This window comes from Salinivibrio sp. IB872, assembly GCF_001995345.1.
In the GTDB taxonomy this organism is placed as follows: Bacteria; Pseudomonadota; Gammaproteobacteria; order Enterobacterales; family Vibrionaceae; genus Salinivibrio; species Salinivibrio proteolyticus.
Window position 1 is genome coordinate 1 of the sequence record NZ_MUFO01000014.1, and the last position, 57,671, is coordinate 57,671.

The 57,671-nt window shown below is 49.7% G+C and carries 50 protein-coding genes and 13 tRNA genes (1 of these 63 running past the window's edge); 21 read left to right on the forward strand and 42 right to left on the reverse strand.

What is annotated here, in order from left to right:
- Positions 1-64 precede the first annotated feature (64 nt).
- From BZJ18_RS07585 to BZJ18_RS07615, 7 genes are all read right to left on the reverse strand, one after another.
- Positions 65-877 (reverse strand): 4Fe-4S cluster-binding domain-containing protein, encoded by an 813-nt coding sequence (locus tag BZJ18_RS07585; RefSeq protein WP_108743134.1) that lies wholly within the window; start codon positions 875-877, stop codon positions 65-67.
- Complete coding sequence (locus BZJ18_RS07590) at positions 864-2,423, reverse strand: YjjI family glycine radical enzyme (protein ID WP_077455972.1); 1,560 nt, start codon at positions 2,421-2,423, stop codon at positions 864-866. Before BZJ18_RS07590 ends, BZJ18_RS07585 begins: the two co-directional genes overlap by 14 nt.
- Before the next feature lie 97 nt (positions 2,424-2,520).
- Complete coding sequence (locus tag BZJ18_RS07595; protein ID WP_241824931.1) at positions 2,521-3,405, reverse strand: sterol desaturase family protein; 885 nt, start codon at positions 3,403-3,405, stop codon at positions 2,521-2,523.
- A 174-nt stretch (positions 3,406-3,579) separates the two neighbouring features.
- Positions 3,580-4,242 (reverse strand): epoxyqueuosine reductase QueH, encoded by a 663-nt coding sequence (locus BZJ18_RS07600; protein ID WP_077455973.1) that lies wholly within the window; start codon positions 4,240-4,242, stop codon positions 3,580-3,582.
- Between the two features lie 102 nt (positions 4,243-4,344).
- Entirely contained in the window at positions 4,345-4,617 is a 273-nt protein-coding gene (locus BZJ18_RS07605) for a hypothetical protein (protein ID WP_077455974.1), read from the reverse strand.
- A 121-nt stretch (positions 4,618-4,738) separates the two neighbouring features.
- On the reverse strand, positions 4,739-5,197 hold the full coding sequence (locus BZJ18_RS07610; RefSeq protein WP_077455975.1) for a hypothetical protein: 459 nt from the start codon (positions 5,195-5,197) through the stop codon (positions 4,739-4,741).
- Positions 5,198-5,373: 176 nt separating this feature from the next.
- Positions 5,374-5,464: transfer RNA gene (locus BZJ18_RS07615), tRNA-Ser, on the reverse strand.
- 181 nt (positions 5,465-5,645) lie between these two features.
- On the opposite strand from BZJ18_RS07615, the gene BZJ18_RS07620 reads away from it, so the two are divergent.
- Complete coding sequence (locus BZJ18_RS07620) at positions 5,646-6,005, forward strand: HopJ type III effector protein (protein WP_077455976.1); 360 nt, start codon at positions 5,646-5,648, stop codon at positions 6,003-6,005.
- Between the two features lie 53 nt (positions 6,006-6,058).
- Here BZJ18_RS07620 and BZJ18_RS07625 read toward each other — a convergent pair whose 3' ends face one another.
- Complete coding sequence (locus BZJ18_RS07625) at positions 6,059-7,036, reverse strand: arginine deiminase-related protein (protein WP_077455977.1); 978 nt, start codon at positions 7,034-7,036, stop codon at positions 6,059-6,061.
- Between the two features lie 326 nt (positions 7,037-7,362).
- Positions 7,363-8,337, reverse strand: a complete 975-nt coding sequence (locus BZJ18_RS07630; protein WP_077455978.1) for an ABC transporter substrate-binding protein — start codon at positions 8,335-8,337, stop codon at positions 7,363-7,365.
- A gap of 211 nt (positions 8,338-8,548) precedes the next feature.
- Here BZJ18_RS07630 and BZJ18_RS07635 point away from each other — a divergent pair, with 211 nt between their 5' ends.
- Positions 8,549-9,508 (forward strand): GGDEF domain-containing protein, encoded by a 960-nt coding sequence (locus tag BZJ18_RS07635; protein WP_077455979.1) that lies wholly within the window; start codon positions 8,549-8,551, stop codon positions 9,506-9,508.
- A gap of 17 nt (positions 9,509-9,525) precedes the next feature.
- Here BZJ18_RS07635 and BZJ18_RS07640 read toward each other — a convergent pair.
- From BZJ18_RS07640 to BZJ18_RS07675, 8 genes are all read right to left on the reverse strand, one after another.
- Positions 9,526-9,601, reverse strand: a tRNA-Gly gene (locus BZJ18_RS07640).
- A 343-nt stretch (positions 9,602-9,944) separates the two neighbouring features.
- Positions 9,945-10,021 (reverse strand) — tRNA-Met (locus BZJ18_RS07645).
- Positions 10,022-10,058: 37 nt separating this feature from the next.
- Positions 10,059-10,134: transfer RNA gene (locus tag BZJ18_RS07650), tRNA-Gly, on the reverse strand.
- Between the two features lie 133 nt (positions 10,135-10,267).
- Positions 10,268-10,344: transfer RNA gene (locus tag BZJ18_RS07655), tRNA-Met, on the reverse strand.
- 37 nt (positions 10,345-10,381) lie between these two features.
- Positions 10,382-10,457, reverse strand: a tRNA-Gly gene (locus tag BZJ18_RS07660).
- 129 nt (positions 10,458-10,586) lie between these two features.
- Positions 10,587-10,662 (reverse strand) — tRNA-Gly (locus BZJ18_RS07665).
- Between the two features lie 133 nt (positions 10,663-10,795).
- A tRNA-Met gene (locus tag BZJ18_RS07670) sits at positions 10,796-10,872 on the reverse strand.
- Between the two features lie 29 nt (positions 10,873-10,901).
- Positions 10,902-10,975 (reverse strand) — tRNA-Cys (locus BZJ18_RS07675).
- A 398-nt stretch (positions 10,976-11,373) separates the two neighbouring features.
- On the opposite strand from BZJ18_RS07675, the gene BZJ18_RS07680 reads away from it, so the two are divergent.
- The gene (locus BZJ18_RS07680; protein WP_077455980.1) at positions 11,374-12,882 is read left to right on the forward strand and encodes a M28 family metallopeptidase; all 1,509 of its coding nucleotides are present in this window, start codon (positions 11,374-11,376) and stop codon (positions 12,880-12,882) included.
- 33 nt (positions 12,883-12,915) lie between these two features.
- On the opposite strand, the gene BZJ18_RS07685 is transcribed toward BZJ18_RS07680, so the two are convergent.
- From BZJ18_RS07685 to BZJ18_RS07695, 3 genes are all read right to left on the reverse strand, one after another.
- Positions 12,916-13,488, reverse strand: coding sequence for an alpha-ketoglutarate-dependent dioxygenase AlkB family protein (locus BZJ18_RS07685; protein ID WP_077456036.1), 573 nt, complete (start codon positions 13,486-13,488; stop codon positions 12,916-12,918).
- Between the two features lie 116 nt (positions 13,489-13,604).
- On the reverse strand, positions 13,605-14,213 hold the full coding sequence (locus BZJ18_RS07690) for a 2OG-Fe(II) oxygenase (RefSeq protein ID WP_077455981.1): 609 nt from the start codon (positions 14,211-14,213) through the stop codon (positions 13,605-13,607).
- 115 nt (positions 14,214-14,328) lie between these two features.
- Positions 14,329-15,609, reverse strand: coding sequence for an NAD(P)/FAD-dependent oxidoreductase (locus tag BZJ18_RS07695; RefSeq protein WP_077455982.1), 1,281 nt, complete (start codon positions 15,607-15,609; stop codon positions 14,329-14,331).
- 296 nt (positions 15,610-15,905) lie between these two features.
- Between BZJ18_RS07695 and BZJ18_RS07700 the strand changes: the two genes are divergently transcribed.
- From BZJ18_RS07700 to BZJ18_RS07730, 7 genes are all read left to right on the forward strand, one after another.
- Entirely contained in the window at positions 15,906-16,949 is a 1,044-nt protein-coding gene (locus tag BZJ18_RS07700) for an ABC transporter substrate-binding protein (RefSeq protein WP_077455983.1), read from the forward strand.
- A 233-nt stretch (positions 16,950-17,182) separates the two neighbouring features.
- Positions 17,183-18,193, forward strand: coding sequence for a low-specificity L-threonine aldolase (gene ltaE / locus BZJ18_RS07705; RefSeq protein ID WP_077455984.1), 1,011 nt, complete (start codon positions 17,183-17,185; stop codon positions 18,191-18,193).
- A gap of 181 nt (positions 18,194-18,374) precedes the next feature.
- Positions 18,375-20,765 carry a Lon protease family protein gene (locus tag BZJ18_RS07710; protein ID WP_077455985.1) on the forward strand — a complete coding sequence of 797 codons (2,391 nt, stop codon included), beginning with the start codon at positions 18,375-18,377 and terminating at the stop codon, positions 20,763-20,765.
- 233 nt (positions 20,766-20,998) lie between these two features.
- On the forward strand, positions 20,999-21,229 hold the full coding sequence (locus tag BZJ18_RS07715; RefSeq protein WP_077455986.1) for a FeoA family protein: 231 nt from the start codon (positions 20,999-21,001) through the stop codon (positions 21,227-21,229).
- Positions 21,226-23,553, forward strand: coding sequence for a Fe(2+) transporter permease subunit FeoB (feoB, locus tag BZJ18_RS07720; RefSeq protein ID WP_077455987.1), 2,328 nt, complete (start codon positions 21,226-21,228; stop codon positions 23,551-23,553). The genes BZJ18_RS07715 and feoB overlap by 4 nt, the downstream gene beginning before the upstream one ends.
- Complete coding sequence (locus BZJ18_RS07725; protein ID WP_077455988.1) at positions 23,504-23,725, forward strand: FeoC-like transcriptional regulator; 222 nt, start codon at positions 23,504-23,506, stop codon at positions 23,723-23,725. Before feoB ends, BZJ18_RS07725 begins: the two co-directional genes overlap by 50 nt.
- Before the next feature lie 191 nt (positions 23,726-23,916).
- The gene (locus BZJ18_RS07730; protein WP_077455989.1) at positions 23,917-24,546 is read left to right on the forward strand and encodes a Fic/DOC family protein; all 630 of its coding nucleotides are present in this window, start codon (positions 23,917-23,919) and stop codon (positions 24,544-24,546) included.
- A gap of 60 nt (positions 24,547-24,606) precedes the next feature.
- On the opposite strand, the gene BZJ18_RS17265 is transcribed toward BZJ18_RS07730, so the two are convergent.
- The 6 genes from BZJ18_RS17265 to BZJ18_RS07755 form a co-directional block, all read right to left on the reverse strand.
- Entirely contained in the window at positions 24,607-24,774 is a 168-nt protein-coding gene (locus BZJ18_RS17265; RefSeq protein ID WP_158011264.1) for a hypothetical protein, read from the reverse strand.
- 176 nt (positions 24,775-24,950) lie between these two features.
- Positions 24,951-25,037: transfer RNA gene (locus BZJ18_RS07735), tRNA-Leu, on the reverse strand.
- A 36-nt stretch (positions 25,038-25,073) separates the two neighbouring features.
- Positions 25,074-25,149, reverse strand: a tRNA-Gly gene (locus BZJ18_RS07740).
- 101 nt (positions 25,150-25,250) lie between these two features.
- Positions 25,251-25,327 (reverse strand) — tRNA-Met (locus BZJ18_RS07745).
- 24 nt (positions 25,328-25,351) lie between these two features.
- Positions 25,352-25,425: transfer RNA gene (locus tag BZJ18_RS07750), tRNA-Cys, on the reverse strand.
- A 219-nt stretch (positions 25,426-25,644) separates the two neighbouring features.
- A complete protein-coding gene (locus BZJ18_RS07755; RefSeq protein WP_077455990.1) occupies positions 25,645-26,232 on the reverse strand; it encodes a TfoX/Sxy family DNA transformation protein in 588 nt (195 codons plus the stop codon).
- A 282-nt stretch (positions 26,233-26,514) separates the two neighbouring features.
- Here BZJ18_RS07755 and BZJ18_RS07760 point away from each other — a divergent pair, with 282 nt between their 5' ends.
- The 3 genes from BZJ18_RS07760 (at position 26,515) to BZJ18_RS07770 (ending at position 29,185) form a co-directional block, all read left to right on the forward strand.
- The gene (locus tag BZJ18_RS07760) at positions 26,515-27,102 is read left to right on the forward strand and encodes an LON peptidase substrate-binding domain-containing protein (RefSeq protein WP_077455991.1); all 588 of its coding nucleotides are present in this window, start codon (positions 26,515-26,517) and stop codon (positions 27,100-27,102) included.
- 133 nt (positions 27,103-27,235) lie between these two features.
- Positions 27,236-28,159 carry an HDOD domain-containing protein gene (locus BZJ18_RS07765; RefSeq protein WP_077455992.1) on the forward strand — a complete coding sequence of 308 codons (924 nt, stop codon included), beginning with the start codon at positions 27,236-27,238 and terminating at the stop codon, positions 28,157-28,159.
- A gap of 120 nt (positions 28,160-28,279) precedes the next feature.
- Complete coding sequence (locus BZJ18_RS07770; protein WP_077455993.1) at positions 28,280-29,185, forward strand: lysine exporter LysO family protein; 906 nt, start codon at positions 28,280-28,282, stop codon at positions 29,183-29,185.
- Positions 29,186-29,274: 89 nt separating this feature from the next.
- Here BZJ18_RS07770 and ptsG read toward each other — a convergent pair whose 3' ends face one another.
- The 14 genes from ptsG to yceD all read right to left on the reverse strand — a co-directional run bounded on the left by ptsG (position 29,275) and on the right by yceD (position 41,845).
- Positions 29,275-30,702, reverse strand: a complete 1,428-nt coding sequence (gene ptsG / locus BZJ18_RS07775; protein WP_077455994.1) for a PTS glucose transporter subunit IIBC — start codon at positions 30,700-30,702, stop codon at positions 29,275-29,277.
- Between the two features lie 623 nt (positions 30,703-31,325).
- The gene (locus BZJ18_RS07780) at positions 31,326-32,105 is read right to left on the reverse strand and encodes a TatD family hydrolase (RefSeq protein ID WP_077455995.1); all 780 of its coding nucleotides are present in this window, start codon (positions 32,103-32,105) and stop codon (positions 31,326-31,328) included.
- Position 32,106: 1 nt separating this feature from the next.
- On the reverse strand, positions 32,107-33,123 hold the full coding sequence (gene holB, locus BZJ18_RS07785) for a DNA polymerase III subunit delta' (RefSeq protein WP_241824932.1): 1,017 nt from the start codon (positions 33,121-33,123) through the stop codon (positions 32,107-32,109).
- Entirely contained in the window at positions 33,096-33,734 is a 639-nt protein-coding gene (gene tmk, locus BZJ18_RS07790) for a dTMP kinase (RefSeq protein WP_077455996.1), read from the reverse strand. The genes holB and tmk overlap by 28 nt, the downstream gene beginning before the upstream one ends.
- The gene (gene mltG, locus BZJ18_RS07795; protein ID WP_077455997.1) at positions 33,731-34,747 is read right to left on the reverse strand and encodes an endolytic transglycosylase MltG; all 1,017 of its coding nucleotides are present in this window, start codon (positions 34,745-34,747) and stop codon (positions 33,731-33,733) included. The genes tmk and mltG overlap by 4 nt, the downstream gene beginning before the upstream one ends.
- Positions 34,741-35,568 carry an aminodeoxychorismate lyase gene (gene pabC / locus BZJ18_RS07800; protein ID WP_077455998.1) on the reverse strand — a complete coding sequence of 276 codons (828 nt, stop codon included), beginning with the start codon at positions 35,566-35,568 and terminating at the stop codon, positions 34,741-34,743. Before pabC ends, mltG begins: the two co-directional genes overlap by 7 nt.
- A gap of 94 nt (positions 35,569-35,662) precedes the next feature.
- Positions 35,663-36,901, reverse strand: a complete 1,239-nt coding sequence (gene fabF / locus BZJ18_RS07805) for a beta-ketoacyl-ACP synthase II (protein ID WP_069589102.1) — start codon at positions 36,899-36,901, stop codon at positions 35,663-35,665.
- Positions 36,902-36,993: 92 nt separating this feature from the next.
- On the reverse strand, positions 36,994-37,230 hold the full coding sequence (gene acpP, locus BZJ18_RS07810; protein WP_002541727.1) for an acyl carrier protein: 237 nt from the start codon (positions 37,228-37,230) through the stop codon (positions 36,994-36,996).
- A 157-nt stretch (positions 37,231-37,387) separates the two neighbouring features.
- Complete coding sequence (fabG, locus tag BZJ18_RS07815) at positions 37,388-38,122, reverse strand: 3-oxoacyl-ACP reductase FabG (protein ID WP_077455999.1); 735 nt, start codon at positions 38,120-38,122, stop codon at positions 37,388-37,390.
- 70 nt (positions 38,123-38,192) lie between these two features.
- Positions 38,193-39,119 carry an ACP S-malonyltransferase gene (fabD, locus tag BZJ18_RS07820; protein ID WP_069589100.1) on the reverse strand — a complete coding sequence of 309 codons (927 nt, stop codon included), beginning with the start codon at positions 39,117-39,119 and terminating at the stop codon, positions 38,193-38,195.
- A gap of 19 nt (positions 39,120-39,138) precedes the next feature.
- Positions 39,139-40,098: a beta-ketoacyl-ACP synthase III gene (locus BZJ18_RS07825; RefSeq protein ID WP_069589098.1), complete on the reverse strand. Its 960-nt coding sequence runs from the start codon at positions 40,096-40,098 to the stop codon at positions 39,139-39,141.
- Between the two features lie 8 nt (positions 40,099-40,106).
- On the reverse strand, positions 40,107-41,129 hold the full coding sequence (gene plsX / locus BZJ18_RS07830) for a phosphate acyltransferase PlsX (protein ID WP_077456000.1): 1,023 nt from the start codon (positions 41,127-41,129) through the stop codon (positions 40,107-40,109).
- A gap of 9 nt (positions 41,130-41,138) precedes the next feature.
- Complete coding sequence (rpmF, locus tag BZJ18_RS07835) at positions 41,139-41,309, reverse strand: 50S ribosomal protein L32 (protein WP_069589095.1); 171 nt, start codon at positions 41,307-41,309, stop codon at positions 41,139-41,141.
- 5 nt (positions 41,310-41,314) lie between these two features.
- Positions 41,315-41,845, reverse strand: a complete 531-nt coding sequence (gene yceD, locus BZJ18_RS07840; protein ID WP_069589094.1) for a 23S rRNA accumulation protein YceD — start codon at positions 41,843-41,845, stop codon at positions 41,315-41,317.
- A gap of 276 nt (positions 41,846-42,121) precedes the next feature.
- Here yceD and BZJ18_RS07845 point away from each other — a divergent pair, with 276 nt between their 5' ends.
- Positions 42,122-42,703 carry a Maf family protein gene (locus tag BZJ18_RS07845; protein WP_077456001.1) on the forward strand — a complete coding sequence of 194 codons (582 nt, stop codon included), beginning with the start codon at positions 42,122-42,124 and terminating at the stop codon, positions 42,701-42,703.
- Positions 42,704-42,849: 146 nt separating this feature from the next.
- On the opposite strand, the gene BZJ18_RS07850 is transcribed toward BZJ18_RS07845, so the two are convergent.
- Together BZJ18_RS07850 and rluC are read right to left on the reverse strand one after the other, a co-directional pair.
- On the reverse strand, positions 42,850-43,572 hold the full coding sequence (locus tag BZJ18_RS07850; RefSeq protein WP_241824933.1) for an HAD-IA family hydrolase: 723 nt from the start codon (positions 43,570-43,572) through the stop codon (positions 42,850-42,852).
- A 78-nt stretch (positions 43,573-43,650) separates the two neighbouring features.
- Entirely contained in the window at positions 43,651-44,604 is a 954-nt protein-coding gene (rluC, locus tag BZJ18_RS07855) for a 23S rRNA pseudouridine(955/2504/2580) synthase RluC (RefSeq protein WP_077456039.1), read from the reverse strand.
- A 566-nt stretch (positions 44,605-45,170) separates the two neighbouring features.
- Between rluC and rne the strand changes: the two genes are divergently transcribed.
- From rne to BZJ18_RS07890, 7 genes are all read left to right on the forward strand, one after another.
- Positions 45,171-48,086: a ribonuclease E gene (gene rne / locus BZJ18_RS07860; protein ID WP_198532215.1), complete on the forward strand. Its 2,916-nt coding sequence runs from the start codon at positions 45,171-45,173 to the stop codon at positions 48,084-48,086.
- 237 nt (positions 48,087-48,323) lie between these two features.
- The gene (locus BZJ18_RS07865; RefSeq protein WP_077456003.1) at positions 48,324-51,725 is read left to right on the forward strand and encodes a response regulator; all 3,402 of its coding nucleotides are present in this window, start codon (positions 48,324-48,326) and stop codon (positions 51,723-51,725) included.
- Between the two features lie 757 nt (positions 51,726-52,482).
- Complete coding sequence (locus BZJ18_RS07870; protein WP_077456004.1) at positions 52,483-54,171, forward strand: ABC transporter substrate-binding protein; 1,689 nt, start codon at positions 52,483-52,485, stop codon at positions 54,169-54,171.
- 83 nt (positions 54,172-54,254) lie between these two features.
- Positions 54,255-55,241 (forward strand): ABC transporter permease, encoded by a 987-nt coding sequence (locus tag BZJ18_RS07875; protein WP_046075428.1) that lies wholly within the window; start codon positions 54,255-54,257, stop codon positions 55,239-55,241.
- Position 55,242: 1 nt separating this feature from the next.
- Entirely contained in the window at positions 55,243-56,271 is a 1,029-nt protein-coding gene (locus BZJ18_RS07880) for an ABC transporter permease (protein ID WP_046075427.1), read from the forward strand.
- Complete coding sequence (locus BZJ18_RS07885; protein WP_077456005.1) at positions 56,268-57,257, forward strand: ABC transporter ATP-binding protein; 990 nt, start codon at positions 56,268-56,270, stop codon at positions 57,255-57,257. Before BZJ18_RS07880 ends, BZJ18_RS07885 begins: the two co-directional genes overlap by 4 nt.
- A 27-nt stretch (positions 57,258-57,284) precedes the next feature.
- On the forward strand, positions 57,285-57,671 hold the start of the coding sequence (locus tag BZJ18_RS07890; protein WP_077456006.1) for an ABC transporter ATP-binding protein. The gene runs 609 nt beyond the window's last position; the window shows 387 of its 996 coding nt (coding positions 1-387); the start codon lies at positions 57,285-57,287; its stop codon lies off the right edge, out of view.

Consider the following 57,671-nt stretch of genomic DNA (forward strand, 5'->3'; position numbering starts at 1 on the left):
ATGGTGACTAACCTCGTGGGTGTCCCGCCGTCTGTCTTTTTCTCAGCCAGTGCTGAATCGGCGTTCACACCGAGAGCAAGCTTTGCTCGATAGGCAGTAACTCAGGTGGTGGCATGGTCACGGTTTGCAGTCCTGCCGCTTGCAAGGCGGTTTTTATGGTATCGAGATGCGCTTGTGTTGCCTCTGGCCAATTACTGGCATCACCCGTCACACCTGCGCGGTGAAAGCCATTTAAACGTACGGAAAACACATTTCCCTGCGCCAACTGCATTTGCTGCAAATCATATAAATAGGCACAGAGTGGCGACAGATTAGCTTGCCAGTCGGTATACCCGGGGATCAGTAACAGCCGCACTTCCTGCAATTTTCCCTGCTTCGCCAGCCAACTTAGGCTGTCACGCACACGGCGAGACGAATGTCCGGTCAAGGCCCGATGCGTGTCATCACCCCATGCTTTCATATCCACCATGGCACCGTCCATGTAGGATGACAACGCCTGCCAACGCTGACATGACACACCGCCATTAGTGTCGATTAAGCATGTAAGGTGGGCTAATTCAGGGTGCTGTTTGACCGCGTGAAAAAGCGCGCGGACAAAGCGCCATTGCAGACTGGCCTCACCACCACTGACGGTAATGCCACGAATAAAGTGTCGTTGTTGATAAATCGCCGTCACCGCCTCGGCCAAAGACATATCGAATGCGCTTGCACTGTTACGTTCAATGGTTTCAGGGTTGTGGCACCCTGGGCAACGAAATTGGCAACCTTGCAGAAAAAACACCATCCGATTACCGGGACCATCGACACAGGAATAGGGCAACACACTCGCCACCCGAGCCACTGGCCCCAATATTTTCTCCTGCTCAGGATGGCTCATGGGTGTCTGTCCAACGCGCGCCCGCGAGAAATTCCGCACTCACGACTCTTGGCTGCCGCGCTGTCACTGTCGTCATCTCAGAAGCTTCTGCGCCCAATACCGTGGTATTGGTGCGAGAGCCCGATTGTTTAAACTGGGCAATCTCCGACTTTTTCACCATATAGCCGGTGATACGCACAAGATCATTCCCATCTGTATTCGCAGTGAATTCACGCAGCCCGGATTGCAGCGCCCCTAAACATAAATCGGTTAATGCATCAGGATTGCCTTTAATGGTGTCATCCAATGTCAGGATCTCGCTCACACCCGCTTCAAAGTAAGAGTGTAACGGCGCAAGCGCCTGTAAATGGGTGACAGGATCCGGTTCATAACCGTAACGAATCCGCACCCCCGGAGTGGTCCCTTGGTCAATGGATAACCCACCTTGCGCATGCAGCAACGCTCGCCCACGCCAGCCATGCTTCACTGGAGTCTCTGCTACAAACGTACTTAATGCTTTGGTGATATCGTGTGCCATCTCATTCGCCGCTGCATCGTGACCATATTCGCCACATAGGCCTTGGCGTGCCATCAGAGTATTGACCGCTTCAGCCATCGCGTACACGCCAAACATTGGGACAAATTTTTTCTCATCAATTAAGCCTTCCTGCACCAGAAAGCTATTAAAAAAGTGCGATTCTTGATGCAGAAAGTGACTGCGTGCATCGATCAGCTCCACCATCAATGCACCGTAATGTGGCAAGGTGTGCGAGAGCAATGTCGAGAGATCATTGGCTTCTTCTGCGACTTTTTTTAAGTTAAGGCGCACCAAGGTGTTCGCACCGCCTCCAATCGGTAGCGCGTTGTAACAGCTCACAATCCCCATATTGGGAGAGTGAGCCTCTGCATCACCAAATGTGGCTTGGTGTACCGGCCAGTTAGCAATATGTGGCTTGCTACAGGCAATGATGTTATCTGTCGCCTGCCGAACTAGGGTGCGCGGGGTACGAGACGGATCCACCATCAAGGTCAGGTTGGGGGCAACTTGCTGCAGTTCTGCGTCGATGCGCAAAATCATGCGACAAACACGATTATCATCTGGGCCAATATTGGCATGCATAAATGCGTCTGGCAGTGTTCTATCGAGCTGGATCCAGAATCGCTTCAGCGCTTGATACAAATGTTCATCACTCACATCCTCGCAATATGGCAGCAGGAGTTGATCGAGGTAACCCAAAAACACCGGGATATTAGTCACCGAAGGCACATGATGGTAAAGCACCATGAGCTTCATCAGCGCATCCTCTAGATCGGTTGCCGGCGTTAACGCCAAATACTCCGACCCACGTTTTAAAAAGCGGGCATAATCGGGCAACACATAACGCGGTTTAAAGGGAGCGTGACCCTCAAACATATCGCCAATCACACCCTGCTCCATCGCAGCCACGAGCGCTCGGCTGCAAGGTACGTAGGGCAAAGCCGCATCGGCTTGCGCAGCGAGCGCTAACGTTTTCTGCGATGGGGTTAAGTGCGGATGGGTAACAATGGCATGCATAGCGTCTGTCATGCGGGGCTCCTGACAAGCTGAGTTCTAAAAATAACCCCATGAGAATAAAGGGTTATTTTCTTAGAGTATGTTAGCTTGTCCACACGATGGAAAACCGCTATCTCTCACGTGATGCTTCCACGTCTGTCGTGTGACCTTGTGTTTGTTCTGGTGGTGCAAACAAGCACTGCCATCGTTGCCGAAAGCTCAGGTCGGGCTGCGTGGCGTCTCGCCACATTTGTTTCCATTCAGCAAAGGTCACCACCAGAGGGTTAAAGCTGTTCACTGGCTTGGGGATCCCATAGCGCACCGGCTCAGATTCCGGCTCGAAGGTGCCAAATAGCTTGTCCCAAATGATTAAAATGCCCGCGTAGTTTTTGTCGATGTACTGAGGATTTACGCCATGATGAACGCGATGATGAGACGGGGTATTAAAAATCCACTCCACAGGTCCCAGTGTCTTTATCCATTGAGTGTGAACAAAAAACTGTAACCCTAAATTCAGCAGTACAACAAACACCACCCATTGCGGCGGAAACCCAATCACTACAAGCGGCAGCCAAAACAGCCACATCCCTGCCAGCGGGTACATTAAGCTTTGGCGAAACGCGGTGCTAAAGTTCATCCGCTCTGAGCTATGGTGCACCACATGCGCCGCCCACATCCAGCGCACACGATGGCTAGCACGGTGAAACCAGTAATAACAAAAATCCTGCGCGACCATCAGTAATAAAAACAGACTTACCGACATCTCAATATCAAACAGCCGCCAGCCAAACCACCACAAATACACCTTGGCAATCAGCAACCCGGTCAGTAAATCTGCCGCTTGATGCAACCCCGCTAAGGTAAAATTACAAAGCACTTCTGGCACGTAATAACGGGCATTGTCACCCAGCTTTCCTTGGCGCAGCGCCACCCAGTACTCTCCCAACATGCATAAGAAGAACACGGGAGCCAGCACAAGCAGTAGCCATTCGGGATGGGAAATCAGTTCGGTCACGGGGCCTTTATCGCACGGTACAAATTATTAACATGTTAGGAGGTTCTGCCCAACCTGTAAGGAAAAGCATCACCAAGCTGTTAGTTTGCGCACACATTGCAATGCGGTGGGTGTTCTTCATCAATGGTGAAAAGCGCCCAAACGGCGCCTTTCACTATTGTCAGCCGTTTAATTTTAATCGTCGCCGTAGTATTGCACGCCGAGCTTAATTCGCTCACGTCCTTGCGCTAGGCGGTGTTTATTTGTATCCCGTAGCGAATAAATACACCCGCAGTATTCCTGCTGGTAAAAACGCTCGCGCTTGCTGATTTCTATCATGCGCTGGCTACCGCCTTGCTTGCGCCAGTTGTAATCCCAGTATTGGACATCTGGATAGGGAGCCGCTGCGCGATGGCCACAATCATTAATTTGCTGCATGTTCTTCCAGCGCGAGATACCCAGTGAACTACTGATAAACCGGAAACCATGTTCGGCGGCATATAGCGCTGTACGCTCGAACCGCATATCAAAGCAAATGGTACAGCGTATTCCGCGCTCGGGTTCAAACTCCATCCCCTTTGCTCTGGCGTACCAGTTATCGGTGTCGTAATCCATATCGATAAACGGCACGTCATGGTCTTCTGCAAAGCGAATATTCTCCTGCTTGCGAATTTCGTATTCTTTAGCAGGATGTATGTTGGGATTATAAAAAAAGATGCTGTAACGGATCCCACTCGCTTCAATGGCTTCCATCACCTCGCCCGAACAAGGGGCACAACAAGAGTGAAGCAGTAACTGGTCGTTGTCGCGATCAAAGTCAGGCGGCAAAGGCAACGGCGTACGTGTAAATTCAGACATGACAGTTCCGTGTTCATAATGCTCAAACAAAAACGCGAATATTCATATATTTGCGCATTAAAATGAATTCTAGCACGCCATCGCCCAACTTTTCAGGCAAGGTTATTCCCCCAATGGGTTTTTGCGGTTTTTATGATCTATACGCACCTCACTGGCCTGCATATGATGCTCACCAGTGACCTCAACGTTCATGCCAGGTTCAAGCTCATCAAGCATGTCAGGGTCAGCCACAACTTTATAAAGACCATCACTGGTGGATACCATCATGTGGTCTTCTGCGATGTCCGTTACTTGCCCGTTTACAACGCTGGGTTGCGCATCGGCCAACACACCAAAGCTAAAGAAAAAACCTAAAAGACAGAGTAATGTTTTCATGGACGTTCCTCTTTGTATTCGCAATCCGCAGCAAACAAAGTAAAGAACAAGGGGGAAATCGTTGCCAGTGAAATACTGACTCTTTGTTATGGCGTCAACCAGACGCTCGCGTCACACGCCGCTAGTCCCCTACTTTTATCTCGTAAGTGGTAAAGCATTCACCCAGCATGTGTGTTTTAAATACTCGTCGAGCACGTTGCGTTAAAAACCTAGAATCCCGACGAGTGTGCAGTAAATGAAGATAAATAACCTGATGACCAAGCTGTTCAGCGCGCAAGAGTAGAAACTTAAACACGTGCCGCCCAAGTCCCCAGTGCGTGTTATCCAACACGATCGCCAATTCAACCCCCATTTCCGCACGCTGAATACCACACCATCCTACGAGACAGTTGTTGACACTCACCGCCCTAACCAAACACCCGTCTTGAGCATCAATATGCCGTTTCTCTCTCACCCATGCTTTGATGCTCTGTGCATCAAAAGGGGCATGTTCGATAAGATGCTGCCGAGTGCTGGGTTTATTGAGTATGGGGATAAAGTCGTTTGGTGTGATCGCATCGAGTGGTAAGTAATTAATCATCCTCACACTCCAGTATTGGGGCAACTTTTGGAGGCGTTCAATGTCAAGAAGCGCCAGAGTAAGCTTACAATATCAAACAGAAGCGGCAGGATCCGAACAAGGTGTGGAATATGTTGATGAGATCTGTCTTTATGCGATCAAAAAAGCCGCTGAGTAATCAGCGGCTTTTCGATATGTGGCGGAGGGATAGGGATTTGAACCCTAGAAGGGCTATTAACCCTTGCCGGTTTTCAAGACCGGTGCTTTCAACCGCTCAGCCATCCCTCCGAACAGGTTTGTATATTAATGATGGCCTTTCGCAATGTAAAGTACTGCAACACTATTTTTCGTTTAAGTGATGGATATTTATCCATTATTCGAACACAGTGACTTCACATCGGAGGAGCAAGTTGGTACAACGTGTCTATCCTCCATGAAGAGGCCGCGTTTTAATAACTCAGGAACAGACATGACCATAGATAGTTTTCTCGTCAAAATCACAAAGACACCCGAGATGGTGACGTTTGATGAGACCTTGGCCGTGATCGATGCACATTACGATTACGCCCCGACTCGCTTTACTAATGGCAATCTCGCCAATAAAGCGGGCCAAAATACCGGTTCGTGTAAAGTATTGGCATTTTGCCAACTGCACGAGTTAACCGAAGAGCAGACCCTTGCGTGTTTTGGCGGGTATTATCGTGAGGATGTGCTCAGCAACCCATCAGGCAACGACCACCAAAACATCCGTAATTTTATGGTCACCGGCTGGAAAGGTGTCGACTTCGACAAAATGCCACTTAAAGCGAAAACAGGTGTGCATTCATAACTCATAAAAAACGGCGATCAAGTGATCGCCGTTTTTACACGCTTCGCGACAATCTACACAGTTTGGTGCCGAGGCAGGAAGATTTCACCCATCATACAACGCACACTCCCTCCGCCGACGGTTTCAATGGTGTTCACATCAATCGGCACCAGCTTGCCAAATTGACGTAAGGTGCGCTTTTGATCTTCAGTAAACGCACTATACGCAGAAAGGGACATCACAATTAACGACTCACCATGACGGTTACGTAGCTGCAAAATATTGCCACACAGTCGATTCATCTGTGCTTCGCTGATTGAAACGAGGGTTTTGTCTTCAGCGAGCGTATTACACACGAGATCGCGTTGAGCAGGCTCGATAACCTCGTCACACACCACAGCAAATGCTTCACCCACCGCCATCATGACATTGGTGTGATACACAGGATTGCCATCGCTCATTTCCGTGTTAAAGCTGACAACTTGACGCATTCCCACTTTGGCAGCCCATTCGGTTAGCAAAATGCTGTCACAGCGGTGGGAAAGCGCGGCATAAACACGCTGGTTGAGGTGATCAATCACCATCGCACCCGTGCTTTCTAGAAACGCTTCGTCTTTATCATGACACTTTACTTTGTGCACATGGTTAACGGCGTAACCCGCTTTATCAAGGGCAGCCATCAAACGCTCAGGCTTCACTTCAAGTTGGCGGTTAGGACATGCCATTGGATACAGATACAGCTCACCGCTAGGCAATGTACTAAACCAGTTGTTAGGAAACACGGCATCAGGCGTGGCTGGGTCGGCGTCTGGATACTCCATCACCACGACATCAATACCATGGCGACGTAGCGTCATCACCATATTATTAAACTCTGCCATGGCGCGCGTTTTCACTTCCTCATCAGGCAAAGCCAGCGCATGCTGGAAACCATTATCTTCACTGGTTTGTGCATTAAATTTAAAGTGCACAGGTGGCACCATGACCACCGCAGACGCTGCGTGTGGATGTGTAAGCGGATATTGGGTATCACAGCTCGCTAAAAACGCCATAAGCAAACCTTCCAAAACAACATGATTAAAAGAGTATAGATGGCCTGTCGCGTACACGATCACTTGTCAGTGCACACTGGCCAGAATGCTTGATAAATTTGATAACCGCAGGAAAATATCATTGAAACAACTCTTTTACAAACGGAGTTTTTTTGATGCGGCCGGATCGCCCGAAACCTAAAGTCCCGCGACAAGTAGCGAAATGCTCTCTATCGCTGATTTTAGACTTTACGAGGCCAAGCGAAAGGGACGTAATTGTGTGGTTTCCGAACTGAATCAGTATTCGCCCAACGTTAGTGCACCGTCAAAGTAACTATAAGGTAGCGTCAACGAATCGGCACCCACTCTCGAGGAGGGGTTAGCCCCAACTGAGCAAACTCCGCTTTGCTGTAAATACCGGAGCCTTGGTGCCCGACAGAGATAGGGATATGATCAGCAGGCATTCCAGCAAACACTTTATGGATGTAGACCGCAGCGTGAATGCCATGCTTTTCACCGTCTAACACATATCCACCAGCCGCCATACCCTCACCAACCGCCACTTTCCAAAAAGCAAAAACAGGATGCTTCGTGTTTTGATTCGTCCAAGTAATCACTTGGTTTGCGTCGATATTCTTTCCCATTCCATCGCGTAATGTTTGGTAGCTGCCCACAAAAAGCACATCATAGTCATCCTCCAGGACCGCTTTCTTCCAATCAGGAAATGTTGTAAACCTTTCAATTCTCGTGATCGTTTGATTTAACTTGGAAAAAAGGTTGGCCTCGCTTTGCAAATAAGCGGTATTGATTTTTGCAGTGGGGCCATCATCGAAGAGAATTTTAATGTTTTTAATTGGTTGGTTATAAAGCTGAATCACATCAGACAGTGAGCGATAAAAATGAGGCCGCTCAAGAACCCCGGTCACACGAACAGGACCATTTAGTCTCTCAATCAACGGCTGGGGATCGCCATTTACGCCAAGAAAAACAACATCAATATTTTCATGCTGTAGCCTGGGCAGCATGTGATTCAGTGCAATGTCATCACAAAGCAACACCACATCAGGCTTTACCTTTTTATAAAAGGCAAATGCTTCGTCAGCTTTGCGTTGATGCGCTGATACAGGTAGCTTTTTGGCGTTCATCTCAAAACGCGATACATGGATACTTTTATCGAGCACCTTGTTCAAGCCAAGGGTATAACTCTCGGTCCACGAGAATGTTTTGTGATAGCTATCAATAATCAATAATTTGTGATCCTGAGCGACGGCTTGACTCAGCATCCCAAAGGCGAAAGTTATGCCTAAAATCAATGCTCTCATTAAATGGCCTCTTATCTATCGTATTAACAATGTAGCCAAATAACGATGACACCTCTCGGTGACATTAAAAAAACTGACGGTAATTGAGTGTAATTAAGTTATCAGTCACCTATGAAGTGGACCGTCGGTATCCTACAAGCAGCGATTGCGCTTTTTGTATAGCTATTGAACTGAGGGTCTATACTGAATATACAGGGATGGAGGGCATAAAATGACACCGGCGCAGCCAACGAACAACGAAGTGCAACGGCTTCATTTACTTCATGATTTAGGCATTTTAGACACCGGTCGTGAAGACAGGTTTGAGCGCATTGTTCGCGTTGCTGCCTATATCTCAGCGTGCCCCATTGTGGCGATAAGCTTAGTAGACGAGCATCGTCAGTGGTTTAAAGCAAAGCGTGGACTGGCGGTGAATCAGACAGGACGTTCAGAGTCCATTTGTGGACACGCTATCCACCAGCTAGAGCCGCTTGTGGTTAGTGACACATATCTTGATGAGCGCTTTGTCGACAACCCCTTAGTCACAGGCCCTCCCTTTATCCGCTTTTACGCCGGCTTCCCATTTAGTTTGGATAACGAGCACATTCTCGGCACCCTTTGCGTGATAGATAGACAACCTCGTGAGCTCGATGGCCCCTGCCAGCGCGCGTTGGCAGATCTTGCCCACATTGTCGAGCACGAGTTGACCATGACTCAACAAAATGTGCTGGACCCCTTAACCGGCCTGTTAAACCGGCGCGGCTTTAAGCGAGAAATTAGCGAATACCTCAATGACGACTTGGTGATCGAGGATCGCTACACCCTATTGCACTTCGACGTTCGCCAACTCCACCAACTTAATCATGACTATGGTAAGCTCGCCGGCGATCAGATTCTCAAAACCTTTGCGCGTTGTTTGAATGATGTGTTTGATGATGTGGGCTGGATAGGACGTATAGAGGGGTGTGAGTTTGCTGCGTTATTGATACAACAAGATGCAGATGCCGTTGATAATCAGCTAGAACAACTATATAGCAGACTCTCACAACAGCTTTCTTCGTATCGCTACCCATTTAGTTATACCGCGGGACTTGCGCACTTCAGTGCCGTTGACCATACGGTCACGTTGGATACTATGTTGCTCGATGCTAGCAATGAAGTAAGACATTACCCATTACCAAGAGAAAGATAAGTGCTAAGGAAGGAAATTGGAGCGACATACGAGGTTCGAACTCGTGACCTCAACCTTGGCAAGGTTGCACTCTACCAGCTGAGCTAATGTCGCTTTGTGACAGGCGTTTATAACGCTTTAGAAACTTGGTTGCGGTAGTCGAATTTGTCGCGGAATGCAATTCGCGCAATGCAATTGCGACGACCGTAGGTGTTATTGATAAACTTGCCTACGCTAATGACTTCACATACCTAAAATTTGGTTGCGGGAGCCGGATTTTATCGCGCAATGCAATTGCGACGACCGCAGGTCTTGTTGATAACCTTGCCTACGTTAATGACTTCACATACCTAAAATTTGGTTGCGGGAGCCGGATTTTATCGCGCAATGCAATTGCGACGACCGTAGGTCTTATTGATAAACCTGCCTACGTTTATGACTTCACATACCTAAAATTTGGTTGCGGGAGCCGGATTTGAACCGACGACCTTCGGGTTATGAGCCCGACGAGCTACCAGACTGCTCCATCCCGCGTCCGTAACATCAATCATTGCTTGATGTGGGCAAAACTTGGAGCGACATACGAGGTTCGAACTCGTGACCTCAACCTTGGCAAGGTTGCGCTCTACCAGCTGAGCTAATGTCGCTTTGTCGCAAGCGTTTTATAACGCTTTGTAAAATTTGGTTGCGGGAGTCGAATTTGTCGCGCAATGCAATTGCGACGACCGTAGGTCTTATCGATAACCTGGCCTACGTTAATGACTTCACATACCTAAAATTTGGTTGCGGGAGCCGGATTTGAACCGACGACCTTCGGGTTATGAGCCCGACGAGCTACCAGACTGCTCCATCCCGCGTCCGTAACATCAATCACTGCTTGATGTGGGCAAAACTTGGAGCGACATACGAGGTTCGAACTCGTGACCTCAACCTTGGCAAGGTTGCGCTCTACCAGCTGAGCTAATGTCGCTTTGTCGCAAGCGTTTCATAACGCTTTGTAAAATTTGGTTGCGGGAGCTGGATTTATCGCGCAATGCAATTGCAACGACCGTAGTCGTGTCATATTANACATCAATCATTGCTTGATGTGGGCAAAACTTGGAGCGACATACGAGGTTCGAACTCGTGACCTCAACCTTGGCAAGGTTGCGCTCTACCAGCTGAGCTAATGTCGCTTTGTCGCAAGCGTTTCATAACGCTTTGTAAAATTTGGTTGCGGGAGCTGGATTTATCGCGCAATGCAATTGCAACGACCGTAGTCGTGTCATATTACTTTCGACTGAATAAATCGTCTCTACAACCTAAAATTGGTTGCGGGAGCTGGATTTGAACCAACGACCTTCGGGTTATGAGCCCGACGAGCTACCAAACTGCTCCATCCCGCGTCCGATTTTTACTCCGCCTAGTGAAAACATGGAGGCGCGTCCCGGAGTCGAACCGAGGTCCACGGATTTGCAATCCGCTGCATAGCCACTCTGCCAACGCGCCTTTCTTTTTGTTTCCGCCGCTGCGGTACGGGGAGGCATTCTACGGATTAACGTGATCGAGTCAACACTTATTATTTAATAAAAGCTTCAACTGCCTGCTTTGTAAACGAAAAAGCCAAACTTCGCGCGATTTGATGCAGTTTTCAGCATTTTATCTTTATTATTATCAACCCAATCCGCGTTTTCCTTTGTGCAACACTGGGGATGATTAGGTCTACGTGCACAAACCTACCTTCCTCTCTCCTCCTCTGTTAAAAACAAAACTATCGCTATTAACAATTTTGTGACAACCAAACCATCCACTAATGGTTTTATCAATTTATCAACAATTTGTGTTTTTGCTCTACAGTCAAAAGGTCGCATGGAGTTTAGCGACCCTTATTCACTCAAGGAGGAACTATGCATTATAAACGCACGGCTCTGGCCGTTGTCCTTGCAACAAGCTGCACCCTCGCGCAGGCTGAAGATAAAAAAGTCTGGATCTCGATCGGTGCAGATGCACAACAAACTGCTTTATCTTCTGGGGCACAGCCTTTATTAGCACAATCAGTTGCTCATAATGGTCAAGCATGGATTGGTGAAGTCAGTGAATCTGAGTTAGCCGCCCTCTCCCACGAAATGCACGAAAACCATCACCGCTGCGGTGGTTATATCGTGCATTCATCCGCCCAAAGTGCGATGGCAGCGAGTAACATGCCACTTTCGCGCGCAAGCTTTATCGCTCCAGCAATTAGCCAGCAAGCGTTAGTGACCCCTTGGATTAGCCAAATTGATAGCGCACTCATTGTTAATACCATTGATCGCCTTACCGATTTCCCCAACCGTTTCTACACCACAACATCAGGGGCCCAGGCTTCCGATTGGATAAAACAGCGTTGGCAATCGCTCAGTGCAGGGTTAGTCGGTGCGTCCGTCACTCAGATTTCACACAGTGGGTATAATCAAGCGTCGGTGATGTTAACCATAGAGGGCTCAGAATCGCCCGACGAATGGGTCGTCGTCGGCGGCCACCTAGACTCGACGATTGGCTCGCGCACCAATGAGCAAAGTATTGCGCCTGGCGCCGATGATGATGCCTCGGGGATTGCTGCCGTCACAGAAGTGATCCGCGTCTTGGCGCAAAACAACTTCCAGCCTAAGCGGAGTATCGCATTTGTTGCCTACGCAGCAGAAGAAGTTGGATTGCGTGGTTCGCAAGACGTTGCCAACCAATTTAAGCAAGCGGGCAAAGAGGTTCGTGGTGTCTTACAACTGGACATGACAAACTATCAAGGGTCTACTGAAGACATTGTCTTTATCACCGACTATACCGACAGTCAGCTCACTCAGTATCTCACGCAGTTGCTTGACGAATACTTGCCTACTTTAAATTACGGATTCGATACTTGTGGCTATGCCTGTTCCGATCACGCCTCGTGGCACCAAGTCGGCTATCCAGCCGCCATGCCGTTTGAAGCCAAATTTAATGATTACAACCCTAACATCCATACGCCGCAAGACACCTTGGCAAACAGCGATAGCGAAGGGGCTCACGCCGCGAAGTTCACGAAACTCGGTTTGGCCTATACGGTGGAGCTCGCGAACGCCGACAGCTCGCCCAATCCGGGTAACGAGCTGAAACTCGGAGAGCCCATCAATGGACTCTCTGGCGCTCGTGGGAATGAAAAGTACTTCAACTACCAGTTAGAACAATCCGGTGCGCTAGTGATCCGAACCTATGGCGGTTTTGGTGATGTAGACTTGTACGTCAAAGCCAACGGCGATGTCAGTAAGGAGAACTGGGATTGTCGCCCTTATCGCAGTGGCAATGATGAAGTTTGCCGGTTCGACAATGCAACGCCCGGTAACTATGCAGTGATGCTGCGAGGGTACCGTACCTATGACAACGTCAGCCTGATTGTCGAGTAGCTCCATAACCACTGCCGCTCAGCGGCAGTGGTTTTATTCTCTTGCTGAAGATGGCGTTATCCATCGGAAGGTTAAATTAATCCGAGCGCCCACGGTTTTTTGTGTTTTGGGTAGCGCATGTTGCCAATACGTTTGTGTTTTCCCAGCCATGACCAGTAACGCGCCATGACTCAACAAAAACTCGCGTTTTTCTTTACTTTGGGTATGACGGAATAAAAACCGTCGACTTGCGCCCAAACTCACCGATGCAATCGTCGGCTGCTCCCCTAATTCGGCTTCATCATCTTTGTGCCATCCCATGTAATCACTGCCATCTCGGTAGAGGTTAAGCAACACGGTATTGAAACGGGCATGCGTGGCAGCCTCAACACGGGCTTTCAAATCCAATAGCTCAGGTGTCCAAGGACGGGGAGATAACGTGAGTCCACTGTAGGTGTAAGCATGATCGCCGTACCAAGCTAATAAACGCGGCTGCATCACGGTACGACCAAACATCGAAATGGGTAATTGTTGCCAAGGTGTGTGCTGATGCAATGCCGCCATTAGGTTATCGGCATCAGCCAATGGCAACCAATCTGGCTGCCAATTGACAGTCGCTTGTGGCATAGCAACGGCTTGCTGAGCGTCGAACTCGGCATGGTTAAAAAAGCTTTGCTGTTGCGGAGAACCCCTCATACTGAACGCTTGCTGGTTATCACTCGTAGCTGTCAGTATGTAGTTTGTCAGCGAATTGGATCAACCCGATGGCCACTCATGCCGTTAATACGGTACCAGCCCGCAATGCTAAATCGTTGTCGTTTCGCGGGTAATACCTCGTGAGGAAACTCTTCCGATAAGAAGGTTACAAGGCGACCGGCCTGGGGCCATAATGTTTTCAGATGGCTCCCATCAGCATGGTAAATAACGATTTCGCCCCCGTCTTCTTCACACCAGTCATGATTCAAATAGAGCACTGTAGTGACTTTTCGGTTTGAGCGGCCTTTGAATGCGTCCACGTGTTTAGCATAAAAATCACCGGGATTATACTTGGCGAAATGCGCTTCATATTCAAAAAGACCAAGAAAGAGGTGACGATTAAGCGCAAGCTGCAGTTCAGACATCTTATCGAGTAACGCATCAATGGTTGGGACATGGCCGCGCTCTAACCAATGGATCTTATCGGTGCGGATTTGAGTATTAGTATGTTGCTTCTGCTCGCGCCCAATACTGGCTTGCGTCCACTGCTCTGGCAAACATGCGTGTAAATCAGCCACTTCTTGTGCTGTTAAGAATTGGTCGCACACGCTTAGTCCGTGTGTCGCTAAATCATCAATGATGCTCAGAGTGTTCAAGCACTTACCCCCCGCTATTTGAAGGGCTACCTTACTGTCTTCCTAGCGGGGAGCAACACGAGATCTTTATCGTGACGACAAGTATTTTTAATCGTTAACGGTTTGTACGTCGTGGTTACCCACCGAGTAGATCGGCAAGCTTCGCTTTCCAAATCGCGAGAGCCAATGCAGGGCTACGCAGCATTTTCGGGGTCGGGATCCAACCATGCTTCAAACGTGCAAACACATCAAAGCGACTGGCTTGTCCGTCCATCGCTTCGGCTATCACGCGTCCAGCAATATTCGTCAGTCCCACCCCATGACCTGTGTATCCATGCGCGGTATAAATATCTTGGCCGAGGTGATCAATGTGTGGCATGTAACTGCGCGTCACGGCAAACAACCCGCCCCAATGGTAGTCCATCTTCACATCGCCTAACTGGGGGAAAACCCTTGTCATTCGTTGGTGTAGACGTTGGGAGGAGTCTTTATACTCGCGATTAAACGGGTGGTTAACGCCACCAAATAAGAGACGTCCGTCTGCGGTGGGACGGTAGTAATCAAGACAGTTGTTGAGATCAGACATGGCCATGCGGTTAGTAATGGGCATGCGATCGCCTAATGGCTCGGTCACCGCAATAAAGGAAGCAACAGGGAGGACTTTCGCTTGCGCCTTACGTTCTAGGCCATCGAGATAAGCATTACATGCCAGCAATATGCGGGGAGCATTCACGTCACCTTGAGGGGTACGAACATAGTGAGTCGGCCCCTTCTTTATCGACTGCGCCGGACTGTGCTCGAAGATTTGCACCCCTAAATCCTGCGCAGCTTTCGCCAACCCGAGTGTGTAATTGAGGGTGTGAATATGCGCACTATTCGGGTCGTATAATCCCCCTAAATAGCGCTCCGTATTCGCCACTTCTGCCACCTTAGCCTGATCCCACCATTGCGCCATCGGATACTGATAGTCACCTTGCTTTAAGGCGTRCCAACTTTGTAACTCGGTTTGTTGTGCTTTGTTTAACGCCAGCTCAATGTATCCCGGTTGGAAGTCACAGGCTATCTGATGGCTATGAATCCTTTCACGCACGATATCAACCGCTTCAACAGAAAGGTCCCAAAGTTGCTTACCCCATTGCGCGCCATAGGTTTCATGTACCTCTCTGAGCCCGAGACAATATCCCACTAAGCATTGGCCGCCATTACGCCCAGAGCCGCCCCACGCAATCGTCTTGGCATCCAATACAATCACTTGATAGCCGCGTTGGCGTAATTCAATCGCGGCGTTTAATCCGGTTAATCCGGCGCCAATGATACAAACATCGGCGTGGTGACTACCGGTTAAAGGCGGAAAAGATAACGACTGATTTTGCGTCGCAACATAGTAATTGATGTCAGGGCGGTACGTTTTGACCATGCTCTCAATGGTTGCTCATTTAGGTGATTCAATAAATAAGGCACAAGCTCAGGATACTAGTGTGAGGCTTGTACACAAAGCGCGCTGATAGTCGCATTGTCGTGCGCGACTCGCAAGCCAAAAATGACCGGATACTGCCCAATAATTTGGGGGGTGACGCAAGGGTTATGCTACCGTTAGCCGAACGTTTCACGAAACGTGCTTTGGTTAAAAAAAAGTCATTGACACAAGGGCTGGGTGCAATATGATGCGCCCCGACGTGTACTCGGCCAGCAAGCCATTGAAGGACCATGATAATGAACAAAATCACTCACGGAATTACCGCGACCGCACTCGCACTTTCAGCTGTATTTGCAAGTGGGGTCAGCGCTGACGATAAAGTATTGAATCTCTACAACTGGGCGGAATATATGCCCATGGATGTGATCAATGCGTTTGAAGAAGAATACAAGGTGACGGTCAATTACTCGACCTTTGAGAGTAATGAAGCCATGTATGCCAAGTTGAAGCTACTGAATGGAAAAGGCTATGACCTCGCTTTCGCTTCAACCTATTTCATCGATCGCATGATCAAAGAAGACATGCTGGCCAAAATTGATAAATCAAAGATCAGCCACTTCGATGAGCTACGTCCCGGCCTACTGGGTCAGCCGTTCGATAAAGCGAATGACTACTCCCTACCCTATGTGTTCGGTGTGACGGGTATCAGTTATAACAATCAGTATGTCGACGGGGACAAAGTCACTAAGTGGGCCGATCTATGGCGTGATGACTTCAACGCACAAGTGATGCTTCTTAACGATGTGCGTGATGTCTTTGGCATGGCGTTAAAAGCGCAAGGACACAGTATTAATAGCAAAGACGAAGACGAGATCAAGCAAGCGTACGAGTATCTTCGTCAATTGCGTGACAACGTTGTGGTCTATAACTCAGATGCGCCTCACGTTCCTTTTGTGACCGGTGAAGTGACTATTGGTCAGCAATGGAACGGCAACGCCTACATGGCACAGCAAGAAATTGATGGCATCGAGTTTGTTTATCCGCAAGAAGGCGCGATTCTCTGGATGGATAACTATATTATCCCTAAAAATGCGGAGAACAAGACGCTGGCTCATCAGTTCATCGACTTTATGTATCGTCCTGAAAATCAAGCCAAATTGGTCGAAGAGTTTGGCTATCCTGCCCCTAATACACGTGCGGCAGAGTACTTGGATGACGAACTGAAAGAAAACACCACCATTTTCCCTACTGATGATTCGGTCAACAGTGGCGAATTCACCGACGATGTAGGTGAAGCGGTGAAAATCTACCAAAAATACTGGCAGATGCTAAAAAGCTAATCATCAACAGAGAGCCTCACCTCTTTGGTATTCTCACCAAATATCTAGGAAGCTCCCCCAGTAATTAATCAGGCCATGCCCACGGGTATGGCCTTTTTCGTGCACGTGCGGCAAAGCCTGTTTCGCTTTATCGCTGAACGCTAATCATAATTGGAGTCCCCGACTGCCAACTAACGCAGGTTGTGTGTATTATTAGGCAACACGCTCCCCCTCATTCAGCAAGGATGTAATACATGATTGATTTTCGCTCTGATACCGTCACCAAGCCCGACCAAGCCATGCGAGACGCAATGGCCAACGCGCCTGTCGGTGATGATGTTTATGGTGATGACCCGAGTGTCAATGCCTTAGAGCGCTGGGCCGCAGAGCGTCATGGCTTTGATGCCGCCCTCTTTACCGCATCGGGAACGCAAGCCAACCTATTAGCGCTAATGTCGCACTGTGAGCGCGGTGACGAATATCTGTGTGGTCAGCAAGCGCATAACTACAAATATGAAGCCGGTGGTGCAGCCGTATTAGGCTCTATTCAGCCTCAACCCATTGAAAATGCCCCAGACGGTACGTTGCCATTTGAGAAGCTTGCCGCAGCCATTAAACCTAATGACTTTCATTTTGCACGCACCAAATTGCTCAGTTTAGAAAACACCATCGGCGGCCGCGTTCTACCCCTTTCCTACTTGGCCGAAGCCCGCATGTTTTGCAACAAGCATCAGCTAAGCCTTCACCTTGATGGCGCACGTGTTTACAACGCGGCTGTGGCACTGGATGTCGATATTACCGCGATAAGCTGCCATTTTGATTCGATGACTGTTTGCTTGTCAAAAGGATTAGGCGCACCGGTTGGCTCTTTGCTATTGGGCTCGAAAGCCTTCATTGAAAAAGCTAGACGGCTACGAAAAATGCTGGGCGGAGGTATGCGTCAAGCCGGTATTCTCGCCGTTGCCGGACAAAAAGCACTCGAAGAAAATGTCGAACGTCTCGCTGAAGATCATGCTAACGCCCATTACTTAGCCAATAAAATCAATGAGATTGAAGGCTTTTCTACCCACAATTATGACGTGCAAACCAACATTGTGTATGTCGATATTGCCGACAACATCGATCGGGTTCGTCTCAATATGCGCCTGATGGATAACGGCTTTCGAGTGAGTTTGAATGGCGCACCGGCTCGCTTTGTCACTCACAAAGACGTCAATCGCCAAGATATCGACGCATTGATAAACGCAATGAAAAAATCGCTCTAATCAGTCCTACTTTGACAACGTACTCAAAGGGCCTTCAACGGCCCTTTTTCTGCTCATTTATTCACCATCCAGTATTAAACTGTGACCCTGTCGCGACTTTCTCCACCAGCATCACTAAAACAGTCACTTACACTCGCTACACTGAAAGCATCAATCGATAAAAGGCCAAATAGGATCGATTATGGCGACTACCGTGGTGAACAGCGAACGTTTGTATCGCGAATCTAGCTTTAAACACAGTGACATCACCTCAACGAAGCATCTTGCGCCGTTGGATGAAATTGTTGGCCAAGACCGAGCACGACATGCCGTTGAGTTTGCTATGTCGATCAAGGAAAAGGGCTATAACATTTATGCCATTGGTCAGAACGGATTAGGCAAGCGCACCATGGTGATGCGCTATTTAAACCACCATTGGAAAAATGATACGCCGATCCATGATTGGTGTTACGTCGCTAATTTCCAAGAAGCCCGTGCGCCTCAAGTCCTGAAGCTTCCTGCAGGGCGAGGAAATGAACTCAAAAAGCACGTTGAGCAGTTGATGGGAAAACTCGCCAATGCGCTGCCGCTCGCGTTCGACAACGAGATGTATTACCAGCGTGCAGAAACACTCAAAAACCAGCTCACCGAGCGCCAACAAACCGTGTTAAAAGCACTCAGCGATAGTGCAGAACAAAACAATGTTAGTTTGACGATCACCCCGCAAGGCGATTACCAGTTTGTTGCCCTGAACGGCGAAGAGCCTCACACTGAAGACACCTTCGATGCGCTCTCTCAAGAAGAGCAAATGGCATTCGGCAAGGTGATCGATAAACTCGAAACCGAACTGCGCAGTATTGTGCGTCAACTCGGCGAATGGGAAGAAGACTATGCGGAAAAACAGCAAGCGCTGGATGAAGAAGTGGCGCGCGATGTGATTGCCGCCCAGATGAAATCCGTCACCAAAGCGTTTGCAGATCTTCCTGACGTGCTGGCATTTCTGGAGGCGATGCAAGCGGATATGCTAGAGCATCTGGATATCTTTCTCGAAGACAGCGAGGATCAAGCGGCACTTGCTTACGCGGCGCTCGATAAAAAACTGCCACGCCGCTATCAAGTTAATGTGCTGGTGAGCCAAGACGACAATCAAGCACCTGTCGTGGTGGAAGACAGTCCCAGTTATCACAACCTATTTGGTTATGTTGAAAATGCCACCTTCAAAGGTACGGTGTTTACCGATTTTTCGCTGATCCGTGCGGGCAGTTTTCACCGCGCCAATGGCGGCGTGCTTTTGATGGATGCAATCAAGGTACTCGAAAAGCCTTACGTCTGGGACGGCATCAAGCGTGCCCTAAGCGCAAGGCAGCTCAGCGTGAGCGCCCTTGAACGCGAAGTCACCCTCAGTGGCACTGTGTCGCTCGACCCTGCCCCCATTCCACTTGATGTGAAAATCATCTTATTTGGTGATTACCAAACCTATCAGTTGCTACAACGCTATGATGCCGAGTTCAGCGAGCTATTTCGGGTGACCGCGGACTTCGAAGACGACATGCCACGTAACGACAGCACAGAACAACAGTATGCGAAGTTTATCTCCAGCATTATCCACGACGGCGGTTTGCTGCACTGCAGTCGCGGTGCGATTGCGCGTATTATTGAGCACAGTGCCCGACAGGCCGAAGATCAAAATCGCTTGTCGCTGCACTCCGCTGATATTGCTAACCTTTTGCGCGAATCCAACTACTGGGCCACGCAAGCCAACGCCAATAGTATTCGTGCTCTGCATGTTGAAAAAGCCTTGGCAAGCCGCAATATGCGGGTGAGCCGCGTGCGCGATAGCATGATGCAGAACTTCGAAAACGGCGTCACCTTAATCAACACCACCGGCTCTGCGCTCGGTCAAATCAATGGCCTATCGGTATTGAGCACATCCGACTTTAGCTTCGGACTCCCCAACCGAATAACGGCTACGACCGCTTATGGTGAAGGCGAAGTGCTTGATATTGAGCGTAGCGTTAAGCTCGGTGGACGAATCCACTCTAAAGGGGTGATGATCTTGTCCGCCTACCTCGCCACCCTCCTCGGCAAAACAGAACAAATCCCACTCAAAACGCATATCACTTTTGAGCAATCGTACGGGGGCGTCGATGGCGACAGTGCGTCAATGGCGGAGTTTTGTGCGATTCTCTCGGCGATGACGGGCGTGCCCTTGCGTCAAGATCTGGCGATTACAGGCTCCATGAACCAATTTGGCGAGGCGCAGCCGATTGGCGGCGTGAACGAAAAAATCGAGGGCTTCTTTGATGTATGCACCATTAAAGGTCCCACGGAGCAGCAAGGGGTGATCATTCCCGCCGCTAATATCCAAAACCTAATGCTGCGAAAGGATGTGGTCCATGCGGTTGAGAAAGGCGAGTTTCACATCTATGCGGTCTCCCATGTGGCTGAAGCACTCTCGCTGCTTACCGGACAAAACGCAGGGTTTGGCCCAGATGCAATCACCACAGACAACCTCCTTGCAACCGCCAAAGCCAACTTAAATGATCAGCGGCGTAGAGCACAAAAAGAGTCATCATCGCATCACACACGCTAACCTATTACTCGCAGGCAGTCGTTTGATTGCCAGCGAGTGAAATATTTTCTTACAAAGTTAGCGGCTAATTTTTGCTTTTTCCCTTCAGATACCTACCTCTTTGTCACCATTTCTTTCATCGTCTTACTTTCAGGACAAGATGCTCACTAAAAATTGCTTGATCCTAAGCAAGAAACCACGTGAAATTTAAGCGTAATATCCAATGCAAACCATTCTTATTTGGATCTCGCACTATGAAACTGTCGACTCTCGGTCGCGGCCAAGCCGCACGCATTACCAGTGTCCATCATGTGCCAGCTGTTATCCGCCATCGCCTTGCCGTCATGGGATTGATCCCGGGCACCGCCGTTGAGCTGGTTCGGCGAGCACCTTTGGGCGACCCATTGCAAATACGCCTCGACAACGAACAACTCATTGTCCGTCGTGAAATCGCCAAGCTGATCGATGTGGAGGCTATGTCATGAGTAAAACACGCATTCTTCTTGCCGGTAATCCCAACTGTGGTAAAACCACCTTGTTTAACGCATTGACCGGTTCTCGCCAAAAGGTCGGCAACTGGGCGGGCGTGACGGTGGATAAAAAAGTCGGCCAGCTCTCGCTAGATAATACTGAAGCTGAAATCACCGACTTACCCGGCCTATACGCGCTAAACGCTGGCTTTGACGCAAGTTTAGATGAGCAAATCGCTACCTTTTCGATTGATAGCCGTGACAGTGACGTCATCATCAACGTACTGGATGCCAACAGCCTAGAGCGCGGGCTGTACTTAACGGTGCAGTTGCGCGAGCGCGGTGTGCCTATGGTGGTGCTGATCAACAAAATGGATCTGCTCGATAGGAACGGACAACAACTGGATATCGCTAAACTGCAAGCGTGGTTAGGCTGTCCTGTCCTTACCGTCACCGCCTGCCAAGCAGACAGCGTCGCGACATTTCGCCACCAACTGTCCCATATTGTGAGCGACATCCCTCAGTGCGACGCCATGCAACTGAACTACGGTGAGCACATCGAAGCTTGGATACAAGCCCACCTTGGCGCCAGCTTTATTCGTACCGCGACCGGACAAGTGAACCAACGCGCGCACCTGTTAGAATGTCTCGAACGTGGTCGCCTGCCTGATGGCAGTGACGAGGCGCAACAACATATCTTTGCGCAAGCCTGCCAATCGATCGCCGAGCATGATACCGATATTCTGATTGCCGATGCACGCTACAGCTATATCCGCGATTTGGTGCATGACACCCGTCGTGAGCATCGCCACTTAAGTCGCAATAATACTGAAAAGCTTGATAAGGTTATTCTTAACCCCTTCTTATCACTGCCTATTTTGCTTGCCGTGCTATACGCCATGTTTGTGTTTGCGATTAATATCGGCGGCGCATTTATCGACTTTTTTGATATTGCCGCTGGCGCAATTCTCGTCGATGGCACCCACCAGCTACTGGATGGGGTACTTCCGACCGCCATCGTCACCATTATCGCAGATGGCTTCGGCGGCGGGATACAAACTGTCGCGACCTTTATTCCCGTCATTGCGGGTTTGTACCTGTTCCTCACCGTTCTCGAAAGCACGGGATATATGGCACGCGCCGCATTCTTACTCGATGGTTTAATGCAAAAGATCGGCTTGCCGGGCAAGGCCTTCGTCCCTTTAATTCTGGGCTTTGGCTGCACAGTGCCGGCAGTGATGGCAACCCGTACCTTAGAACAAATCAATGAGCGCAAAACCGCGGCTACCATGGCTACCTTTATGTCCTGTGGTGCACGGCTGCCGGTGTACGCTTTATTTGCGGCCGCGTTCTTCCCACAACAAGGGCAAAACCTGGTTTTTGGCCTTTATTTACTGGGCATTGTGGTGGCGATCATCACCGGCCTGATTTTGCGTCACACGCTTTACCCCGGCCACAGTGAAAGCTTGCTCATGACGCTGCCAGACTATGAATTGCCGCGATTACGCCATGTGATGAGCAATACTTGGCAGAAGCTACGCCGTTTTGTGTTGGGGGCCGGTAAAACCATTGTACTGGTGGTAACCATTTTAACCTTCTTCAACTCGCTCGGCACAGATGGCACATTTGGACACGAAGACAGCGACACGTCCGTGCTGTCTAAAGCCGCGCAAGTCGTGACACCTGCACTCGCCCCAATTGGTATTGAAGAAGATAACTGGCCGGCCACCGTAGGCCTTGTCACCGGTTTGTTTGCCAAAGAAGCCGTCGTTGGTACGCTTAATAACCTCTATGCACCCTCAAATGTTGAGGAAGCCTCCACCACGATTGGTGATGCCTTGCTAGAGGCAGTACAAAGCATTCCTGCTAACTTGTTTGATATTGATTTTAGTGATCCACTGGCGGTTAGCGTGGGTGATATCGATAATCCCGAATTGGCAGCAGAAGAGCAAGAAGTCAGTCTCGCCACATTCGACAACCTGCATCACCACTTTAGCTCCACCGCCAGCGTGCTGGCCTACTTGATGTTTATTTTGCTCTATACCCCCTGTGTGGCGGCGATGGGCGCTTACACTCGCGAGTTTGGTCGCCGTTTCGCTATGTTCATTGCCAGTTGGTCAATGTTACTGGCCGTCAGCGGTGCGACCCTGTGTTACCAACTCAGTCAGATCAGTGTTTCACCGGTTTCGGCTTCACTCTACATTGGCGGTATTTCGGCACTACTCATCGCGGTAGTTGCCGCAATGCGCTACATCGGTAAGCATCCTCATTGGTTTAAGGAGACCTATTATGATCCTGCAAAAGCTCAAAGCCAGTGTCACTCAGGCGGGTGTCATTAGTGCCGAGGCGCTTGCCAAAGAGTATGGTCTGACCCCAGACGGCGTGGACGCCATGATGGAAATGTGGATAAAACGGGGGACCATCGTTCGTCAGTGCCCCTGTCAGGATCCTGCCGATATTCATTATCGCTTGGCACATCACAATGAGATCCATTGCCTCAGCATGGTCTAACCCCTTCCCTTTTCAAGCAGCGTTTCGACGCTGCTTTTTTACTCCTGTATCCAGCGTAACACCCATTACCTATCCACTATACTCAAAGCCTATGACATAACAGCCAGCGCCATCGCAACAGGCAACATAACTGATCATGGCGAATGTCGTATCCTTAAGACCATGGTGACAGACAAGCAAGGAAGACAGGTATGACACGTTATGAGACGCAAGCCTCAGAGGCGCAATATCAACCTGGCTCGAATGAGCAAGTCTTACGTAACTTACTCGGTATCACGCAATTGTACGACATAGAAGATATTGAGGCAGTGCTTTTGTCTAAACTCTACGAAAGGATTTTTACCGGTGGACACTTTCCTCGCGCACTGCGCTTTAACACTATGGCCAGTTGGCACCGGCAATGGCTCGGGAATGTCTATTTGTGGGCTGGTCAGGTGCGAAATGTCGAACTGAGCAAGGCGGGATTTCGCTTCACCTCACCGAAACAAATTGGTCCTTGTCTCACTCAGTTTGAACGAGATTACTTAACGGATTATCCCAATTTACCAACGATGACACGCACAGAGCTCATTCACTTTTTAGCGCAAAGCCATGTTGAATTCATTCTTATCCATCCATTCCGAGAGGGAAATGGACGCATTTCTCGCTTATTGATTGATGTGATGTGTCAAAAGGCAGGGATAGGGTTGCTAGATTATCGGCTATGGGAGGAAAACAAAGATTTTTATATTGCCGCTATTCAGGCGGGCGTCGGCCATGATTACCAGCATATGGAACGCTTAGTAAAAGATGTATTGCCACCCAGTTCCCCACAGGGTTAACAAGGTCACCGTTTATTGCCGATAACCATGGCTTCTCGCCGTCCTTACTGCAGTGAATGGCTAATCGGCCAATGCGAGCGCTTGGTACTTTCGTCGGTTTTCTTTTAATTTAGCTTCTACTTCTTCCGTGGTTGCTTGCGTTTCTATTGCCGTCGAGCTTGCCACCGCGCGATCAATCATTTTTTGTGTGACTTGTTTTGCTTTTTTTTGCATCTCTGGCCTGTGCATACTGCCCTCTTTCATTATGGTTAAATTTTAGGCAAAAAAGCATCTAAATTCAATGATGATATAATTGTCACTTAGACAATATTGTGACTGGGATAATGCTTTTAACACAGCGTGCAAACTCGCCGGTCGTAAAACGCAAAAACGGCGACCAATCTGGTCGCCGTCTTCTTTTTTAATGGTGCCCCGGGCCGGACTTGAACCGGCACAGCGCGAACGCCGAGGGATTTTAAATCCCTTGTGTCTACCAATTCCACCACCGGGGCACAATTCTTTCAGCCGCTTACGCCACTGTTGTAATTTGGAGCGACATACGAGGTTCGAACTCGTGACCTCAACCTTGGCAAGGTTGCGCTCTACCAGCTGAGCTAATGTCGCTTTGGTTGCGGGAGCCGGATTTATCGCGCAATGCAATTGCGACGACCGTAGGTCGTGTTGAATGAGCTTCAACCAAATAAACTTTTTCTGCAACATAAAGTTGGTTGCGGGAGCCGGATTTGAACCGACGACCTTCGGGTTATGAGCCCGACGAGCTACCAAACTGCTCCATCCCGCGTCCGTATTTTTTTAGCCAAGTGCATGGAGGCGCGTCCCGGAGTCGAACCGAGGTCCACGGATTTGCAATCCGCCGCATAGCCACTCTGCCAACGCGCCTTTACGTTTCACCTCTCGGCTAAGTGGTTTGAATTCTACATAACTTTTTTCGCCTGTCACGTATAAATTGCACTTTTATGGTTTAACCGTCGATTATTTATCCAAGCGTCACATTTTTCGCACAATCTGAGTATATTCGCGCCATCCGCCTCACTTTGCTAGACCCTAAACATAAAAAAGCCGACCTATTCGGTCGGCTGTCTGCGCGAAAAATGGGTATTAAACAGCGGCAAGTAAACGATCGCGCTCTTCTTTTTCAATCAGCTTCCAGTGACAACCTTGTTGCGCACCAGCAAATTTCCACAACAGACTGACGTCCACGTCTTTGCCATGAGTCATCTGCACACGGCGAAACAGCTCCTCGGGAGTAAGCTGATTAAATGTACGCACATCTTCAACGCCAGATTTCTTCAGCATACGCTCAATGGTCAATCGCAGGTTAGGCAGGTCGCGAAGTCGTCGGCTCTCTAAGCTCTCTTTGCGTTTTTTGTCTGCCACCGCAATATCGATCGATGTTTTGACAAGCTGACCTAATTCGGGATCGTCTTGAATGTATAAGCTGGTTATTTCGTAATAATTAACAACCGCGGTTGAGCTCTTTTTGACATGGACAAATTTACGACAGGTTTTGTCGAGTAGCTTTTCTGATAACGCGCCACCGCCTCGCAAATACAGTCGCTTATCGGTCAGCAACATAAACATCGCGCCGTCGTAGAAAAACCCTGTTCCGCCAAACATTGAGCGTTGTTCCATTGCACCGAAGTTGCTCAAGTACTTAACAATATGGGCTTTAAATACCACACTCATCGGTAACTCCTATTTCTCTCCTGAGCGAAAAAGTGGTGACCAAAAACGCGGTCACTAAGCCTAATAATTAGACACGCGAAATAGTGCATGATGTGAATATGAAATTCTATGCATCAGATCACTGTACAGAAATTTGACCCCTAAAAAGACATGGAATTATCAAGGGTATTTTAACAAGCATTCGTATTTCGTTTTAAACAGACAGGAATAGTGATGAAGACTTAACCAAGTTAGCTAAGTGCGCTAAATTTAAAGAAAGGATGTTTTCTACTCGAGGATACGATGTCAACGAAGCCCGTATTAATTAAAACCAGTCACTTACTCCCCGGAGGCTTGCACACTTATATTGTGCCAGAAGCCTTTTACCTAAGTGTGCTATCGCAAGCGGGTAACCCGCCTGAACTTCTGATTGCGATGCAAGAAGAAGGGTGCGAACTCGAGACACCCAGTGCGATTTCTCCCATCGTGACCCTCTGCCACGTTGCGGATTTTGATCGCCACGATACCCATCATATGGCGCTAACACTGCAAGGCATCGAATGTGTAAAAGTCGAATCGATTACACTGGGTGACAATGACGTAAAGCTAGGCACGTATTCGCCACTCCCCCAATGGCGACAGCAAAATACACCACAGGAATATGAATATTTAAGCAACAAACTTGCACAATACTATCGTTCCAACCCTGCGTTATATCACCATTTTAACCTCGCGCAATATGACGAACTTGGGTGGGTGTGTTTGCGTTGGCTCGAGCTGCTGCCTATTGAAGTCAAACAAAAACAGCTATTGCTGTCACAACCTAGCCCAAATCAGGTCGCGGAGTTTATCGATAAATTGCTACGTTACCCGCTCGAAAACGACGAGTAACGCTAGCTCCTACTCCAAGTTGTTCAAAGTATCAACAAAGGAACGGAAAAAACGAGTAATCCACGTGTTCGCGGTTCTCTTTCCTGTGCGTCCGCATTACCATACAAGACGGTAAAAAATAGAATCAGGACTTATGGACCATCTGTCATTCTTTTGGGTCTCCCCCGATCGCGATAAATACTTACGCGGCATAGAAACTGAGTTTTACAAACGCGCCGTTGAAACCATCCGTGTCAATCGCCTTGCCCTTCCTCCTTTACCGGATGTCGTTCTGTCAATCCAGCGTGCCAGCAAACAGCCTCATACCACGATGCGCGACATTGCCAACTTGTTGATCGATGATCCTAGCCTTTGTGGTGCAGTACTCAAAGCAGCAAACTCCGCTTTATTTGCACCGCGGGCCACCGGCAAATGCAAAGATATCCAAACTGCGGTTTCCCGATTAGGAGTCGACCGTGTGCTAGGGATCGTGACTGCGGCAGCCATTTATCAATTAAAAAGCCAAGCCAAATTTGGCCCACAGTGCAATCACATTTTGAAGCGAAGCGCGCAAAAATCCCGTGAGTTTGCGGCTGCTATGGCGTTGGTGACTCAGAAAATTCATAGCTATTGTGATGAGCCCTTGCCGGTTGAGCCAGAAAAAGCCTTAATCATTGGCCTACTCGCTGATATTGGTTTGTACAGCATCATTGGCGAATTCCAACGTTTTCTCGATGAAGGCCACTACCTTAAGTTTGATATTGCCGAACAAGTATTCTTCAACTTATCGGGCGATTGCAGTCGACTCATCCTTCAAAATTGGCACTTTGAGCGTGATTACATTGAAGTGGCAATTAATACCAAGCTATACACACAGGCTCGCCCAGACATTACCTATTTAGATATTGCACGCATGGCGAATCACTTGCTCATGTTCCGTAACCATGATGACGCCATTGACGACCATGACGTTGAGCTTACCGCGCCCGGGGCTGAAGCCCTTTATGAACTGTCTAACTTGAACGAGTTGGACTTTACCCGTGAACTTGACGCTGTCATCGAAGCGAGCAGCATCTAACTGCCAATGCGCCTGTCACGCTGTGGTGTGATTCCATATCACAGCTGTCTGATTTTATTGACCAGACTATTAACCGATTGATAACCTCGATGGACTCTTTCTTTATTGTGAGCAAAATCGATGTTCTCAGGGATGTTACTGATCTTTTTACCCCTTATCGTGGGCTACCTCATACTCCTTAAGCGGCCTCAGCATGTTCATTGGGTTAATACGCTAACCGTCCGACTGGTGATCGTGATTTTATTGCTGATGGGCCTGAGCTTAGCTGCTCTCGACAACCTAGGGAGTAACATTTCCACTATTGGTGTCTACGCGGCAACCTTCTTTGTCTGTATTGGGGGGGCCAACCTCCTCGCGTTACCGATTTTAGATAAAATCTGGCCGACGGATACGCAGGGCCATCAACACAAACTAAAGCTACGCACCATGATGTCTGAATCTGGCAAACTGATAGCCGCCGTCTTCGTGGGGCTCGCCGTTGGCCTGATCGTAGAAATGGACTTATCTTGGGTCGATACCGCCAGCGAGATCATTCTGCTACTTCTGCTGTTTTTGATTGGTATTCAATTACGCAATAGTGGCATGACCCTTAAACAAATTGTGCTGAATAAAAAAGGCGTGGTGATCGCCGCGCTCATCGTCATCACCTCACTGCCGGGTGGTTTATTGGCCGCATGGTTACTCGATCTGCCTTATCATCACGGCCTTGCGATGGCATCCGGGTTCGGCTGGTATTCATTGGCAGGGATCTTAATGGGAGATGGGCTCGGTCCCGTCTATGGTGGCGCTTCATTTATTGTCGAACTTGCCCGCGAGCTGGTAGCCATTATGTTGATCCCTATGATTATTAGCCGTTATCCACTCACGGCGATTGGCTATGGTGGCGCAACCGCGATGGACTTTACCTTGCCCATTATTCAAAGCACTGGCGGGATTCGCTGTGTGCCGATTGCGATCGTTAGCGGCTTTATTTTAAGTCTGTTGGTTCCGGTACTAATGCTATTTTTTCTCTCCCTCGGCGCATAACGTCCCTCATCTTTCTCCTCGGGGCAAATACACATAAAAAAGGAGAGCCGATGGCTCTCCTTAATATTCTTGGAAGGTGTTGTCACTGATTAGTGACTACGCATCCAATCATCCATTTCTGTACGTAGATTGTCTGATTTTGTCCCGAAGATGGCTTGTACGCCACCGGATACAACCACAACACCCGCTGCACCCAGTTGCTTAAGCTTGTCTTGGTCAACCACTTCAGTGTCTGCCACCGATACACGTAGACGTGTAATACATGCGTCCAGACCTGTGATGTTGTCTTTGCCACCGAAGGCTGCAACCAAGTCACCCGCTAGCTCAGAACCAGTCGCTGTTGAGGTCTCAGTGGTTTCGTCTTCACGACCTGGCGTTTTCAGGTCAAGGGCACGGATAACCACGCGGAATACGATGTAGTAAAGAACACCATAACCCAGGCCAAGCAGTACTAGTGTGGTCACGTTCTCAGCACGTGGCATTTGTACGATAAAGTCGATGAAACCGTTAGAGAAAGTATGGCCGTGTACCACGCCCAGTGCGTTGGTCAACACATAAGCCAAGCCCGCCATCACCGCGTGAATACCGTACAGTACAGGTGCGATGAACAAGAACGAGAATTCGATAGGTTCAGTAATACCAGTTAGGAATGAAGTCAGTGCTGCTGACGCCATGATACCCATGATTTTGGCACGGTTTTCTGGTTTTGCAGAGTGTGCAATCGCAAATGCAGCGGCTGGTAGACCAAACATTTTGAACAGGTAACCACCGGCTAACTGACCGAAGCCGTTGCCTGCTTCACGAGTCACGTCGTTAGCGGTCAAGAAACAAGTCATGATGCCATTCACTTGCTCGCCTGCATTGTTCACACAGCTACCTGCTTCGTAGAAGAAAGGTACGTTCCAGATGTGATGCAGACCGAATGGGATCAATGCACGCTCGACGATACCGTAGATACCAAATGCGGTAACAGGGTTTTGCTCAGCAGCCCAGTGAGAGAAGGTAGCGATCGCACCACCGATTGGTGGCCAGATAACAGAAAGGATGACACCCAGTGCGATAGAGAGGAAACCGGTGATAATTGGCACCGAACGTTTGCCCGCAAAGAAGCCAAGGTAGTCAGGCAGCTGAATAGTGTAGAAGCGATTAAACGTCCACGCAGCCACAGCACCGGCAAGAATACCGCCGAGTACACCCGTCTTGATTTCTTCGGCGCCCATCACAGGAGCCATCACGTTAAGTGTTGCCACCATGATGCCGTAACCGACAATCGCAGACAGACCGGAAACACCGTCATTATTCGTAAAGCCTAGCGCGACACCCACAGCGAAAAGCAGTGCCATTTGGCCGAACACAGACCCACCAGCTTGTTCCATCAGATGAGAAACAATATCTGGCATCCAGCTAAAGTTGGCCGCACCAACACCCAGCAATATACCTGCTACCGGTAGCACGGATACTGGTAGCATCAGCGCCTTACCGACTTTTTGCAGGTTAGCAAAGAGGTTTTTTGACATAGTCTTGCTCCTGACAAGGAAGTTAACAATGCATGCTCTCGTGGCTAACCATTCGGCTCCCCCGCTACAGGTGGCCCGAAAACGTCGGACGCCTGAGAGTCATTGCGATTTGTGATTATTGAACTCACCCAAACTATAAGGTGCGAATCATCACCCTGCCTACGTACGATGATTTTACTGATTAAAAAGTAAATATAGATCACAATTAAACATGCTGACAAAATCAACAAAATACTCATAAGAAACTGATATAAAAGTATTTTTTGTTTTTAAAAGCAAAAATTGGAAAAGTACAACCTGTGCGGTGAGAGCGAAGCGGAAAGTAATTTTACGTAACGAATTAATACATTGCGTAATAGCGGTGAAAGAAATCTTATTAATCCTTAAATTTCAAGCATTTATGGTGTTTTTGATTCAAATCAAAAATCGATAACGACATTGTCGGCGAGGTCACTTTGACGTCAACATGACGTGATTTTGACCAAAAAATAACAGCCGTATCTGCACGTCGTCAGGTGGGTTACATGCATCATACGGCGTGAAACGATTTTATTTTACTCACCCGATATCCAATGAAATGGCAAAAGAAGAAAAAGCCCGGCATTATTGCCGGGCTATTTGAATTAATTAGCTTTCGCACCGCTAAAAAGCGCAAAAAAGTTGCGGCTTGTGACATCACAAACCGTCTCAACCGTTTCCCCTTTGAGCAGCGCGATATACTCGGCAACTTCCCGCACATAAGCAGGCTGGTTTTGCTTACCGCGATAAGGCACCGGCGCCAAATAAGGCGAGTCAGTTTCTACCAACAAGCGCTCTAGCGGTAAACGGCGTACCACCTCTTTAAGCTCGGTCGCCTTATTAAAGGTTACGATACCTGAGATAGAAATATAAAAGCCTAGCTCAATAGCCGCTTCGGCCATCTCGTAACTCTCTGTAAAGCAGTGTAGCACGCCACCCACACGTTCAGCCCCTTCCTCACGTAAAATCGTCAGTGTATCTTCACGTGCCGCGCGGGTATGAATAATCAGTGGTTTATTAAGCTCTACCGCTAAACGTACGTGCTGGCGGAAAATCTCTTGTTGCTGTTCGGCTAACTCAGGTTGGTAATGGTAATCCAATCCTGTCTCGCCAATGGCCACCACACGATCATCCGCGGCAAGGGCCTTTAAACGGTCATAATCGAACCCGTTTTCAATATCGAGTGGGTGAACACCACACGAGGCAAAGACTTCGGGGTAAGGACGAATCATCTCCAACATCGCGGGGAAGCTATCCAGCGTAACCCCCACCGAGAGAAAGTAATCGACACCCCTTGCCTTCGCTTTATCTAATACATCGGCGACATTCTGGTGTAGTACGTCATAATCCAGTTTGTCGAGATGGCAATGAGAGTCTATTAACACGTTATTCTCCAATCGTTAATAACCACTGGCTAATCACAAGTTCCGTGTTTAGCCCTGAATGCTTAGTCAGTTGCCGTTGCATATGATGTAGCGCGCGCAGCTGACTGTGTAATTGATGGGTTTCTAGCGCCTCAGCCACTTTTACTACCACAGGTTGGTGATGGTGATGAATGAGCGCGTTGGTCGCCCCTTGACGCCACTTCATCACATCAAGCAAAAAGTAGCTGGCCCAGTCCAATGAAGCGGGATAGTGTGAAACCAACTGGTCGAGCGAGTCAAATAGGCCCGAGCGTGTGACCAAGTAGTCCGCTAGCTGAGTCACAACCGCATGGTGATGATCCAATCCCCCTGAGGCCACAAATTCTTTTGCCGCCAATGGTGCGCCACGATATAGCGCAACCGCATGATAAGGCACATCTCGCTGTAATGCTTGCTCGACCCATTGCTTGGCCACCTGCATCTCCGGTTGGGGCGCTTTCCACACGCTACAACGGCTGATGATTGTCGCCAGTAAGGTGTCTAGCGAATCACTGAGCAAAACAAAATGACAGGCTGAGGGTGGCTCCTCAAGCGTTTTGAGTAATGCATTCGCGGCAGCTTCACCGAGCATTTCTGCCGATTCGATAATAATGAATCGTGCGCCACCCAGTTGAGACGTTTCAGTCGCTTTACGCTGGCTTTGACGCACCGCATCGATGCTGATTTGTTTGCCGGATTTTTCTGGCTTTAGCCAATGTACATCCGGATGATTGCCGGCTGCATAAAGCTGACAACTATGGCAGTGCCCACAAGGCTGCTCTGTCTGTGTTTGGCATAAGCGTGTTTTTGCCAGCACGCTTACCAACTCGCCACGGCCACTGCCGATTGGCGCCGCGAGCAATAGCGCATGCGGCAAACGTTGTTGCGTCAGTAAGTGTTGCCAGTGAGACCACATCGGTGCAAACCAAGGCAACACCTCCGGTGCTGGGATAGATGGCGTTACTGTGTCACTCATGGCGTGTTTTGTGTCGTTAGCCATTGGGTTAAGGCCTGTTCAATGCTGCGAGAAACCGTGTCGAGTGGCTGTCCCGCATCGACAGTCACCACGCTCGGATCCGCCTTAGCAAGTGCCAAATAACGTGCTCGTGTCCGTTCAAAAAAGTCGAGCTGCATGGTTTCAATCCGATCCAGTTCGCCACGACCGCGAGCACGAGCAAGCCCCTGACTAGGCTCAATATCCATATACAAGGTCAGCGAGGGCGCAAAATCCCCCAATACCGTGGCTTTAAGGCTTTGCATCAGCGCAGCATCCATGCCACGGCCACCACCTTGATAGGCTTGCGAGGACATATCATGGCGATCGCCAATCACCCACTGGCCATTCGCTAAAGCCGGCTTTATGACGTTTTCTACCAGCTGTACGCGCGCCGCATACAAAAGTAATAGCTCGGCTTTGTCGGTGAGAGGCTCATCCGGGTGACCTTGCTTAACCAAGGTACGCATTTGCTCGGCCAGCGGTGTGCCACCGGGCTCACGGGTGGTGATCACGTCATCGATGCCATGTTGGTGTAGCACCTGCTTCACCTTTGCAATAGCCGTGCTTTTACCCGCCCCTTCGAGGCCTTCTACAACAATAAAATGGTTCTTCATTGGCTCTTTAACACTTTTAGGTAATCACGCACCGCTCGATTATGCTCGGCCAGCGTGGTAGAAAATTGATGGCCGCCTTTCCCTGTCGCGACAAAATAATAGTATTGAGTGGTGGCAGGCTGTGCCGCCGCCATCAGTGATGCCACACCCGGCATGGCGATCGGCGTTGGCGGTAGCCCTTTTATCACATAGGTATTGTAAGGCGTCGGGGTGCGTAAATCTCGTTTACGAATATTGCCATCATAGTTGTCACCCATGCCATAAATCACCGTCGGGTCGGTTTGTAAACGCATTCCCCGACGCAACCGATTGACAAAGACGGAAGCCACCTTGGTGCGCTCGGCATCGATCGCGGTTTCTTTCTCGATAATGGAGGCCAAAATTAACAGCTCATACGGCGAGTCGATCGGCAGGTCATCGGCCCGATCTTGCCATGCCTTATCGAGTGACGCTTGCATCGCTTGGTATGCGCGACGCAACAAGGACAAATCCGTATCCCCCACATCATAGGAATAGGTTTCGGGGAGTAACAAGCCTYCAAGCTTGGTGTACTCCGCCCCTAACCGCTTGGCGATGTCAGCTTCATCAAGCGCCGTCAATGTCTGCTCGAGATGCGGTGCCGATGCCATTTGTAAGCGCCACTGTGCGAAGGTGCTTCCCTCGATAAAGGTGATGGCATCTTGATATTGCTGCCCCTCACGTAAGGTTGCGAACACCTCAGCTAAGCTTTGCCCCGGCTGAATTTGAAAGGTACCCGCTTGAATCCGCGTCAACTCAGGATACACCCGAGGTGCTACCTTGGCCCATACTGTCGCCGTCAGCCAACCTTTATCTTCAAATTGATTGATAACTTTATGATAATGCGCCCCTTTCGCAATCGTCACCAGTTGTGGTGACTCAAGATTTAACGGTGACGCCACATAGGCTTTCGTCTGCCAAAGCGTCCAGCCTGCCAGCGCGACAAGCAGACACATAAATAGGCTGATCAGCCCGAATATTCGCTTTTTTAGCACGCGTTTAACCTCTGCTGTAATGCGCTTGCCAGCGTATGATCAGAATACAATATGTGGTCAATGTGATTCACAGGGACCACTTTCATTAGGGTATTGGTGATAAAGACTTCCTCCGCTTGATCAAGCACATCCGGTCCTTGTTGCACCAAGTGACAGCGATAACCAGGAATTTCCTCAAGCATCGCAATAACGCGCTGACGCATCAGCCCATCTACGCCGGCATAGTGCAGCGCGGGCGTATACACATCGGCGCCTTGACGCCAAAATAGATTCGATGCTGTGGTCTCGACAAGGTTGCCAAACAGATCGCATACCACCAGATCGTCGACAGTGGCTGAAGATAGCTTATTGCGTTGGTCAAGTTCGCGCTTGAGTAACACTTGCTCCAACCGATTCAGATGTTTCAGGCCTGCCAACGGGGAGGCACCCAGCTGTCTTTCAGTGGTCGCCAACGAAATCCCGTGCTGCTGCCATTGATAGTAATGCTGAGGAAAAGCGTGAAGGGTCACGATATCGGTTGGCTGCTGGCACCCTGCGGGGCTGTAGCCGCGTCCACCTTGCCCACGCGTGATCACGATTTTGACCACCTGCTTTTGGTTTGACTGCGCACAAGCGTGAGCGACCGTTTGCTGTAGCCGTAACCAATCGACACCATCAATCGCGAGCTGTTGGCAGGTCGACATCAATCGTTCGAAGTGGGCATCAGCCTGCTGCAGCACACCCTGAGCACTCTGGCCCGTGGTAAAACAACCATCACCAAATTGCAGTCCCCGATCGGTGATCGGTACTGTTGCGCTCGGTTGTCCATTGACCCACTGCATGATGCCTCGTCACTCCACAAATAAAAACGGCCCGATAAATCGGACCGTTACTATATCAAAATCTTTAATCACTTTGCGCTCAACACGCGTGCAATTAGATTTTCTTGAAGATCAGAGAACCATTGGTGCCACCAAAGCCGAATGAGTTACACAATGCGTAATCCATTTTCACGTCACGGGCTTCATGCGGAACATAATCCAGATCGCAACCTTCGTCGACATTTTCGAGGTTAATCGTTGGCGGTACCGCCTGATCAATCAATGACATCGCAGTGATAATCGACTCAACGGATCCGGCCGCACCAAGAAGGTGTCCTGTCATCGACTTAGTCGAAGACACCAGAACACGGTCTGCTGCGTCACCCATCGCGCGGCGAACGGCTTTACTTTCAGCCACGTCACCCGCAGGCGTCGATGTACCATGAGCATTCACGTAACCGATTTGGTCTGGCGTAATACCCGCATCACGAATCGCCGCTTCCATCGCTAATGCAGCGCCGGAGCCGTCTTCGCTCGGTGAGGTCATGTGGTAAGCATCACCACTCATGCCGAAGCCAACCAGCTCACAGTAAATTTTCGCGCCACGCGCTTTGGCGTGTTCGTACTCTTCCAGCACCATAATACCGGCGCCGTCACCGAGCACGAAACCATCGCGATCTTTATCCCAAGGACGCGACGCCGCTTGCGGATCGTCATTGCGGGTTGACAGTGCTTTCGCTGCCGCAAAACCGCCAATACCAAGCTCTGTGGAGGCTTTTTCTGCGCCACCGGCAACCATTGCGTCGGCATCACCGTACGCAATCATACGAGCAGCATGACCAATATTGTGAAGACCTGTGGTACAGGCCGTTGAAATCGAGATATTCGGGCCACGCATGCCATAGTTGATAGAAACATGACCGGCGATCATGTTCACAATGGTAGAAGGAACAAAGAAAGGACTGATTTTACGTGGGCCTTTTTCCACCAATGCACGATGGTTTTGTTCAATCAGACCAAGACCACCGATGCCAGAACCAATTGCCACACCAATACGGTGTGCATTGTTGTCATCTACAGCTAGTCCGGAGTCTTGAATGGCTTGAACACTGGCAGCAATGCCGTATTGGATGAACAAGTCCATTTTGCGTGCATCTTTCTTCGACATGTAATCTTCACAGTTGAAGTCTTTTACCATGCCGGCAAACTTAGTGGCAAAGTTGGTGGTATCGAAGTGCTCGATAGCCGAAATACCGCTTTGGCCAGCCAGCAGGGCCTTCCATGACGACTCAACTGAGTTACCCACGGGTGATAGCATACCCATGCCAGTCACAACAACACGACGCTTAGACACGATGATGTTCTCCGGAGAATATAAGTTTGGAAATTAGAATAGCTTAAAAAGAACACAGGCGGTCAAGGAGACCGCCTGGTGGGAATCAGGGATTACTCAGAAGCGCTAACTACGTAGTCGATAGCCGCTTGAACAGTGGTAATCTTTTCGGCTTCTTCATCTGGAATCTCTGTATCGAATTCCTCTTCTAGAGCCATTACTAGCTCTACGGTATCCAGAGAGTCCGCGCCTAGGTCGTCTACGAAAGAAGCTTCGTTTTTCACTTCTGCTTCGTCTACACCCAGTTGCTCAACGATGATTTTCTTTACGCGTTCTTCGATGTTGCTCATATTAATACTAGTCCTTACAAGATTCGCAGATGCGATATGTGCTGTAGTTTATTCATTAATGTGGAAGTTGCAAGACCCCCACCGCTGGTCAAACCACGATTTGGGGACAAATCAATCGGAGTTTGACGTGTGTCATTCGAGATTGCAACGTTAGAGATCAAATCATGTACATACCGCCGTTGACGTGCAATGTTTCGCCTGTGATATAGGCAGCATCGTCAGAGGCTAAGAATGCAACAGTTGCAGCAATTTCTCGAGGGTCGCCCAAACGACCAGCTGGCACTTGTGCCAATGTTGCTGAACGCTGATCATCGTTCAGTGCTTTGGTCATATCGGTTTCGATAAAACCAGGTGCAACTGTGTTAACGGTGATCCCACGTGCAGCCACTTCTCGTGCCATGGATTTGGTAAAGCCTATCACACCCGCTTTCGCTGCAGCGTAGTTTGCTTGACCCGCATTACCCATTACACCAACCACTGAGCCAATATTAATAATACGGCCACAGCGTTTTTTCATCATCGCACGTAATACCGCTTTAGATAAACGGAAAATCGACGTCAAGTTGGTGTCCATAATGTCCTGCCACTCGTCGTCTTTCATACGCATCAATAGGTTATCACGCGTGATGCCTGCGTTGTTAACCAGAATGTCAACATCGCCGAATTCTTTTTTAATTGTGTCGAGCACCTCAGCGACCGACTCCGGTGAGGTGACATTCAACGCCAACCCTTTACCCTTTTCACCGAGATAGTCGCTAATCGCTGCTGCACCGTTTTCGCTGGTTGCCGTACCAATCACAGTGGCACCACGCTCAGCAAGTAACTCTGCCGTTGCACGGCCGATGCCTCGACTCGCGCCAGTCACTAGCGCTACTTTTCCGTCTAGTTTCATTCGGTTACCCTTTTAGTTGATTCTGCCGACCTCGGTCGGCAGTCACAGAATGTTATTGCCAGCTCAACGCTTAGGCGTTGGCAGAAGCTAAGCTCGCGCTATCATTAACCGCCGCACTGCTTAGCGATTTATTGATGCGTTTTGTTAACCCAGTCAGCACTTTGCCCGGACCAAACTCTAGTAACTGCTCAACGCCTTCTGCAGCCATACGCTCCACAGTTTCTGTCCAGCGAACAGGGCCGTATAACTGACGTACCAAAGCGTCTTTGATCGCCGCTGGATCAGTCGGTGTTTCTACATCCGCATTATTGATCACAGGGATGTCAGGGGTATTAAAGCTCACCTGCTCAAGTGCTTGCGCTAATTTCTCCGCAGCTGGTTTCATCAACGCACAATGCGATGGAACAGACACCGGCAATGGCAGTGCACGCTTAGCGCCTGCTTCTTTACACAGTACATTGGCACGCTCAACCGCTTCTTTATTACCTGCAATCACAACTTGACCAGGCGAGTTGAAGTTAACGGGTGAAACAACTTGGTCCTGCGCTGCTTGCTCACAGGCTGCCGCAATCGCATCGTTATCCAAGCCAATAATCGCTGACATCGCCCCTACGCCTGCAGGGACGGCTTCTTGCATCAACTGACCGCGCAGCTCGACAAGCTTAACGGCTTCTTTAAAGTCCAATACACCTGCACAAACCAAGGCTGAGTACTCGCCCAAGCTATGGCCTGCAAGCAATGACGGTGTTGCACCACCTTGTGATTGCCATACACGCCAGATAGCCACAGATGCGGTCAGCAACGCAGGCTGCGTGCGATGCGTTTCATTTAAATCCGCTTCTGGCCCTTGTTGCACAAGCGCCCACAAATCGTACCCTAAGACTTCTGACGCCTCGGCAAACGTTTGTTGCACAACGCCATATTGGTCGGCCAATTCACTCAGCATACCTACGGCTTGTGAACCTTGACCGGGAAAAATAATCGCAGTAGCAGACATAGCTGTTTTCCTATTAATTTTAAAACCTGACCAGCGCGGAACCCCACGCAAAACCACCGCCAAAGGCTTCGAGTAACACGGTTTGTCCGCGTTGAATACGCCCATCCCGTACGGCTTCATCGAGTGCGGTCGGTACGGATGCTGCCGACGTATTACCGTGGCGGTCTAACGTCAATACCACTTGATCCATCGACATCGACAGCTTCTTCGCTGTCGCTTTAATAATCCGGTAATTAGCCTGATGCGGCACCAACCAATCAATGTCTGATTTTTCGAGTTGGTTGGCGGCAAGTGTTTCGGTCACGATATTCGCCAACTGGGTCACCGCGACTTTAAATACCTCATTGCCGGCCATGTACAGCCAAGCCTCATCGGCTGGTAAGGACTGACCACGCTCAGGGTATTTAAGTTTCAATAACTCACCAAATTTACCGTCGGCTTTGAGGTGAGTGGACAAGATGCCATCATTTTCATCGGCAGAAAGCACCACGGCACCAGCACCATCACCAAATAAGATGATGGTTGAACGATCATCAGGATCACAGGTGTGTGAAAGGCGATCAGACCCCACCACTAAGGCATTTTTAGCTAGCCCATTTTTAACGTATTGGTCAGCGACACTCAGCGCATACACAAAGCCCGAGCAGGCTGCGGCAATATCAAACGCCGGGCAGCCTTGAATGCCTAGCATGGCTTGCACATCACAGGCCGCCGCTGGGAAAGCGCGTTCACCACTGGTGGTCGCCACAATAATCAGGTCGATGTCATGTTTATCGATGGCAGCCATGTCAATTGCTTGCACAGCAGCTTGATAAGCCATTGAGGCAACCGTATCTGTTGGCGCAGCAATACGACGTTCTTTAATACCGGTGCGAGTGACAATCCACTCATCACTGGTTTCTACCATCTGTTCAAGGTCAGCATTGGTGCGAACCTGTTCAGGCAAGTAGCTGCCTGTGCCCAAAATCTTACTATACATGAAGACTACTAATGCCTCTCGAGAAGAACTGCCTCTAAACGGTCACTTATCTTGGTTGGTATCTGCCGTTCGACCTCGTGCACCGCTTCACAAATAGCATTTTCGTAAGCGGCGATATCAGCGCGTCCGTGGCTTTTGACAACGATGCCGCGCAATCCTAGCAAACTTGCGCCGTTGTACTGGTCGGGTTTCAGCTGTTTTAGTTGATTAAAAAGATCAGAAAATAGCCATTTCGCGATCCAGCGCTTGATGGGATGCTGATTGAGATGTGTTTTTACTTGGTTAATCACCAAGCTGGCGACGCCTTCACTGGTTTTAAGCGCGACATTACCGACAAAGCCATCACAAACAATGACATCAGTTTGGCCCGTGTATATTTGATCCCCTTCTATATAGCCGGTGTAGTTCACTGCTTGGCAAGATTGCAACATATCGGCACATCGCTTTACCAAGTCGTTTCCCTTGATCTCTTCTTCACCGATATTTAATAAGCCAATACGTGGCATACGCCCGAGCTCTGCCTGGGCCAACACCGCGCCCATGACCGCAAACTGAAACAGCGTATCTGCATCGCAAGACACATTCGCGCCGAGATCTAACAACCATTTACGTTGTTGGTTTGCGCCGGGTAACGCGGTCACCAGCGCGGGGCGGTCGACGCCGGGAAGCAATTTTAGAAGGTGTTTGGAAAGAGCCATCAGTGCGCCGGTGTTTCCGGCACTGACGCAAGCGTCTGCCTCGCCATGCGCCACTTTATCTAGCGCAATACGCATGGATGTGCCAGTGCTACGGCGTAACGCCGTTGACGGGCGCATGTCGTTAGGGATCACGTCTGGGGCATGAACGATGGAAAGTCGGGAGTGATTTTGTGCGTCGCATCGAGTGAGCTGTGCGACAATTTGTGCTTGGTCGCCCACTAAAATCACATTTAGGTCCGCAAAACGAGACAATGCCTGCACGGAGGCAGGCACTGTCACTTGGGGACCGAAATCCCCGCCCATCGCATCAAGTGCAATGGTTAGCCCAGTCAAGGTTCAACCTTACTTGTTGATAACCTTGCGGCCACGGTAGAAACCATCAGCGGTCACGTTGTGACGCAGGTGAGTTTCACCACTAGATTTGTCTACTGATACTGCTTGAGTACCCAGTGCATCGTGTGAACGACGCATACCACGCTTAGAACGGGTTTTACGGTTCTTTTGTACGGCCATTGACCCTACTCCTCGTTACTTTGCTTTAAGTTTTTTAGTACGGCAAACGGATTTGGACGCTCATCAGCAAGTGGGATTTCCCCATACACCATGTTGTCAGCACTCACTTTGCAGTCAGTGTCTTCGTGCATGGCGACCTGTGGCAAGGCCACAATCAACTCGTCTTCGACGAGCTGAATCAGATCAATCTCACCGTTTTCGTCGACTAATGCCGGCTCATAAGCATCCGGTAAGTTGCCAACCTGGTCTTCATTGAAAACCGGGCTATAAACGAATTCAGTTTCATAGCGATAGGAGAACGATTCCCAACAACGCTGACACTCAAGACTTACTGTGACGGCCGCATGGCCAGACACGGTTTTTAACCCTTGGGCATCAATGTCGAAAGAAAGCGTGACCTCAGCATCACTATCAATGCTTTGGGCTGCCTCACCGAGGCGCGCCAAACGCGATTTATCTACGATGCCATCGTAGTCAAGCCGCTTTTGTGCACTGCGGAATGGATCAACCGTCAGCGGTAGCTTTACCTTCTGCATAGGGCGCGAATATTAGCCTCCAAATGCGCTGGAGTCAAAGAAAATGTTGCCTGTGCTCAGGCCCTTTGTTGTCTTCTTGGCAAAAGACACAACGAATCACGAGAGTGAGAAGGCTTTCCTCTCACCATCTTACCATCAACGCCTTGGTTCTAGCCGAGATCCGGCCATACTGCATCATGCACATCGCACGTTGACGACTTTCAGGTTAGACTGAAACATGAAGATAAACCAAGCTTTTTGTGCGCATAAAGACTCACATACATGAAAGGACATGTCATGCAACCTAAAATCGTGTTGGCATCCAGTTCCCCTTATCGACAAGCGGTATTTAAGAAACTCGCCCTGCCCTTTACCGCATTTTCACCCGCCATTGATGAGAGCCGGCAAGAAAATGAGCGCCCGACTGACTTGGTCGAACGTCTCGCATTAGAGAAAGCCATGGCCGGTATGCCTTTGTATGGTGACGCGTTGATCATTGGCTCTGATCAAGTCTGTGTGATTGATGAAGAGGTGCTCGGAAAACCCGGCACACGTGAAAAGGCCATTGAGCAATTGCTGCGAGCCAGTGGCAAGCAAGTCACTTTTTATACCGGCATTGCAGTCATTAACAGTAAAACCGGCCACCATCAATCCGATGTCGAGCCCTTTCATGTCGACTTTCGTGATCTCAGCGAAGCCGAGATCACACGTTATATCGATAAAGAATTGCCGTTAGATTGCGCCGGTAGTTTCAAATGCGAAGGATTGGGCATTGCGTTATTTAATGCCATGCACGGCCGTGACCCCAACACCTTAATTGGACTGCCGTTGATCCGCCTGCGCGAAATGCTCGAGAAAGAAGGCGTCTCGGTTATTTAATACTGCCGATTAAAAGTGGCGCCGCGCCTAGATGAGTGGCTAAGGCGCCATCCCATGCCCCGGGCAAGCCTGACGCTTGGTCCAGTGCCCTTCATAGACTGTGCGCTGGAGTACGGTGCCTGAAAGATCGCCGTTTTGCTGGGGCCTCATAGAATGAGGCGATTTAGTGAGTCAACCACCGCAATCGGCGCGTAAGCCTGTAAGGTGTTTTGGTCGTGCACTCCCCATGTCACACCAAGACGGTCGACCATCGCATTCGCTGCCAGTTGCATATCATGATGTGTATCACCCACCATTAACGCCTGCGCTGCGCCGACACCTGTTTGTGTCAATATTTCTTCGATCATCATCGGATCAGGCTTAGAGGCTGTTTCATCGGCACAGCGTGTCACATCAAACAGGTCAGCCGTTCCTGTTTCGGCTAACGCACGGTCAAGCCCAGCACGCGATTTGCCAGTGGCCACGGCGAGCTTGAATCCGTTTGACCTTAATGCCCTGAGTGTGGCCTTCACCCCAGGATAAAGCTGGCAAGGGGTTGGATTATCATGCACAAACTGTTGACGGTAATGCGCAATCCAGTGCGGATACCATTTAGGATCCGCGTCTGGATACAACAACGAATAGCCCTTCTCTAAACTCAATCCAATCATTTGTTTGAGTTGTTCCGGCGCAAGCGTGGGTAGATGACCGGTGAGCGCAGCAGCGGCCTCTAAGCTCGAGACAATCCGTCCGATAGAGTCCATCACGGTGCCATCCCAATCAAAGATCAGCAGCGAATAGGGCCTAAGTAACGGATGCACCGAGAGTGATTGCTCACCCTCACTCATCGCCGTCACGTCTTGCGCTATCACTTGTCCGCTTTCACTCATGCTTGCCTCGTTATTCCACTGCTTAACGGAAAGTGCCAGATTAACGGAAAGTGCCAGATAGGGACCGTCCGGTTGCACTTATTTATCGGTTTTCTTCCGCAACCCCTCAAGCGCACGTTGTAACTTTGCTTCCATCGGCGCGTCGAGATCCATGGCCTCTTCACGGCCCGGATGCACAAAGCGAATTTTCGCCGCATGTAGGAAGAGTCGATTAAGTCCGACTTGTTTGGTATACGCATCAAAGCGCGGATCACCATAGCGGTCATCCCACGCGAGTGGATGACCCATGTACTGTGCATGTACGCGAATCTGGTGCGTTCGTCCCGTCACTGGGCTAGCCTGCACCAGCGTCGCCTCCGCAAAACGCTCAATCACTTTAAAGCGAGTTTCCGACGGCTTGCCATTGGGGTTCACTCGCACAATGCTATTTACTTCATTTTTTAATAGAGGTGCCGTAACTTTACGCTGTTTCGCAGGCCACTCCCCCATGACGAGCGCGTAGTAATCTTTTCGCACTGTCTTTTCACGAAATTGTGCTTGAAGATGCCGCAATGCCGAGCGTTTTTTCGCAATCAACAAGATCCCAGAGGTATCACGGTCAATACGGTGCACCAACTCTAAAAAACGCGCTTTAGGGCGCAACGCACGCATGGCTTCGATCGCACCGAATTGTAGCCCACTTCCGCCGTGCACCGCTGTACCCGATGGCTTGTTCAACACCAAAAGATGGTCATCTTCATAAAGAATGCAGTTTTCTAACTCTGCCACTTTGTCTAGCTTTGTACTTGGCGCCACTTGCTCATCGCGCTCAGGAAGCCGAATAGGCGGCACGCGGATCAGATCGCCCGCTTGAAGCTTATATTCTGGTTTTATTCGTTTTTTGTTAACTCGCACCTCTCCTTTACGAAGAACGCGATAAATCATACTTTTTGGGACATTTTTCAGCTGATTTCGCAGAAAATTGTCGATACGTTGGCCGGCGATGTCATCGTCAATTTCGATAAATCGCACTTTTGGTTTTTGTTCTGTCATAGCGAGTGATTGTACCTCTAAGCGACGGGACATGCACCTATCTAAACCCTGCCCTCAACACCGCTGAATACATGGCAGCAAAGATAATCGTGCAAAAAACGCGCACACCCGTCCGCTTTTTCTACCAACCCGACACAAGCAGCGAAAGCCGATTGCTGGACTCTGGTCTGGCTGCTATAGTTGCGGCGTTAGTCAGAAAAGGGAATCACTTTTCGGCGACATAACGGGCTTGCCTGTTAAAATATCCATAATTTCGAATGCTTTTCGTGCTTTACGCAGCACTCGGCGTAAGACGTAAGCCAAAAGCACCCGTTAGTGTGTTGACACGATGGCTGTTTGCCAGTGTCAGAGATATCCGCCATGAGTTTAAACACGGCGGACGCCAACTGCATAATCCGGTGAGCCACAATAACCGTCGCAGCTGGCCGATAAAAATTTGCCCGAGCGCACCCCTGATTTTCTCCAGCCGAGAGGTTGCACCATATCAGACTTGGGGTCAGGCAACATTGGCGACTGCTCTCGTCATCAACCGCTAATAACAACGATAAATAAATGAGAACAATCTGATGAAAAGAATGTTGATTAACGCAACTCAAAAGGAAGAGTTGCGCGTCGCATTGGTTGACGGTCAACGGCTGTACGATCTTGATATCGAAAGCCCTGGCCATGAATCGAAAAAAGCTAACATCTACAAAGGACGTATCACCCGTATTGAACCTAGCCTAGAAGCGGCATTTGTTGATTACGGCGCTGAACGACACGGTTTCCTCCCGCTAAAAGAAATCGCCCGCGAATACTTCCCTTCCGGTTATACCTATCAAGGCCGTCCTAACATCAAAGATGTGGTGAAAGAAGGCCAGGAAGTGATTGTCCAAGTGGACAAAGAAGAACGCGGTAACAAAGGCGCGGCACTGACGACCTTTGTCTCTTTAGCTGGTAGCTATTTGGTCTTGATGCCAAATAACCCACGTGCCGGTGGCATTTCGCGTCGTATCGAAGGCGAAGAACGTAACCAGCTCAAAGAGGCCATGTCAGGTCTTGAATTACCGCAAGGTATGGGCCTGATTGTACGCACCGCTGGTGTCGGTAAATCGGCCGAAGAATTAGAGTGGGACTTGAAAGTACTACTCAACCACTGGCAAGCGGTCAAAGAAGCGGCATCATCCAACCCTGCCCCTTTCCTGATCCATCAAGAAAGTAACGTGATTGCACGTGCGATTCGTGACTACTTACGTCGCGATATTGGTGAGATCTTGATCGACAGCGAAAAAGTCTTCAAACGCGCTCAAGAACACATCCAGTTAATACGCCCAGACTTTGTCAGCCGCATCAAACTGTATGAAGGCGAAGTGCCGCTGTTCAGCCACTACCAAATTGAAAGCCAGATTGAGTCGGCCTTCCAACGCGAAGTACGTCTCCCGTCAGGCGGATCTATTGTTATTGACCCGACCGAAGCCTTGACGTCTATCGACATCAACTCGGCACGGGCCACCAAAGGCAGTGATATTGAAGAAACAGCGCTACAAACCAACTTAGAAGCCGCGGAAGAGATCGCTCGCCAGCTTCGCTTACGTGATTTGGGCGGTTTGGTGGTTATCGATTTTATCGATATGACGCCTGTGCGCCACCAACGTGAAGTGGAAAATAAGCTACGTGATTCGGTTCGCATGGATCGTGCACGTGTGCAAATTGGCCGTATCTCACGCTTTGGTCTGCTGGAAATGTCACGCCAACGCTTGAGCCCGTCTCTCGCCGAAGCCAGCCATCATATTTGTCCACGCTGTAAAGGGACAGGTGTTATCCGTGACAACGAATCGCTTTCTTTGTCGATTCTGCGTCTCATGGAAGAAGAAGCCATGAAGGAAAACACGGCGCAAGTTCTAGGTATTGTCCCTGTGCCTGTCGCCTCTTACCTGCTTAACGAAAAGCGTCGGTCGGTACAACATATTGAGAAGTACCACAACGTTAAAGTGGTTGTGGTGCCAAACGCGGATCTGCAAACCCCACACTTCGATGTGGTGCGCATCCGCGGCGGCGAAGAAATGGCAAGCTTGTCGTACCATCTGCCAAGCCAGCTTGAGTCGCTAAAAGAAGCGGAAACGCGCGAAGAACCACAACAAGCGCGTCCGACGAAAAAGCGTGAAGAACCTGTGTTACAAGGATTTGCCGCGCCAAGCTCACCAGCGCCAGCCGCAAAGCCCGCCACAGAGACAGCACCTAAACAGCCAAGCCTGTTGGCCAAGTTAGGTAAATTCTTGTCTGGCCTGTTTGCAAGTGACAACACGTCTGAGGCAACGCCAAGTCAAGCGAGCACGCAATCGAGCAACCGCCAATCGGGTTCATCGACGCGCCAACAACGTAGCAAACGTGATCAAAGTGGACGCAATAAACCTCGTCAAAATCAGGCCGCGCCGCAAAAAGACGAGCAAGATGACAACGCACAAGATCGCAACCGTAACAACAAGCCGCGCCGTAGTAACAAGTCGCAAGATGAGCGTCGCGACAATAACCGTAAAGGCAAGAAAAACCGTAACGAGAAGCCAAAGTCAGCCCAAGCTGACAAGGTAGAAACGGCGAAGAAACAGCCTGAGAAAGCGGACAATAACGCGGATAACAAGGCAGAAAAAACGGAGAAGGTGAAACAACGTCGCCAACGCCGTAAGCTAAACCGCAGCGTGCGTGTCAACAAAGACCAGCCCGATGCAGTGACCGCATCTGCACAACCACAAGAACCGGCAAAAGGGAAAGATCTCCAGCAAGTCGGTGCCGATGTGGCGCAGCAAGCTAAACAGCAACAAACAGACAACGGCCAAAGTCAGCAAGACAAGCCTGCACGTGAAGAGAAGCGCCGTAATCGTCGTTCTCCTCGTCACCTGCGCGCGAGCGGCCAGCGTCGTCGCCGTCGTCCAATGGTGAAAAGCCCGATGCCACTCACCACTGGCATGGCCTCGCCAGAAATGGCGATGGGTAAAGTCTGGTCGACCGAGCAACCTATCAAAGTCAAACAGGACCGTCGTCGCCAAGACAAACGCCAAGCCGCACCTGTGATTGCAAGCGGTGTTGCACGTCCTGAAATGGCGATGGGTAAGGTGATTGTGATGCGCACATCGAGTGTCGCCGCAGCGCCAACGCCAGAGAAAAAGCCAGCCGTTGAGCCAGTGCCAACACCCCCTGTGGTTGAGGCCACGCCATCGGTAGCCGCATCACCGGCACCAGCGACTACACCCGAGCACGATCCAAATGTGGCCTTGGTGACGGAGAAAGTGATTGAGCGTGAAGCGGTTATCACAGCGCCTCAATCAACCATTCGTTATCGTCGCGCAACATCACCAATGATGAAAGCGCCTGCACCAAACCAAGTGGTTGATCATGCGCCAGTGCGCATCGCCGCCTTTAAAGTGCCCAATGCCAACGCGAAAGCGGCTGGCAGCGCAGAAGCGCGAGCTGCGGCTCAAGCACCGGCAACTAAACCTCAGTATTGAATCGATACTGACGCTTAAACGTGATGAGAAAGCCCCAGCAGCGCTGGGGCTTTTTTTTCAACAAAACCACTAACTATCGGGAAAAGTGATAAAAATGCGCCGATCCACACGCTTCTCGACCAACTTGCTTGTCAAAGCCAAAAAAGGAAGTAACGTCACTGTGTAGCATTCCTTCTGCCTGTTTAGCGTTGCAGACAGAATCATCAAATAGCTGCTTTAAGGACAAGGCTGTTGATCATGAGAAAGCTGTTTATCGCTCCCCCATTTAAGCGCCTTCATCACACCTTGATGTTGGCTTTTCTCCTGCTGAGCTTATTGCCTCTGATTCTCGTGGCACTTTTTTTTCTCAATGCTCACAGCAAGGATTTGCAAGAGCAAAGCACCGCACACTTACTTTCTGTACGCGATAGCAAACAACAACAAGTACGTGATTACTTTGATGCTAAAGAATCTGAAGTGTTAGGGTTCGTCGCATCAGAGCTCGCCTATGCCAGTGGCGGTCACTTTTATGGCTTAGTGAATGCCTTCCGCAGCCTAGGCCCTGATATTGATTCCGCCCGGCAGTATGCACAAACTCGCTACCATCCCGGTTCAGGTCACGCGATAAAAACGCCCGTCAGCAAAGGCTCGCCGAATTACCCCGGTGTAGAACGCTACCGCTTACTGCACAAACGTTATCATCGCGCCTATTTGGCACTATTGGCACGCGCAGACTTTGACGATCTTCTACTCGTCGATAAACAAGGTAATGTCACCTATTCAGTCAAAAAGCATTCGAACTATGGGACCAATTTATTGACGGGCCCTTACCAAGATAGCGAGCTGGGTCGCACCTTTGCCGCGCTAAAGCGCCAAGATAGGCAGGTGAAAGGTAAACGCGACCCTCACCCTAATGTCGTCATGTCAGACTTTGCCCAAGATCCGGATGGCAACGCCTATGCATGGCTCGGCGCTCCCATTATTCAGCAAGGCTACCTGCACAGTTATGCCTTGTTTCGGCTTCCCAATCACGCGCTGACCGCGTTAATGAGCCCTTCCTCTTCATCCGACATTCAAACCTTGTTAGTCGGAGACGATCTGCAAGTGCGCGGCCATTCATCTACCCCAGAGACGATCGCCAACAGCCTAGCAGTGATTGAAAAGGCACTGGGCAATCACACAGGGGTTGAACGCTATGACAATGCATCCGGCGACACCATGCTGGCGGCCTTTGCGCCTATCTCAACCCACGGGTTGCATTGGGCGCTTGTCGCCGAAGTGCCAATCGACATTGCGTTTGCGAGAGTTCGCCAACTCGAACAGCTGTTTATTGTTGCGATGCTGTTGGCCGGCTTTGCCGTGGTGGTTGCATCGAACAGTATGTCGAACTTTATTACTCGCCCTTTGTTGCAGCTGACATGGGCCGCAGAGAAAGTGAGTGCGGGCGATCTAGATACTAAAATTCATCACACGCGTCGGCATGATGAAATCGGGCGTTTGGCGGTCAGCTTTTCTCGTATGCGGCGCGCTATCCGTGAGAAGCTTCAGCTTATCAACCAGCAAAATCAAACACTTGAGCAAAGCTTGGCGACGATTCAAGAGCAAAACCAAGAGTTGCAGTTGGCTAACAAGCTCAAAGACGAGTTTCAGGCTACCACTTCGCATGAGTTGCGCACGCCTTTGCATGGCATGATTGGGATTGCCGACGCCTTGATTGCTGGTGCGAATGGTCCAATTAGTCGTGATCATCAGTATCAACTTTCGATCATTGTTAACAGCGGCCAACGGTTGGCGAAATTAGTCGATGATCTGCTCGATTATCATAAAATGCGTTATGGTCAGCTCTCGCTTGAAAACGAAGCGGTCGATATTACCAGCCTAGCGCGTCTTGTCCTTTCTTTAGCTGAACATCTCAAAAAAGATAAGCCAATCCGTATCATCAATCAGCTCCCCTCGTCCTCTTTGTGGGTCTGTGCCGATACCCAGCGCCTTGAGCAAGTGATGTATAACCTGATTGGTAATGCAGTGAAGTTTACTGATGCCGGTAAGATAGTGCTGAGTGCGGAAAAAATTGATGACAGGGTTCGCATTCAGTTAGTCGATACCGGGCAAGGGATCCCGCCCGAACAACTGAACGTGATCTTTGAGCCACTCACTCAAGCGGTCAGCGATCACTACCACTATCAGCATGGTGCCGGGCTGGGCTTATCGATCACACGTCAGCTGATTGAGCTTATGGGCGGTCAGCTTTATGTAAGCAGTCAGCCACAAATCGGTACCACATTTAGTTTTACCCTACCCGCGATCGAAGCGCCTGACGAACCGGTTGCTCATTTACCCAATGACGAACAGCCTTCTCCCCTCTGGCAACCCTTTACCCCACAGGACGTCGAGAATAAGGCGAATGCAACCACCGCCACTTGCGATGATGGCTTACTGATCTTGGTGGTTGATGACGAACCCACCAATCAACAAGTATTAACCAGCTTTTTGCAAATGGAGGGTTATCAGGTTATTACCGCTAGCGATGGCGAAACGGCGCTACAACAGGTCGAAAAAGAACGTCCTGCGCTGGTATTGCTCGATATACTCATGCCCGGGATAAGTGGCTTTGAAGTCTGTGAGCGATTACGCCAGCAGTATCATCATGGGGCGCTTCCCATCATCATGCTCACTGCCCTTAATCAACCTGATGATCGCATTCATGGTTTTAACGTGGGTGCTAATGACTATTTGAGTAAACCGTTCAATAAGCAAGAACTTGCCGCACGTATTGCCACGCACCTTGCCGCCTGTGATGCCGAGCGACGTCAGCAAGAAAATCAGCGATTGGAAGCCGCATTAGCGCAAAGTGCAGAGCGACAGGCGAGTCTACTCGAAACCCAGTCATGGCTGATTTCACAATTATCCCTCGCCCCTGAAGCGATTATCGGGGCAGGCAGCGATGGTCAAATCCGGTTTGCCAATGCGTCTGCCGCTGCGTTATTTCAACAGCAAGATGCCAATCTCAAGCGTATGCATAGTCATGCCCTGATCCATGAGCCGGATGAGAGCCAACAGCTCGAGCGCTATCAAGGTAAGTTGACTGTTTATATCGGCGACCAGCATCGTGATCTAGAAGGCATGATTTTGCGTTTCCCGGCGGCTTCTGAGATAACCACCTTATATGTGATGAACACTGATACGCCCGTCTCGCTAGCGCGGATCCAAAGTTTAGAAAGTGCGATTGAGGCTTTGTCTGGCTATGCATTCCGCGGTGATGCGCGCCAACTGGATAAATTAAAAGCCATGGGCGGTGAGTTTGAAGCCTTAGTGAGCCAAGCCCAGAGCCAGCAAGAGGATAAAGCGCAAGTACGCCGACAACTCATTGTCGATGCGATGGTGGCTGGACTCGAATACTGGGAAAAAACGACGGGCAAAAGTAAGTTCGATTTTGCCGAACAAAGCGGGCTGTGGCGGGTCTACCTCGACCGCAGTAGCCTACAAACCCGCACATTGGATAAGTACTTACTGCTGGAAACCTTACCCAAAACACCAAGGTGGCGCACAGTACTCAGCTCTATTCGCTATATTCTTGACCACTGTGACAAACACAATACCGATCGTACCCAGTTAGAAACCTACTACCGACAGCTGCGTCAGCTGCTGCTCGAAGACTAACACACCCCGTACCACCTTCCCCCCAACGTGCCTCTCCTATTGAGGACAGGCACTTTTCTCTTTCCTTACCCAATAAGCAATTAATCAGGACAGACAATTAATCAAGACAGACACTCTTATCGTCCCAATGGGGACAGACACTTTAAATATTCAGACTCTATACATTTAAAGTGCCTGTCCCCATAAATCTAAAGTGCCTGTCCCAACAAGGATCCACCAACCTACGCGATAATAATTCACGAAAATAAACGGGGTCTTTGATGCCGATATCAGTCCAAGCCWGAGCGATAGTTGGAGCTAAAAATCAGGATTGTGGGGGGTGTCACAACAAAACGGCAAGATTAAATTCTTGATTAAAAATAAGATCAAAGAAACATGTGACATGTGTCGCCCTTGAGAAGGTAACAAATAAGTCATTGATATTTATTGGTATAATCTAGTTCCGTTTCTGGTTTTTATCTCAGAAGAGAAAGCGAGTCAGAATACATCTTCAATTTATCCCGATCGATTTTAACGGTTTTAACGTCATGAAAGCGTTTTTTTACGATTTTAACGATTAATGACGTTGCGAAGCGTTCTATCGGCATGCTTATTTGAAGAGGTTCACCGGCCGCTGTGTTATCGATTGCTGATGTATACGATGACCAGACAACAGACAACTAGATGCCGGTGCATCGGCAAGCTTGAGCTCGCGAAGGTTGTAAGCAACGAGCTCACTATCCATCACGTGAACTGAAAGCAACAGTAAGGAATGGCTATGTTTTCGAGTAACATTAGATTTGCCAGCAAGACCCTACTTGCCTCTGCAATTATTGGTGCGCTGAGCGCAAGTGCTGGCGTCAGTGCCGCCGAGCGCAGTGAGCTCACTATCCACCCGAAAGAATTCAATACCTTTGTCCGTAACTTCAACCCTTTCCTTGGCGCCACCTACCTGCACACCACGACTGATTTCGTTTATGAGCCCTTGGTGGTGTTTAACGAAATGAAAGGCAACCAGCCTGTCTTTCGTATCGCGAGCGGCTATGAAATGGCGGATGACCTGAAAAGTGTCACCTTTACCCTACGCAAAGGGGTGAAATGGTCAGACGGCGAAGCCTACACTGCCGACGATGTGGTGTATTCATTTGATTTGGTTAAAAACCATCCTGAGCTCGACCAATCTGGGATTAATAAATGGATTGATGATGTGAAAAAAGTCGACGACTATACCGTCCGCTTTGAGCTCACTGAAGCTAATTCGAACGTCCCTTATGAGATCGTCAAAGTGCCAGTGGTGCCCGAGCACGTTTGGAAAAACATCGAAGACCCAGCATCTTATACCAATGAAAACCCAGTAGGCTCTGGCCCCTTCACCACTATCGATACCTTCACCTCTCAGCTCTATATTCAATGTCGTAACCCCTATTATTGGGATAACGACAACCTTGATGTCGACTGTCTGCGCGTGCCGCAAATCGCCAATAACGACCAGTTCTTAAGTAAAGTGATCAGTGGCGAAATGGACTGGACCTCCTCGTTTATTCCTGACATTGACCGCACCTATGCTGCGGCCAACCGAAACCATCACTATTGGTATCCTGCCGCTGGCACCCAAGCCTTTATGGTCAATTTTAATGACCCTGATCCGGCCAAGCGTGAAGCGCTGACCAATGTCGACTTCCGTCGTGCATTTTCGATGGCGCTAGACCGTCAAACCATCATTGATATCGCGTTTTATGGCGGTGGTACAGTGAACGACTTCGCGTCTGGCTTAGGTTATGCCTTTGAGTCATGGTCCGACGAAGCGGTGCATGAGAAATATCGCCAATACAATACGTACGATCTAGACGGCGCCAAAGCACTGCTTGCGAAAGCCGGCTTTAAAGATCAAGACGGTGATGGCTTTGTGGAAACCCCATCAGGCAAATCGTTTGAGCTCGAAATCCAATCTCCTAATGGCTGGACCGACTTCAACAACACCGTTCAGCTTGCGGTTGAGCAACTTGCCGAGGCCGGCATCAAAGCCAAGGCACGTACGCCTGATTTCTCGGTGTATAACCAAGCGATGCTTGAAGCCGACTACGACGTCGCCTACACCAACTACTTCCACGGTGCGGACCCTTACACCTATTGGAATAGCGCGTATAACTCCAACCTACAGAAAGGGGATGGCATGCCGCGGTTCGCGATGCATTATTACCAAAGTGCTGAGCTCGACAAGCTGTTAGACAGCTTCTACAAAACCGCGGATAAAGCTGAGCAACTGGAAATTGCCCACCAAATCCAAACGATTATCGCCAAGGATCAGGTCACCATTCCGGTGCTTTCTGGCGCACAAATGTATCAATACAACACAGCCCGCTTCACCGGTTGGTGGAACGAAGACAACCCGAAAGGTCGCCCCTCTATCTGGGCCGGCATTCCTGAGCGTCTTCTTCACGTGCTGGACCTTAAGCCCGTCCAGTAACCACTATCGGGCGCCTTGCGCGCCCGCTTTTCCACGGTGTTCACGCCACGAACATCACCACTTCGCTGTGTAAGGTGTGGGTTATGGGTTATTTTTTCCGACGGCTAACTTTTTACATGATTGCCCTTTTAGTGGCAGCAACACTCAATTTTATTATTCCTCGTGCCATGCCCGGTGATCCTGTCACCATGATGTTTGCCAACGCCTCGGTGCAAGTCACTCCAGAGCGAATTGAGGCAATGAAACAACTGCTGGGCTTTGTCGATGGCCCCCTCTATATGCAGTATTTCACCTACATGAAAAACGTGCTGAGCTGGGATTTAGGCACCTCCATCCAATTTTATCCGTTGTCGGTTAACGAGCTCCTCGGCAAAGCCTTTGGCTGGTCACTATTTCTCGCCGGCAGTGCGGTGCTGCTGTCGTTCTCGCTGGGCTCGATTTTGGGCATTTTTGCCGCTTGGAAGCGCGGCGGAAAATACGATGCTGTGATCACCCCAGGCATGCTGATTATCCAAGCGGTACCTCAAGTGGTCATTGCAATGCTCGCGCTGTTTATTTTCGCGATTGGGCTGAAATGGTTTCCAACCGGATACGCCTACACGCCAGGCGTGACCCCAGACTGGACCAGCTGGACCTTTATTAAAGATGTGGCCTATCACGCCGTACTTCCGCTTTTTTGTGCCTCCATCATTCAAGTAGGCGGCTTTTTGGTCAACATGCGTAACAACATGATTAACCTGCTTGCGGAAGACTACATCACCATGGCGCGCGGCAAAGGGTTGAGCGAAAACCGCGTGGTGTTTAACTATGCGGCGCGGAACGCGCTCTTGCCCAGTGTCACCGCGCTATCGATGTCGCTGGGTATTGCCATCGGGGGCCAACTGATTGTGGAAATTATTTTTAACTATCCCGGTCTTGGCTCGGTGCTTTTGAATGCGATCAACGCGCGCGACTATCAAGTCCTACAAGGCCAGCTACTGATTATGACCTTGTTTATGCTCTCGTTTAACTTAATTGCTGACATGCTGTACGTGGTCCTTGACCCTCGCCTGCGCAAAGGAGGCAAATAATATGAAAGATCTCCTCACGCTTATCGTGCGCAATAAGATTGCCCGCGCCGGTTCCATCATTGTTGGCCTATTTATATTGATGGCGGTCTTTGCGCCCTTGTTGACCCAGCATGCGCCAGACAAACGCACGGGTAACCCGCATGAATACCCAAGCTTTATCGTCAAAGCGGCGCAAGCCAACCCAGACGGCTGGGTCGCCACACACTTAGCGGATGATCGTCGCACCCTACTGATGTCGAAAAAGGCCGACCATGTCCTTGGCACTACCCGTATGGGTCGCGATGTCTGGTCACAGTTGGTACATGGCGCCCGTGTTTCGTTGGCGGTGGGTTTTGGAGCCGGTATCACCGTGTGTGTGCTCGCCACCTTAATCGGCATTACCGCCGGCTATTTAGGCGGTTGGGTTGACGATGTGCTCACCGCCGCAATGAACATTATGTTGGTGATCCCGCAATACCCACTCCTGTTCGTGCTCGCCGCGTTTATCGGCGAAGCCGGACCGCTGACGATCGCCATCATTATTGGCTGTACCTCCTGGGCGTGGGGAGCACGAGTGGTTCGCTCACAAACCCTTGCCCTGCGCGAAAAAGAGTTCGTGAAAGCCGCCGAAGTGCTGGGGGAATCGCGCTTTCGTATCACCTTTGTCGAGATCTTGCCTAATCTCGTGCCCATTGTTGGCGCTAGCTTTATTGGCTCGGTGATGTATGCCATTGCCATGGAGTCGATTATCTCTTTCTTGGGCCTTGGCGATCCCAACACCATCAGCTGGGGGATCATGCTCTACAACGTACAAACCTCATCATCCATGCTGATTGGCGCGTGGTGGGAGCTGCTCGCGCCTTGTATTGCGCTGACCTTACTGGTGACGGGGCTTGCGTTACTCAACTTCGCGGTGGATGAAATTGCCAACCCGCAATTACGTGCGCAAAAAGGGATGAAGCGCTGGAAAAAACTCAGCCAACAAGAAAAGAAAGCCCGCGACGAGAATCCCGTTGCCGAACACATGCTGATCAGTGGAGATAAATCATGAGTCGCACCCCACTTATCTCAATCCGTGACCTGTGCGTCGACTACATTACCGATGCCGGTGATGTCCGAGCCTGCGATCACGTCAATTTTGACATTGCCCCCGGTGAAGTATTCGGCTTGGCTGGCGAATCGGGATGCGGTAAATCCACCGTTGCCTTTTCGCTGATGCGTCTGCATAAGCCACCTGCCTTTATCACCGGCGGCGAAGTCATCTTTAACGGCGAGAATATCCTCGATTACAGCGACGCTCGGATGCGCGACTTTCGCTGGCGCGAGATGTCGATGGTGTTTCAAAGCGCCATGAATGCCCTCAACCCAGTGCTGACGCTCGAAGAACAGTTCTGCGATGTGCTGATGCGCCACACCAACTTGACCCGCAAACAAGCGGTGAAGCGAGCTCAAGGCTTGCTAGAAATTGTCGATATTCATCCCAGTCGTCTGACCGATTATCCGCATCAGTTTTCGGGCGGGATGCGTCAACGCTTGGTAATTGCCATTGCACTGGCCCTCAACCCGAAAATGATCATCATGGATGAGCCCACCACGGCATTAGATGTGGTGGTGCAGCGTGAGATCTTGCAAAAAATCTACGCGTTAAAAGAAGAGTTTGGCTTTTCGATTCTGTTTATCACCCATGACTTATCGCTCATGGTCGAGTTTTCCGACCGGATAGGGATCATGTATTCCGGTGAGCTGATTGAAGTCGCGCCGTCCAAACAAGTACTTACCAATCCCTATCACCCCTACACCGAAGGGCTGGGCAGCTCATTCCCCTCACTCACCGGGCCCAAGCGCCAACTGGTGGGTATCCCAGGTAATCCGCTCAACTTACTCGAAATCCCGACCGGCTGCCGCTTTCAAGCACGTTGCGCGCAAGTGCATGAACAGTGTCGAACCACCCAAACCGTGCTGCGCCAAATCGAACCAGGCCGTTATTCCAACTGCCACCTATACGACGGCGAGCCGATCGCCCAACAAAAAGTCTAATATCGTGCCAATGTGAGGAAGTCAGTGATGAGTACAGGTCTTGGAGAACTGCTGGTTGAAGGTAAAAACGTGGTGAAAGATTTCCCCATTAACAGCCATGCCCTTAAACAACCCATGATGCGAGCGATCAATGATGTCTCGTTCAAAATGTACAAAGGCCGTGGGCTTGCGGTGGTGGGCGAATCAGGCTCGGGCAAATCAACCACTGCGAAAATGATTGCAAAAATGTACGCCCCGACCGACGGCTGCATTGAATATCGGGGCCGCGATATTACCACCATTAAAAAACGTAATGAGCTGATGCGCTATCGCGAGGGCCTGCAAATGGTCTGGCAAGATCCCTTTGGCTCGCTCAACCCCACCCATAATGTGTTTCATCATATTGCGCGTCCGTTATTGATCCACAAAAAAGTC

Bases quoted from the DNA above. Each gene is read 5' to 3' on its own strand.
- BZJ18_RS07870 (WP_077456004.1), top strand. From the start codon at position 52,483: ATGTTTTCGAGTAACATTAGATTTGCCAGCAAGACCCTACTTGCCTCT.
- acpP (WP_002541727.1), bottom strand. From the start codon at position 37,230: ATGAGCAACATCGAAGAACGCGTAAAGAAAATCATCGTTGAGCAACTG.
- BZJ18_RS07825 (WP_069589098.1), bottom strand. From the start codon at position 40,098: ATGTATAGTAAGATTTTGGGCACAGGCAGCTACTTGCCTGAACAGGTT.
- rne (WP_198532215.1), top strand. From the start codon at position 45,171: ATGAAAAGAATGTTGATTAACGCAACTCAAAAGGAAGAGTTGCGCGTC.
- BZJ18_RS07765 (WP_077455992.1), top strand. From the start codon at position 27,236: ATGGACCATCTGTCATTCTTTTGGGTCTCCCCCGATCGCGATAAATAC.
- ltaE (WP_077455984.1), top strand. From the start codon at position 17,183: ATGATTGATTTTCGCTCTGATACCGTCACCAAGCCCGACCAAGCCATG.
- rpmF (WP_069589095.1), bottom strand. From the start codon at position 41,309: ATGGCCGTACAAAAGAACCGTAAAACCCGTTCTAAGCGTGGTATGCGT.
- fabD (WP_069589100.1), bottom strand. From the start codon at position 39,119: ATGTCTGCTACTGCGATTATTTTTCCCGGTCAAGGTTCACAAGCCGTA.
- rluC (WP_077456039.1), bottom strand. From the start codon at position 44,604: ATGACAGAACAAAAACCAAAAGTGCGATTTATCGAAATTGACGATGAC.
- BZJ18_RS07875 (WP_046075428.1), top strand. From the start codon at position 54,255: ATGGGTTATTTTTTCCGACGGCTAACTTTTTACATGATTGCCCTTTTA.
- BZJ18_RS07590 (WP_077455972.1), bottom strand. From the start codon at position 2,423: ATGACAGACGCTATGCATGCCATTGTTACCCATCCGCACTTAACCCCA.
- yceD (WP_069589094.1), bottom strand. From the start codon at position 41,845: ATGCAGAAGGTAAAGCTACCGCTGACGGTTGATCCATTCCGCAGTGCA.
- BZJ18_RS07850 (WP_241824933.1), bottom strand. From the start codon at position 43,572: ATGAGTGAAAGCGGACAAGTGATAGCGCAAGACGTGACGGCGATGAGT.
- BZJ18_RS07880 (WP_046075427.1), top strand. From the start codon at position 55,243: ATGAAAGATCTCCTCACGCTTATCGTGCGCAATAAGATTGCCCGCGCC.
- BZJ18_RS07755 (WP_077455990.1), bottom strand. From the start codon at position 26,232: ATGAGTGTGGTATTTAAAGCCCATATTGTTAAGTACTTGAGCAACTTC.
- BZJ18_RS07600 (WP_077455973.1), bottom strand. From the start codon at position 4,242: ATGTCTGAATTTACACGTACGCCGTTGCCTTTGCCGCCTGACTTTGAT.
- BZJ18_RS07620 (WP_077455976.1), top strand. From the start codon at position 5,646: ATGACCATAGATAGTTTTCTCGTCAAAATCACAAAGACACCCGAGATG.
- BZJ18_RS07630 (WP_077455978.1), bottom strand. From the start codon at position 8,337: ATGAGAGCATTGATTTTAGGCATAACTTTCGCCTTTGGGATGCTGAGT.
- BZJ18_RS07605 (WP_077455974.1), bottom strand. From the start codon at position 4,617: ATGAAAACATTACTCTGTCTTTTAGGTTTTTTCTTTAGCTTTGGTGTG.
- BZJ18_RS07635 (WP_077455979.1), top strand. From the start codon at position 8,549: ATGACACCGGCGCAGCCAACGAACAACGAAGTGCAACGGCTTCATTTA.
- BZJ18_RS07700 (WP_077455983.1), top strand. From the start codon at position 15,906: ATGAACAAAATCACTCACGGAATTACCGCGACCGCACTCGCACTTTCA.
- pabC (WP_077455998.1), bottom strand. From the start codon at position 35,568: ATGCAGTGGGTCAATGGACAACCGAGCGCAACAGTACCGATCACCGAT.
- BZJ18_RS07685 (WP_077456036.1), bottom strand. From the start codon at position 13,488: ATGCCACAAGCGACTGTCAATTGGCAGCCAGATTGGTTGCCATTGGCT.
- BZJ18_RS07610 (WP_077455975.1), bottom strand. From the start codon at position 5,197: ATGATTAATTACTTACCACTCGATGCGATCACACCAAACGACTTTATC.
- BZJ18_RS17265 (WP_158011264.1), bottom strand. From the start codon at position 24,774: ATGCACAGGCCAGAGATGCAAAAAAAAGCAAAACAAGTCACACAAAAA.
- BZJ18_RS07845 (WP_077456001.1), top strand. From the start codon at position 42,122: ATGCAACCTAAAATCGTGTTGGCATCCAGTTCCCCTTATCGACAAGCG.
- ptsG (WP_077455994.1), bottom strand. From the start codon at position 30,702: ATGTCAAAAAACCTCTTTGCTAACCTGCAAAAAGTCGGTAAGGCGCTG.
- BZJ18_RS07585 (WP_108743134.1), bottom strand. From the start codon at position 877: ATGAGCCATCCTGAGCAGGAGAAAATATTGGGGCCAGTGGCTCGGGTG.
- BZJ18_RS07715 (WP_077455986.1), top strand. From the start codon at position 20,999: ATGAAACTGTCGACTCTCGGTCGCGGCCAAGCCGCACGCATTACCAGT.
- BZJ18_RS07710 (WP_077455985.1), top strand. From the start codon at position 18,375: ATGGCGACTACCGTGGTGAACAGCGAACGTTTGTATCGCGAATCTAGC.
- BZJ18_RS07885 (WP_077456005.1), top strand. From the start codon at position 56,268: ATGAGTCGCACCCCACTTATCTCAATCCGTGACCTGTGCGTCGACTAC.
- BZJ18_RS07770 (WP_077455993.1), top strand. From the start codon at position 28,280: ATGTTCTCAGGGATGTTACTGATCTTTTTACCCCTTATCGTGGGCTAC.
- holB (WP_241824932.1), bottom strand. From the start codon at position 33,123: ATGGCTAACGACACAAAACACGCCATGAGTGACACAGTAACGCCATCT.
- feoB (WP_077455987.1), top strand. From the start codon at position 21,226: ATGAGTAAAACACGCATTCTTCTTGCCGGTAATCCCAACTGTGGTAAA.
- BZJ18_RS07625 (WP_077455977.1), bottom strand. From the start codon at position 7,036: ATGGCGTTTTTAGCGAGCTGTGATACCCAATATCCGCTTACACATCCA.
- BZJ18_RS07730 (WP_077455989.1), top strand. From the start codon at position 23,917: ATGACACGTTATGAGACGCAAGCCTCAGAGGCGCAATATCAACCTGGC.
- tmk (WP_077455996.1), bottom strand. From the start codon at position 33,734: ATGAAGAACCATTTTATTGTTGTAGAAGGCCTCGAAGGGGCGGGTAAA.
- BZJ18_RS07760 (WP_077455991.1), top strand. From the start codon at position 26,515: ATGTCAACGAAGCCCGTATTAATTAAAACCAGTCACTTACTCCCCGGA.
- BZJ18_RS07865 (WP_077456003.1), top strand. From the start codon at position 48,324: ATGAGAAAGCTGTTTATCGCTCCCCCATTTAAGCGCCTTCATCACACC.
- BZJ18_RS07680 (WP_077455980.1), top strand. From the start codon at position 11,374: ATGCATTATAAACGCACGGCTCTGGCCGTTGTCCTTGCAACAAGCTGC.
- fabG (WP_077455999.1), bottom strand. From the start codon at position 38,122: ATGAAACTAGACGGAAAAGTAGCGCTAGTGACTGGCGCGAGTCGAGGC.
- BZJ18_RS07725 (WP_077455988.1), top strand. From the start codon at position 23,504: ATGATCCTGCAAAAGCTCAAAGCCAGTGTCACTCAGGCGGGTGTCATT.